We start from the raw sequence: 57,671 nt of genomic DNA, 5'->3' as shown, positions 1-57,671 counted from the left end.
CAGGAGATGCCCGGACTTTGCGGTCTGGTCGTTGAAGGTGGACATCCTGGCTTGCAAAGCGAGGAGGCACGCGTTCAACGTCGTCTTTCAGATGGCCGCTGGGCCGCGCGTTTTCGCGCTGAGCCGCTGCGTGAGGTATTTAATGACTGGTATCAACAGCCGGTATTTTCCTCGCTGAATGCGGCGCAAAGAGAGGCGCTGGTCGATCTGCGTAGCCAGAATAACGGGCATACGCTGGCGGCGATGCTGGAGGCCACCTCGCTTGCCGTACAACCTGATTTACGTGCGCAACTCACTGCGCGCACATTTCCGTTTTATTATTTATGTGGTGAACGTGACGATAAATTCCGCGCGCTGGCGACGGAAATGTCAGTACCAAACCATGTGATTCGTAATGCCGGACACAACGCGCATCGGGATAATCCCGCTGGCGTGGTGAACTGTCTGGCTCAGATTCTGCGTCGCTGACTATAGGACATTTTATGATCTATCCTGATGAAACAATGCTTTACGCACCGGTAGAATGGCACGATTGCTCTGCGGGCTATACCGACATTCTCTACGAGAAATCCACCGACGGTATCGCCAAAATCACCATTAATCGTCCACAGGTACGCAATGCTTTCCGTCCTGTTACCGTAAAAGAGATGATCCAGGCGCTGGCGGATGCCCGCTATGACGACAACATCGGTGTGATCATTCTGACCGGTGCGGGTGACAAAGCGTTTTGCTCAGGTGGCGATCAGAAAGTGCGTGGCGATTACGGCGGATACCAGGATGACGCCGGTGTGCATCACCTGAACGTGCTGGACTTCCAGCGTCAGATTCGTACCTGTCCGAAACCGGTCGTGGCGATGGTAGCAGGGTACTCCATCGGCGGCGGCCACGTGCTGCACATGATGTGTGACCTGACCATTGCGGCGGAAAACGCCATCTTTGGTCAGACCGGCCCGAAAGTGGGTTCCTTCGACGGTGGTTGGGGTGCCTCTTACATGGCCCGTATCGTGGGTCAGAAAAAAGCGCGTGAAATCTGGTTCCTGTGCCGTCAGTACGATGCGCAGCAGGCGCTGGACATGGGCCTGGTCAACACCGTGGTTCCGCTGGCGGATCTGGAGAAAGAGACCGTACGCTGGTGCCGTGAGATGCTGCAAAACAGCCCGATGGCGCTGCGTTGCCTGAAAGCGGCACTGAACGCCGACTGCGATGGACAGGCAGGTCTGCAAGAACTGGCCGGTAACGCCACCATGCTGTTCTACATGACGGAAGAAGGTCAGGAAGGTCGTAACGCCTTTAACCAGAAACGTCAGCCTGACTTCAGCAAATTCAAACGGAATCCGTAATGCGTAGCGCGCAGGTATACCGCTGGCAGATCCCCATGGACGCGGGGGTGATTCTGCGCGACAGGCGGTTAAAAACGCGTGACGGGTTGTATGTTTGTCTGCGTGACGGCGAGCATGAAGGGTGGGGAGAGATCTCCCCGCTGCCGGGCTTCAGTCAGGAAAGCTGGGAAGAGGCGCAAACCGAGCTGCTGTCCTGGGTACAAGGCTGGTTGCAAGGGGATGATTCTTTACCACAGCTGCCTTCTGTCGCTTTTGGCGCAAGCTGTGCGCTGGCCGAACTGGCTGACGCTCTGCCGGAGGCTGCAGACTATCGTGCTGCTCCTCTGTGTACGGGCGATCCTGACGATTTGGTGCTGCAACTGGCGGATATGCCGGGCGAAAAAGTCGCCAAGATCAAGGTTGGGCTGTATGAAGCGGTTCGTGACGGAATGGTAGCCAATCTGCTGCTCGAGGCGATTCCGGAGCTGCATCTGCGACTCGACGCCAACCGCGCCTGGACGCCGTTGAAAGCCCAACAGTTCGCGAAATACGTCAATCCAGAGTATCGCGGACGCATTGCCTTCCTTGAAGAACCATGTAAAACGCGCGATGACTCACGCGCATTCGCACGTGAAACCGGCATCGCTATCGCCTGGGACGAAAGTCTGCGTGAAGCGGATTTCACCTTTGAAGCCGAAGAGGGCGTCAAGGCTGTGGTTATCAAACCTACGCTGACCGGTAGTCTCGACAAAGTGCATGAACAGGTTGCAGCAGCGCATGCGCTTGGTCTCACCGCCGTTATCAGTTCATCTATTGAGTCGAGTCTTGGCTTAACCCAACTGGCGAGAATTGCCGCCTGGCTGACGCCGCAGACCATTCCGGGTCTGGACACGCTGAGTCTGATGCAGTGCCAGCAGGTACGCACCTGGCCGGGTAGCGCGTTGCCGTGTATTGCCGTTGATGCGCTGGAACGCCTGCTATGACCTCATGGGAAACGCCCGCTAGCGCAAGCTTAGCGGGCACTGACTGGCCCTGGCGCGACTGGCGGCAGGTTCGTGCGCAGGCGCCAGCGCTGCGCCTCAACGATGAAGTATTAAGCTGGAGTGAGCTCTGTACCCGCGTCGATCATCTGGCCAGCGGCTTTGCCGCTCAGGGCGTGGAAGAGGGCGATGGCGTCCTGCTCCGCGCATGGAATCATCCGCGAGCCTTGCTGGCCTGGATCGCGCTGTTGCAATGTGGGGCGCGGGTTTTACCTGTGAACCCACAGTTGCCTCAATCGCTGCTTGATGCGCTGGTCCCGGACTTAACGCTACGTTTTGCCCTGGATCTGGAGGCCGCTAACGCGTTTCCCGGGCTGGAACCGTTGCAGATGCAGGCGCTGCCAGGCGCACATGCCGCCGCGTGGTCGCCTCAGCGCTTGAGCACAATGACGTTAACCTCAGGTTCCACCGGATTGCCGAAAGCGGCGGTTCACACCTGTCAGGCACATCTGGCAAGCGCGCAGGGCGTGCTGTCATTAATGCCGTTTGGCGCTGAAGATGACTGGCTGCTTTCATTGCCGCTGTTTCATGTTTCCGGCCAGGGTATTTTATGGCGCTGGTTGTTTGCCGGGGCGCGAATGACCGTGCGCGACAAGCAGCCGCTGGAGCAAATGCTGGTCGGCTGCACCCATGCCTCGTTGGTCCCCACACAGTTGTGGCGCTTGTTGGTCAATAAAACGCCGGTCACGCTCAAAGCGGTGCTGCTGGGCGGCGCAGCTATTCCTGTTGAGTTGACGGAGCAGGCGCGCGATCAGGGGATTCGCTGCTGGTGCGGTTATGGACTGACGGAATTCGCTTCCACCGTTTGTGCGAAAGAGGCGGATGGTCTGGCTGATGTCGGTTCAGCCTTAGCGGGCAGAGAAGTCAGAATCGTGGATGACGAAGTCTGGCTGCGTGCGGCCAGCATGGCGCAAGGTTACTGGCGTAACGGACAGCTTATTCCTTTAGTGAACGCGGAAGGGTGGTTTGCTACCCGCGATCGTGGGGTGTTAAAGGACGGCAAGTTAACCATTATCGGTCGTATGGACAATCTGTTTTTTAGCGGTGGGGAAGGCATACAGCCAGAAGAAGTGGAACGCGTGATTGCAGCGCATCCGCAGGTTCTGCAGGCCTTTATTGTCCCGTTAGAAGATAAAGAGTTTGGTCATCGTCCGGTGGCGGTCGTTGAGTATGACACCAACGCTGGCGATGCCAATCTTGCAGAGTGGGTTAAAGATAAGCTGGCCCGTTTTCAGCAACCGGTATGTTGGCTGACGTTGCCACCTGAACTGAAAGCCGGAGGGATTAAAATCTCTCGTCGCGCGTTGGCGGATTGGGTAAGTGCTTCATCATTAACATTAAGAAAATATTAATTACATTTCTCATTTTTGCCATTCCGTCGCTATTGTCGTTTTGTTTATCAGCTAAAGTGTAACCTGATGTGAAATTCATTAACAAAAGGTGCGCTATGGAATGGCATGTGAAGAAGTCTTGCTGTCACAAGAAAGCAGGGAGGCTCTATATCGTACTTTGCGATAGCGGTGGTTCGCTTAAGATGCTTGCTGAAGCGCAATCTTCCGAACGGGTTAAGCCCGGGGATCTCCTTTCACCGCTGAAAGACGCACAGTATTGTGTTAATCGTGATGCATCCCGTGTGATTAAAATAATCGATGCCAGACAGTACATTTGTGACGAATGGGAGCGCCTGTTACGACTGTCGGCAGATAAATGAGCTCAGCGCCGGTGCTGGTCAGCAGGCAGAAAAATCGTCATTAAACCCGCCATGATGCACAGTACCCCAACCAGCGCCTTCACTGAAAATGTTCCCTGCCAGCCGGGCAGAATCATTGATGCGACCCAAACCAGCACATAGCTGAGGCTGAGCAGGGCATAAGCCTTGCTCAGGGCGAGCTGGTGCAGGGCCTTATGCCAGCAAATTACCGACAGTAAATATCCCGCCAGCCCACTAAAAAGAGCCAATGCGCCAGCGTTGAGAGCGAATACGGCGGAGAGAAATTTCAGCGGTTGCAACATCGGCGGCAGGTTATCCATCGCAAAGCCGAGACTTAGCTGGGCAGCCGAGGTGATAATAACGCTACATAATCCCCAAAAAATGCCCATTACACCGCGCTCCCAAGAATGAATATGCCGGCGATTATCAGCCCCACACCCAGCCAGTGGCGCGTTGCGACCGGTTCGCGCCAGATTTTCCAGGCGGCCAGCGTCACCCAGACAAAATTCAGGCTCAGCATGGGATAGGCGATGCCAACAGGGATATTCTGCAACACCACCAGCCAGAGCAGCATAGCCAGGCCGAGGCTTGCCAGGGCCAGCCCAATCCATTGCGTAATATGGCGTTTTCGCCTGCCTGAAGGTACCGGACGCGTTGCCTGCTTCTGGCATAACTGTCCGCATACGCTGAGCAGGCTGGCGAAAATTAATACTATCCAGATCATTTCGGCCGATACTGAATCAGGACCAGACGCCCCTGGTTATCGATATAATCAGCGGGAGGAATGGCTAGTTGATTAATATCTTCATTCTTATCAATCGAGAGCACGAGGGTAATATTTCCTTGCTGACGGTGTTGGGCTAACCAGTCGACAAAGTCCGTCCGACTGACAAAGCGCCCTTGGGCATCCGGATAGCTGAGGCCGTATTTCAACTCGCCTGTTTGTCCGTATAGCATGATGTCGTCACGCTTCAGGCTCCAGGCCAGCCCCGCAGCGACGCCAACGCTGTCGGTGAGAATATAGCGGCTGGATTCCAGCGACTCTTTGGTCATCTCGACAAAAAACTGCGGTTGTTTAGATTCCATGACCCGATCGGGAATGGAGAAGCCAAACAACAGCGCCAGTCCTAATGGGCAAAACGCGGCAAATTGCCAGTTCTTCTCGCGGTTATTTAACGTATACCAGCCAAAGAGCGTCCAGGTGAGAAAAATACCCCATGCACAAAAAACCTTATAGGTTTCGATATGCGACCAGATAGGCGTTTTCAACGGTCCCAGCGTGGAAACAATAAACGTGGCGATAATGCCTACCACACCAAACAGAACGTTGATCCAGCCATTCACACGCAGCGCGGCTGAACCTTTTTGCGCGGCCTGCAGGCCAAAACGCGCCGTTAATATCGCCAGCGGCGCGAAGCAGGAAAGAATATAGGTCGGCAGTTTTCCTTTTGCGATGCTGAAAAACAGGATCGGCATGATAATCCAGCTTAGCAGGTATAGTGTGCTGCGCGGAACATCGCGTTCCCGCCAGCCCGTACGCAGTGCGCCGGGAAGCAGCCCGAGCCACGGTAACGCGCCAGCCAAAAGCACGGGAATGTAGTACCAGACAGGGGCCTTATGTTGGGCATCATCCTGGGCGAAGCGTTGAATGTGTTCGACCCAGAAAAAGTAATGCCAGAAGTCCGGCTCACGCTGAGCAATCGCTACTCCCCAAGGCAGCACAATCACGACGCAGCCGACGACTGCCAGCAGGCCGTAGACGATCAGGTCTTTCCAGCGTTTTTGCACGAAAACCCACGGCAGTACGCTGAGCACGGGAACAGCAAGCGCCAGGAAACCCTTGGTCATTACGCCCATGCCGCAGGTTAGCCCTAACAGCAGAAAGGCAACGATTTTGCGTGTACTGGTAGTGGCCAGCATCCCCTCCCAAAAGCAGCACATGCCCGCCATCAGCCAGAGTGCGATCATAGGATCGAGTACCGCGTAGGTACCGATGCTATAGACCGAAAAAAAGGTTAAAAAGATAACTGAAGAGAGTACGGCGGTACGCTTATCCTGCCACATCCGCATGGCAAGCCAGGCTACCAGTAGCGCCGTCAGCAAGGTGGCAAAAATAGCGCCCGCTCTGACGCCAAAATTATTGGCGCCAAACAGCCATTGCCCGATGCTGTTCAACCAGTATCCGGCAATCGGTTTTTCAAAATAACGCAGCCCTAAAAAGTGCGGAACGATCCAGTCGCCAGAGGTCAGCGTCTCCCGACTGATTTCGGCATAGCGCGTTTCATCAGGCTGCCACAGCAGACGACTATTAATAGGTAAAATAAAATACAGCGCGATAAAAGCGATAAATGCCAGGGCGTTACGTACCGATTTCATTGTGTCATATCCACGGGTTGCTGACAGCCGATCCATCCCTCTCTGCCGGGAATCTTCCCACGCACGATCCGCCCGGTTGGCAGCGCACTGATATCGTCCGGTAGCAGATCCCCGAGCGGGCAAAACGTAATCCCCATGTCGGCAGCACGAGTGAGCAATTCGTCAAAATTCTGCTGAAAGGCAATACCTTCCACTTCTGCATGAATGGTGTACACCGGTGTCTCTCTGCTCATCTGGATGTGGGAGAGAATATAAGCATTAAAGTCCACCGCCTGAACCTCTTGACCCACCACTTCATCCCATGTGGGTAATGTGACAGGAATTTGCGGCGTACCTGTTTTCCCGGACGCCAGCACAGGACGGAATAACGACGTTCCACGACAGTCGCTGTTATAGCGCAGATGGAACGTTTCTTTGGCATGGACGACGCGGTCGTCGGCACGCCATCCGGCAACGGCGGAGCAGGTAACGGGCTGATTGATGATAGCTTCAAGGGCGGTAATGCCACGTGAAATATCATCAATTAGCTCTTTGTCATTCCAGTTTCCGCTTCGCGCCTGCCAGGCATGGTGATCCCAGGCATGCAAACCGGTTTCATGAAGCAGGGCGGTTTGCGCAATAATGGCCGCATTGGCCTGGCCGATCTCTTTTCCCGGCCATGCTGTACCCGCCAGCAAAATATCCCACCCGTAGAGCGATGCTGCGTTTGAGCGCAGCATCTTCCACAGAAATTGTGGCTTCACCAGGCGCCAGAGATGGCGTCCCATGTTGTCAGGTCCCATGCTAAAGAAAAAACTTGCCCGAACGTTATGTCGGTTCAATGTCTCCAGCAGGCGGGGCACGCCTTCGCGTGTCCCCCTGAATGTGTCGACATCAATGCGCAAGCCAACTTTGGTCATGATGTGTGTTCCGTGATATCCACACTGCGTAAGAAGAAGTCCAGCGTCTCTTCTACCGTTTCCTGCATCTCAATGGTGGGTTCCCAGTTCAGGCAACGTTTTGCGTTGCGAATATTGGGCTTACGGTGCTCAACGTCCTGATAACCTTTACCATAGTAGGTGCTGCTTTCGACGTCGCGGAAACCGGCAAACGGCGGAAAATGCTGACGTAATGGATGTTTTTCAAAGCAGGTTAGCAGCATTTCTGCCAGTTCCTGAATACTCGCTTCGTTTTCCGGGTTACCGATGTTGATAATCTCGCCGTCACAGCGTCCTCCTTCATTTTCAATAATGCGGTACAGGGCTTCGATACCATCGCGAATATCGGTAAAACAGCGCTTTTGCTTGCCGCCTTCAATCAGCTTAATCGGTGAGCCTTCCACCAGATTGAGAATCAATTGGGTGATGGCGCGTGAGCTACCGATACGCGCGGCGTTAAGACTGTCCAGACGCGGTCCCATCCAGTTAAACGGACGGAACAGGGTGAAGCGCAACCCCTCTTTTTCGCCGTATGCCCAGATTACGCGGTCCAGCAACTGCTTGGAAACGGAGTAGATCCAACGTGGTTTATTCACCGGGCCGACGATCAGATTCGAGCTGTCCTCATCGAAGACTTTATCGGTACACATGCCGTAGACTTCGGAGGTTGACGGGAAAATGATGCGCTTACGGTACTTCACGCAGTAGCGAATGATTTTCAGGTTCTCTTCAAAATCGAGTTCAAACACGCGCAGTGGGTTGCGGGTATATTCGATTGGCGTGGCGATCGCCACCAGCGGCAATACGACGTCGCATTTTTTCACATGATATTCAATCCATTCGGAGTGAATGCTAATGTCGCCTTCGACGAAATGGAAACGCGGATGTTGCAGGAAACGCCCAATTGCATCGCTGCCAATATCGAGTCCATATACTTCGTAATTGTCTTCTTGCAGCAGGCGCTCGGTCAGGTGGTTACCAATGAAGCCGTTAACGCCAAGGATCAGCACGCGAGTACGACGTTTGCTGGTGGTAACGGACTGGCTGTTCAGACGAGAACCGGGTACCAGGCCCAGAACCTGCGCCAGCTGTGAGCCTTGCATCGTAATACCATCGCCAGCTTGTCCGGTAATAATCTCCAGTGCGCCATCGGCACAGGCGATCAGCAAAGGCGACACGGAGATGACGGTGCCCGGTTGGGCTGCAAGGTCATTTGTGCAAACACGCGACGACCAGACGGTGAACTTTTGCGTGCCGACATAGCTAAATGCGCCCGGCCATGGATCGCTGACGGCGCGGACCTGGTTATGCAGCTCTGCGGCAGGTTTGTTCCAGTCCAGGAAGCTATCTTCCGGCGTGCGGCGGCCAAAACAGGTAGCCTCTGCTTCCTGTTGCGGGCGTTCTGCGTAATCCCCCGTTTTAATCGCGGGCAGCGCCTGTTCCAGCAGCTGACGCGCAGCCTGGCACAATTTATGGTGCAGCGTTAACGCCACATCATCCGAAGAGATAGCGACAGACTGCTGAGCGATAATAGCGCCAGCGTCTGCACGTTTGACCATGCGATGAAGCGTGACGCCGGTTTCGGTTTCGCCATTGACCAATACCCAGTTCAGCGGCGCGCGGCCGCGGTATTTTGGCAGCAGCGAGCCGTGCAGATTAAATGCCCCCTTAGGCGCAAGACTGAGGATCTCCTCACTCAGTAAATGGCGATAGTAGAACGAGAAGATAACATCGGGTGCCAGTTGGCTAATGCGCTCGATCCACAAAGGATGATTAACCTCGTCCGGGGCGTAAACCGGAATACCGGCGCTGGCGGCGAGGCGGGAAACAGAGCCAAAAAACGCTTTTTCACCGGGGTTGTCGGTGTGCGTAAAAATTGCGGCGATTTCATAACCTGCATCCAACAAGGCCTGGACACCCTGACATCCCATATCGTGATAGGCAAATACGACGGCTTTCATGCGCGGTTTTCCTCGGTTGACTGCGTGGTTTGTGGGCGGATAACGTGTTGAACAAAATAGCGGGGGCGGGCGCGGACATCGTTATAGATGCGACCGATATATTCGCCGAGTAAACCCATGCCAATGAACTGTGCGCCGATAAAGGTAAACAGGACGGCAAACAGCATGAATACCCCTTCCGCGGCCCACTGCGGGCCGAGCGTCAGGCGTAACACAACAAGCAGAACGGACAGCGTAAAGCCCGTGGCGGCAATCACGCTGCCGAGCAGGCTCAACATACGTAACGGCGTGGTGGTCAGACAGGTCACCAGGTCATACATCAGGTTGATCAGACGCATGAAGCTGTATTTAGAGTCACCAAATTCACGCTCTGCATGGTGCACCGGGATCTCCGTGGCGCGACGGGCAAAAATGTTGGCCAGAATCGGAATAAAGGTGCTGCGCTCCTGGCAATGCAGCATGGCATCGACAATATGGCGACGATAGGCGCGTAGCATGCAGCCGTAGTCGCCCATCGCTTTACCGGTAGTGCGCTGAATCAGGTGGTTGATCATACGCGAGGCGGTCTTACGAAATACGCTGTCCTGTCGGTTCTGGCGTACCGTTCCGACCACATCGAAACCTTCATCTGCGGTGGCGACCAGCCGGGGGATCTCTTCCGGCGGATTTTGCAAATCGGCATCCAGCGTGATGATCAAGTCACCGGTGACATGGCTGAAACCGGCCATAATTGCCGAGTGCTGGCCGTAATTGCGGTTCAGCAGAATAGAAACGATCTGGCTGTTCGGCGCCTGTGAAGCGTCCATCATCAGTTGCGCGGAACGGTCGCTGCTGCCGTCATCGATCAGCAAGATTTCATAATCTTTGCCCAATTTTTCGCAGGCGGCGCCGGTGCGTCTGATTAATTCTGGCAGGCTTTCCTGTTCGTTAAAAACAGGAATGACCACTGAGACTTTCTTGATCGGTGTGGCTTCAAACATAGTTATTGTCCTGCAATCTCGCGAAGCGCCGTAATGACCCGCTGGGTGTCGGTGGCGGTCATATCGGGGAACAATGGCAGCGAGCAGATGCGTGCGCTATTCCATTCTGTATTTGGCAGCGAAAGCGTGGTGAAGCGTTCGCGGTAATATTTTTGCGTATGGGCTGCACGAAAATGCAGACCGGTGCCGATATTTCTGGCCTTCAGCGCTTCCATTAAGGCATCTCTGTTCAGGCCGCAGCGCGCTTCGTCAACACGAATGATAAACAGGTGCCAGGCGTGAACGTGGGACCAGTGGGGCAGGCTCAACGGTTGAAATGGCGTATCGGCCAGCGCCTGTTGATATTCCTGGGCAATTTGTGCGCGGCGCGAGTTCAGTTGTTCCAGCTTCTTCAGCTGTACCAGCGCGATGGCGGCATTGATATCTGTGAGGTTGTATTTGTATCCTGGCGCCAACACTTCGGCCTGCGGCGCACGGCCGTAGGTTTGTCGATCGAAAGCATCAACGCCCAGGCCGTGAAACTTCAGACTGCGAAGCCGCTGGGCAAGCTGGCCGTCATCGGTAACAATCAGCCCACCCTCCGCACAGGTGATATTTTTGATGGCATGAAACGAGAAAATAGCGGTGCCGCGCGCGCCAACATGACGACCCTTATATAACGTCCCTACGGCGTGCGCCGCATCTTCGATGATCGGAATGCCATAGCGTTCGCCAATGGCATAAATCGCGTCAAGGTCAGCAGGGGCGCCAGCGTAATGTACCGGAATAATCGCTTTGGTTCGTGGCGTGATGGCCGCTTCAATCTGCTCCGGTGTGACCATGAGCGTATCGCGATCAACATCGACCATGACTGGTGTGGCACCCAGCAGGACAATCATATTGAGGGTAGAAACCCACGTCATCGATGGCGTGATGACCTCATCGCCCGCACCGATGCCCAGCGCCATCAGCGTGATGTGCATTCCAGCAGTGGCGGAGCAGACGGCAACGGCATGCTGATTTCCCGTGAGCTGGCAGAAGGCTTCTTCCAACTGTTGATTTTGCGGGCCGGTGGTTATCCAGCCAGAATCCAGAACCGCCTTCACTGCGGCAAGCTCTTCAGCTCCCATAGCCGGGCGAGAGAAAGGCAAAAAGTCAGACATCATTATTCCTTCAAGCCATTTAACGCACCGACGTTTTATTTTTAGCGATAAACAGGGGCGTCGTTAATTATTTATCAGGCTTCAAAGGTTAATGACTGAAGGTTAATTTATCCTTAAGAGTTTAAGGTTCGAGATATAAAGGAAAATAACGGTGTTTTTAATTTATTGTTTTGAAATCAAATGAATTTTACAGAAATTGCGTGGCGTAAACGGCATTGCTGTTTACCGTAGACAGGTCAATGCAATGCCGCAATTCAGAGGGTTTATTTTATGCCACTATTAGAATGATAACTTAGAGTAATCCTTTCAGGGTTAACGTCTTACGCGTGGCGACATTTAAGTCGTACGTGCCAAGATCTTCCGGTTTAACCCAGGCGAACGCCTGAAACTCTTCGTTAATGTTCACTTCACGATTCTCCGCGACACAATCAAAGATAAGATAGATCATGTAAATCTCTTCCTGGCTGCCATCGGCATAGGTTTTGGTGCGAATATCATCACTGAAGGTCCATGGGGTAATTTCTGATAACACGAGCTGTTCGCCCAGTTCTTCCCTCACTTCCCGACGCAATGCTTCTTCGATGCGTTCGCCCGCTTCAACACCGCCGCCAGAAAGCGCCCACTGGCCGGGGAACACGCCACGGTCATCAGCCATTTTGCACAGTAAATAACAGCCATTATTTTGTATTAATGGACAAACAATCGTTCTTTGGCGCATAAGTCGGATCCTTGTAGGGGAATACTGAGAATTCCATCGTGTGCCCATCTTACCTTTTGCTGGCGGCAGAAAAAATGCTTCCGTGACGATTAACCCTTCTTTAACTGAGGAGAAAGGGATGTTTGTTGAAAACGAGGGGTAGCTACGTTCGATTCTGCAATTAGCCGCAGAATTTAACCTTAACTCAAACTTGCAAGTAGTATTTGGTTACAATATGCCATTGCATCGCTTTTTTAGCTCATTGATTCCTTGTCATCTGGCAGTACAATTCCTCGGTTTTGGGGCTATGTTTTGATTCTTGCTGGAAAGGATAGAAAATGAAAAAAAGTTTAATGTTGGGTTTTGCCGGAATGCTGTTTGTTTCCGCGTCGGCGAGCGCAATTAGCATTAGTGGCCAGGCGGGCGAAGATTACACCAACCTTGGGTTTGGTATGGGAACTGAGTCTACCGGACTGGCGGTCAGCGGTAACTGGATGCATAACGATGACGACGGCGATGCAGCCGGTCTGGGACTGGGTCTGAATATTCCGCTTGGTCCGTTGCTGGCAACCGTTGGAGGAAAAGGTATTTATACTAATCCTAATGATGGTGATGAAGGCTACGCGGCGGCAGTTGGTGGCGGTCTGCAGTGGCCGATTGGCGATAGCTTCCGCCTGTTTGGTGAGTACTATTACTCTCCTGATTCGCTTTCCAGCGGTATCGACAGTTATGAAGAAGCCAATGCCGGTGCGCGTCTGACAATTATGCGCCCGCTGAGCATTGAAGCCGGTTATCGCTACCTGAACCTGGCGGGTAAAGATGGCAACCGCGATAACGCGATTGCTGATGGTCCGTACGTTGGGGTTAACGCCAGCTTCTGATATTTCTGGCGCGGCGTTCAGTCGCGCCTTCCCCTCTCCATGCGCTATAGTGTTTTCATCATAAAAGCAGGAGAACACGATGTTAAACGTGGAGATGCTATCCACCGGGGATGAAGTGTTGCACGGACAAATCGTCGACACCAATGCCGTCTGGCTGGCTGATTTTTTCTTTAATCAGGGATTACCGTTAACCCGCCGCAATACGGTAGGGGACAATCTTGACGATTTGGTCGCTATTTTACGTGAACGTAGCGAACACGCCGATGTGCTGATCGTTAATGGCGGTCTGGGGCCAACCAGCGATGATTTAAGCGCGCAGGCGGCGGCAACGGCGAAAGGCGAAGGGCTGGTACTGCATGAAGCATGGCTGGCCGAGATGGAGCGTTATTTCCGCGACCGTGGCCGCGTGATGGCGCCGAGCAACCGAAAACAGGCTGAGCTTCCTGCCAGCGCTGAATTTATCAATAATCCTGTCGGCACCGCGTGCGGATTCGCAGTGAAGCTAAACCGTTGCCTGATGTTCTTTACGCCTGGCGTGCCATCGGAATTTAAAGTCATGGTTGAGCATGAGATTCTGCCGCGTTTGCGTGAGCGTTTTTCTCTGCCTCAACCACAGCTCTGCCTGCGATTAACCACCTTTGGCCGTTCTGAAAGTGACCTGGCGCAGAGTCTGGATCCGCTGCCTTTGCCGCCGGGAGTAACAATGGGCTATCGCTCGTCGATGCCGATTATTGAGCTGAAGCTGACCGGGCCGGATTCCCAACGAGACGCCATGCTGGCACTGTGGCCTGAGGTGAAGCGGGTTGCCGGACAGAATATGATATTCGAAGGTACGGAAGGTTTGCCTGCGCAAATCGCCCGCACGTTGCAGGAGCGGCAATACAGTCTGACGCTGAGCGAACAGTTCACCGGTGGCTTAGTTGCACTCCAGCTCTCGCGCGCTAATGCCCCTCTGTTAGCGAGCGAGGTGGTTCCGTCCCAGGAAGAAACGCTGGCGCAAACGGCGCACTGGATTACCGAGCGACGCGGCAAACACTATGCCGGGCTGGCGCTGGCAGTATCGGCATTCGAAAGCGAACATATTAACTTTGCGCTGGCAACCCCGGATGGGACACATGCCTTGCGCGTAAGGCTTAGCGCTAATCGCTACAGTTTGCCGATTCGTCAGGAAGTTTGCGCGATGATGGCGCTGAATATGCTGCGTCGTTGGCTAAACGGCCAGGATATTGCCAGCGAACACGGCTGGATTGAAGTGGTTGAATCGCTGACGATTTAAGCATTGATTGGGAAGGCTACAAACCTTCCCAACCTGACTCACTCTGTAACATCGCCAGGCAATAGCCCGGTAATTAACTGAACCAAATTATGATCAATTCCATTTTCCAGCATCATGCGAGCGATACGTAAGGCTTCTTCTTGCGTACCTTTTTGCACTCCCTGTTCAATCCTTGTTCTAATCCTTGCTGTATCCCTTCTTGTAGGCCATGGTGGTGGCCTTCTTGTCTTAGCCTCTCTGCGATTGTCATCAACCTCTCCTTGTGATGGGGGGAACGTTCGGCAACCTCATGGATAAATGCGCTGACGTGAGAAACATTGCCGTATCGTAGCAGGTAATTAAATAGCGTTTGCAACTGGCTGTCATTAGCGGTGCTTGTAACTAAAAGCGAGACCAGACGGTCCACCAGCCCCATCAAATCACGCTGCATCATGCGGTGTAGAGGTGGTTGATTTATCCATGGTAGTCCGTCACCTGAAGGAGAAGTTGGCATGACGGTACCTACTTTTAACAAGGGCTGCATGGGAGGATTTGGCTATTTGCGCGGGTGAATCAGAGATAAATACGCCCGATTGCAACGTATTCAGATAGGCGGAACAGAGTACGCAAAAATGCCCGGTAACAAACGCCACCGGGCAACAGAGTTAACCCAATGCTTTGGCAAGCAGGGTGATAGGATGTTCGCAGCGTTTGCTTGTAGACATCTCTATCTGCCATTTACAGGTTTCACAGTCGGTGACAACGATATCGGCACCGCTTTCTTCAATTTGGCGGAATAACGGTGCGCCAATCGATTGTGATGTCGGGTAGTTTTCCTTTTTAAAGCCGTATGTCCCGGCGATTCCGCAACACTGAGAATCTAACACCGTCAGCTCCAGTCCCGGAATTTGGCGCAACAGCTCCAGCGTGTAGAGCGTCCAGCCCATTTTCTCCATATGGCAAGGCGTGTGATAGACCACTTTCAGCGGCAGCGTCTTCAGCGGCAACGTTTTGCCTTCATCCAGCTTGCGCCACAGCCAGCGGGTCGCCAGCTCAATATGTTCGCGCAGGCCCGTGTTGTCGACGTCCAGCACTTCCGGGTACTCATCGCGGAGTGCAAAGGTACAGGTTGATGAGGTGGCGATCACCGGAATGCCTTTCCCGTCAATCGCTTCCCTGAGCGAGGCCACGTTGCTCACCGCCTGCTTGCGTGCTTTATCGGTAAAGCCGTTGGCGATCAGCGGTACGCCGCAGCATTTCTCTTTGCTCAGCAGCTGTACGCCGGTTCCCATGGCGTTCAGGACCTTGATCAGGTCTTTACCGAGTTGCGGATGGTTGTAATTCACAAAACAGCCGTGGAAAAAGGCGACCTGATCCGGATACTGCGCCTGCTGCGCGGCAACGCTGCGATACCAGCGGCGGAACGTACCAAAGGAGTATTTCGGCAGCGTACGGCGATGGTCGATTTTCAGCGCGTAGTCCAGCAACTGGCGTACCGGTTTCAGCGAGGTGGCGGTATTCACTATCGGCGCGAACGGGGTGGATACACTTCCCATTAAATCCGTATGGCTTAAAACAAAATTACGCAGCGATGGACGCGTAGTGTCATATTTGGCGCGCGCACGCTGGATGATATCGCCAATTTTCACATCTGACGGACACGCCACTTCGCAGCGCTTACAGTTGATGCAGTATTTCAGCGCGTCGTCGTATAATGCGCCATCTTTCAGGCGCAGACGCTCACCGTCCGGTCCGGCTTGTTTTGGGCCAGGGTAGCCCGGATTGACGCGACTTACCGGGCAGGCGGTGGTGCACACCGTGCATTTGATACAACTTTCAAAACGTGTGTCGCTCATTGCTGTCCTCCTGCACGTTTCGCAATGTCATGTGCGGCGTGTAAGGCACTGACTGCGCATACGCCGCCTCCGCAACCCTCGGCAATAGGGTCGAAACCACCGAGAACAGAACCGATGGCATACATATTTTCTACCGTTTTACCCGCCAGTGACGGGCGCAGCGTAGCGTCGGTTGTGACGCCAAACTTTTGCCACGGTTGCGGATCGAAGACGTCGCGTTGATACCACTCGGCGCGGGTGGCGGTTTGCTGTACATCCAGCCCGAGGATCGGTTCGTGGATGGCCTCTCTCGTGGCGATCAGTCCGCTGCTGAAAAAGCTGCCGCTGGCGAGCACGGCGAAGCGCGGACGCAACGGGATATCGGCATGGTTACGGGTCCAGATTTCACTGACTACGCCGTCCTGACAGGTGATTTTCTTCACTTCATCACCCGGCATCCAGACGCCGCCCTGGCGCACAAACTGGCGCTGTAATTTGTTGTGCAGACGCATACCCAGTACTGAAGGCGGTAGAGTCGGTAACAGCGTCAACGAGCAGGGAAGGCGCTCGTTAAGCCAGTGCCAGAGGCGCTCATCCACCAGGCCGAAACAGGCTGGCATAATGATCATGTCGCAGGTTTTTGCCTGTGGCAGTAAAGCATCATAGAGCAGCGACCATTTATCTTCGTTGTCCAGCAGGCGCGCAATATTGACGGCGCGAAACTCGGTCGGGTTATCACGCAGGACATCCAGCTCGGGCAGATCGATTTCTGCTGTCTCGACGCTGAGATTACGTTGGCGCAGCGAGGCCGCGGCGAGATGCGCCTGAAAATCCAGTAAACCGCTGATACCGACAACGCAGATACGCTGTGCGGACAGTGGCCACACCGGAACTTCTGGGGAACTTAACCAGGTTGAGCGCAGGGTGCCCAACGGGGTTACGCGTTGATGTGACTGGCGTACCTTGCCCTGCAAATGCGTTCCGCATTCATCCAGCAGATCCTGCGCCTGCTGGGCCAGCTCCAGGACGTTCTGTGTTCCGATGGTGCTATACGGATGCGTGGGCGCCTGAGTACGCAGCGCATTCAGACCTGCTTCTATCTCTACCACCGGTTGACCATCGGGTAAGTTGCTGAGCAAATCCAGTGAGCCGGAGGAAAAATGCAAGGCGCTTTGGCCGCGCGTGACAATCGTACAGCGCAACCCGCTTTTTTGCAGCTGCAGGCCGCACAGCAGTCCGGCCAGGCCGCCGCCGATAATGACGGTATCAAATTTCATCCTGGTGCTCCTTTTCCAGACCGCACAATCCCTGATAGACCCAGCGCGTGAATTCGCTTTCGCGCAGCGCATCTCCCCAGGCGATAGGCTGCACGCCTTTCCAGCGCTCATTGAGGAAATCGGAAAGCTGGGTGATAGATTGCGCAGCAGTGGTGACATTAAAACGTTGCAGTAAACCTGCGGCGCGGCAGGCGCACAATTCGCCCTGGCAGGTCCCCATACCAACGCGGGTACGGCGACGTAAATCGAGCAGGCTGTTGACGGTTAAATTCTCGACGGCGTATTGCACTTCGCCCGCGGTGACCGCTTCACATTCACAGACCAGGCTACGGTGCTGACGACCTTCGCTAAGCCACGCCGGGGTGCGATCGCCGTGACGGTAGACCGCCGAACCGCGCAACGGCGCAGGCAATGAAATTACGCGTTTCAGCGTGTGCTCGGTGGATTCCTGCGAGCCTGGCAGCGCGGTGTCTGCCGTGGTGCAAGGTTGAGAATTGCCCAGCTTGCGGCAAACGGCATCGGTGGCCCATTCCGCCATCAGACGGTAGGTCATCAGCTTACCGCCGGTAATGGTGATAAACCCATCCAGTCCGTCACGTTCAGCGTGATCGAACAGCACAATACCGCGGCTGACGTTACGACCGCTTGGATCGTCGTCGCTGGCGACCAGCGGTCGCACACCTGAGTAGGCACGTAAAATGCGTGTTTTCGCCATAATCGGCGCCAGTTTCTCGCCTTCGCGCAGCAGAATATCGACCTCTTCTGCGGTGACGCGGTTGCTGTCAATATCGTCGTAATCAATGTGCTGTGAGGTGGTACCAATGAGCGAAATGGTATCACCAGGCACCAGAATATCGGCGTCAGAAGGTTTACGGCAGCGATTAATGACATGCTGGTTTATACGATGATCCATAATCAGCAGCGAACCTTTGGCCGGGAACATCCGGATACTCAGATCGGCATATTCTGCAATGCGCTGGCCCCAGATCCCGGCGGCATTCACCACCACCGGCGCATGCAGGGACTGCATCTCACCCGTCAGATGATTGCGCACGTTAACGCCGCAAACCGTTGCCCCTTCGCGAATCAGCCCCGTCACTTCATGGGCCGTTAAGATAAGCGCGCCATGCTCACGCGCATCCAGCATGTTGGCGGCGGTTAAGCGGAAGGGATCGACCGTACCGTCCGGCACTTTAACTGCACCAATCAACTGTGGGTTGACGGAAGGTTCGATAATGCGCGCCTGCTTAGGGTCAATCGCTTCTGCGCGAATACCTGCCTCTTCACAGGCGCGAATAAAGGTAGCCTGGAAGGAGAGCTCATCCTCCGGCAGGGTAATAAACAGACCGTCCGTCGGCTCAACGCAATGACGGGCGATACGTTTCAGAATTTGGTTTTCGCTGATGCACTCACGGGCAGATTCAGCGTCGGTGACGGCGTAGCGCGCACCGCTATGCAGCAGGCCGTGGTTACGTCCGGTCGCGCCCGTGGCGATATCGTGGCGTTCCACTAAGATGACGCGCAACCCGCGCAGCGCACAGTCGCGTGCGATCCCTGCACCTGTTGCTCCTCCACCAATGATAATCACGTCACTTGTTTGCGAGTCGCGAGTTTTCATTGTTTTTCCTCACAGTTCGTTTTTTATCATTTAGCCACATAAAAAACATGGATTGTTTGATTTCGCGCATAATCGCTCATTATTCGAAAATGAAACGTGATTCCGTGCGCCTTTATGAACATTTGTCATAAATCTGTAACAATATGTGCTGCGTTTCACATTTTTGTTAGGTATCTTTCCTTAACATCGCGGCCACACTGGAAGAGGTAGGATAGTAATGACGAACTGCAGTGTTTACTTCGAATGAAAGACGGCCACGGAGGCTACACTATGTTGAGTATTTTTAAACCAGCGCCACATAAGGCGCGTTTGCCTGCTACGGAGATCGATCCGACATATCGTCGATTGCGTTGGCAGATTTTCCTGGGGATTTTCTTTGGTTATGCCGCGTACTATCTGGTACGTAAGAACTTCGCCTTGGCGATGCCATATCTGGTTGAGCAGGGTTTCTCTCGCGGCGATCTGGGTTTTGCCTTATCTGGTATCTCCATCGCTTACGGATTTTCGAAATTCATCATGGGGTCCGTTTCGGATCGCTCGAATCCGCGCGTTTTCCTGCCAGCAGGTTTGATTCTGGCTGCCGCAGTGATGTTGTTTATGGGCTTTGTGCCGTGGGCGACATCGAGCATTGCGATAATGTTTGTGCTGCTGTTCCTCTGCGGATGGTTCCAGGGGATGGGGTGGCCGCCGTGTGGCCGTACCATGGTGCACTGGTGGTCGCAGAAAGAACGTGGCGGTATTGTTTCCGTCTGGAACTGTGCGCACAACGTGGGCGGCGGTCTGCCTCCTCTGCTGTTCCTGCTCGGTATGGCCTGGTTCAATGACTGGAAAGCGGCGCTGTATATGCCTGCTTTCGGTGCGATTGTGGTTGCGCTGTTCGCCTTTGCGATGATGCGTGATACGCCGCAGTCCTGCGGCCTGCCGCCTATCGAAGAGTATAAGAACGACTATCCGGACGATTACAACGAGAAAGCGGAAGAAGAGCTGACTGCGAAGCAGATCTTCATGCAGTATGTACTGCCAAACAAACTGTTGTGGTACATCGCTATCGCTAACGTGTTTGTTTATCTGCTGCGCTACGGCATCCTGGACTGGTCACCGACCTACCTGAAAGAAGTGAAGCATTTCGCACTCGATAAATCATCCTGGGCTTACTTCCTGTATGAATACGCGGGTATTCCGGGCACGCTGCTGTGTGGTTGGATGTCGGATAAAGTCTTCCGCGGCAACCGTGGCGCGACTGGCGTGTTCTTTATGACGCTGGTGACTATCGCGACCATCGTTTACTGGATGAACCCGGCAGGGAACCCGAACGTTGATATGGCTTGTATGATTATCATCGGCTTCCTGATCTACGGCCCGGTTATGTTGATCGGCCTGCACGCGCTGGAACTGGCGCCGAAAAAAGCGGCGGGCACGGCGGCAGGCTTTACCGGACTGTTCGGTTATCTCGGCGGTTCTGTGGCGGCGAGCGCCATTGTCGGCTACACCGTTGACTTCTTCGGCTGGGACGGTGGCTTTATGGTGATGATTGGCGGTAGCGTGCTGGCGGTGATTCTGCTGGTGGTCGTCATGATTGGCGAAAAACGCCATCACGAAGAAATGCTGCAGAAACGTAACGGGGGCTAATTTATGAAAACCACATTGAAAAGTCTCAGCGTGGCGCTGATGCTGGCTGGTATGGTTGTTAGCAGCGCGGCGGTCGCCGCCGATAAAATCGTGATTGCGCACCGTGGGGCAAGCGGTTATTTACCTGAGCATACGCTGCCCGCGAAAGCGATGGCCTATGCTCAGGGCGCGGATTATCTGGAGCAGGATTTGGTGATGACCAAGGATGACCATCTGGTCGTCCTGCATGACCACTATCTGGACCGCGTCACCGATGTCGCTGAGCGTTTTCCGGATCGTGCGCGTAAAGATGGACGTTATTACGCTATCGACTTTACGCTGGATGAGATCAAATCGCTGAAATTTACCGAAGGCTTTGATATCGAAAATGGCAAAAAGGTACAGACCTACCCTGGGCGCTTCCCAATGGGTAAATCTGATTTCCGCGTGCACACCTTCGAAGAAGAGATTGAGTTCGTTCAGGGACTGAATCACTCAACCGGTAAAAACATCGGCATTTACCCGGAAATGAAGGCGCCGTGGTTCCATCACCAGGAAGGGAAGGACATCGCTGCGAAAACGCTGGAAGTGCTGAAAAAGTACGGGTATACCAGCAAAAACGACAAGGTTTATCTGCAGTGTTTTGATGTCGCGGAGTTAAAGCGCATTAAAAATGAACTGGAACCAAAGATGGGGATGGATCTCAATCTGGTGCAGTTAATTGCGTACACTGACTGGAATGAAACCCAGGAGAAAAAGCCGGACGGTAGTTGGGTTAATTACAACTACGATTGGATGTTCAAACCGGGTGCCATGAAACAGGTGGCGCAGTATGCGGACGGCATTGGGCCGGACTACCACATGCTGGTTGATGAGAAGTCGAAAAAAGGCAATATCTCGTTAACTGGTATGGTTCAGGACGCGCATCAGAACAAGATGGTGGTGCATCCTTATACGGTTCGTGCCGATCAGCTACCGGATTACACTACTGACGTAAACCAGCTGTATGACATTCTGTATAACAAGGCGGGCGTTGACGGGTTGTTCACCGACTTCCCCGACAAAGCAGTGAAATTCCTGAATAAAGAGTAATGGCACAAGGCCTGTGATGCACCTCCGGTCACAGGCCTTATTGGATAACGTTATAAACTGTTAGATAAGGCCGTCTGCTGTCAACGTTTCCATACAAGCCTGCAGGAGAAATAAAGGGCTGCCGTCCACCGGCGGCTCTTTTGCCAGTAACGATATCTGTCGATAGAACGTCGGCTCCAGCGCCACCGAGCGTATCTCCCCGCCAACGGCTTTCAGCGTTAACTCCGGTAATAACGCAATACCCAGCCCCTGACGAATAAAACTCATCGCGGTATCCGGATGGTTAAATTCGTATTTAATAACCGGCTCGATACCTTTCTCTTTAAATAGCGTCATGATGCTTAATTCATAGCGACCTTTACTGATAATCAGCGGTTCTCCCACCAGTTGTTCAACCGTAACCGCGGTATGGGCTGCCAGAGGATGGCTTTCGGGAACCACGACGGTAAATTTGTCGCGATAGACCGGTACGCAGTACATGCCGCTCACCGGAAAATGCACAAATCCGGCATCAATATCCCCGCTGCGCAGGGAATCCACGATCGCCGTGCTGTTCTCTTCGAAGGGAATGATTTTGATGTGCGGATGGTGCTGCTCGAAGTGGTGGATAATGCCCGGTAAAATGCAGGCGCAGGCGCTGGGAAAGCAGCCGATGCGCAGGGTTCGGGCTGGGTTTTTTCGCTCCTGCTCGGCAATCTCTTTCACCGCGTTGGTTTCTGAAACGATCATGCGCAGGTGCGGTACGATCCGTCTTCCAACGGGGGTGAGCTGAATGTCTTTGCGGCGCTCGCGGATAAGACATTCGACTCCCAACTCTTCTTCAAGCGCCGAAATGGCCTGGCTCACAGCGGATTGGGTCATATACAACCGCTTACTGGCTTCGGTAAAACCGCCGCATTCAAGCACGGTAAGCAGGGCGTGGATCTGGGTTAATGTCATTAGTTCCCTCTAATTAACAATATTAAAACGATTAATTTCTCTAATATAATGAATCTGTTTACACTTGCGGTCTACCGTATAAATCACATTTTGACGCACCTCTCCGTTGCTCAGTTGAGCTGAGCGTTGCCTGCGTGCGCCATCTGGACAGGCTGTCGAATATGAAAGAAAAACTGTGGACGAAGGATTTTTGGGCAATCACGATCATTAGCTTCATTATATTCTTTGTGTTTTATGTCCTGCTTACGTTATTACCGATCTATATTTCGGATCGCCTGCACGCCACGCCGGATAAAGCCGGCTTATTGGTCACCTTCTTTTTAGGGGCCGCAATTGTTGTGCGTCCGTTCGCCGGGCAATGGGTGGGAAAATATTCGAATAAAACGATTCTGGTGCTCTCTTCTCTGGCCTTTTTGGTTGTCACTGCGCTGTATCCTGTTTGCCACTCAATTGAATCGCTGCTGTTTATTCGGGTGCTTCATGGGGTGACGTTTGGCGTCATTACCACGGTAAAAGGAACGATTTCCGCGCGGCTGATACCGGCCTCCCGACGTGGAGAGGGCATCAGTTTTTTCTCGTTGGCCATGGGACTGGCAATGGTTGTGGGGCCCTGGGTGGGGCTGAATATGGCACGCTGGGGCGCTTTTACCACCGCTTTCTGGCTGTGTAGCGCGGTTGCCGCGCTGGGTATTATCCTGTCATTGATCGTCGCCGTACCGCCGGTCATCCGTCATGCCGACGGCTCAAAACCGAAGCTGGGATTTGCGGCAATGTTTGACCGTGCCGCGCTGCCTTTCGCGATGGTGACGTTTTTCATGACCTTCTCCTATGCGGGCGTTTCTGCTTTCCTCGCGCTGTATGCGCGCGAGTTGGATCTGATGGCCGCCGCCAGTAATTTCCTGTTGTGCTACGCTATTTGCCTGATGATCTGTCGAACCTTTACCGGCAACATTTGTGATAAAAAAGGGCCGAAATACGTGGTATATCCGTGTTTGCTGGCCTTTACAGTGGGACTGGTGGCGCTTGGCTACACCAACGGCAGCATCATGATGATTATTGCCGGGGGATTAATCGGCATTGGTTACGGTTCGGTCACGCCGGTATTCCAGACACAAATTATTAGCTCGGTGGAACCGCATAAAATTGGCATCGCCAATTCGCTATTCTTTAATGCGATGGATGCGGGAATGGCGATTGGCGCGTTCATTATGGGGATGATGGTCGAGGGCGTGGGCTATCGGGCGATTTATCTGGTAGGGGCGCTGCTGGTGGTTTTAGCCGGGGCGCTGTATATCGCGCAGATGAAACGCCGCGGAGCGATGCCGCTGGTTAGCGCACATGAAGTGCACTAACCGTTACAGCTCAAGTTCAATATCGCCTTTTGCCCGGCAACAGCAGGGCAATATTTCACCCGGCTGAATAAAGGCCAGAGGTTCTGCAATCCAGTCCACCTGTCCCGCTACCAGGCGGGTACGGCAGGAACCGCAGTAACCCTCACGACACTGGTATTCGACTTCAACATTGTACGATTCGAGTGCGACCAGCAGGGAAGGGTGTTCATCCTGGCACAGCAGCTGTGTGCCAGAGATGCGTAGAGTAACGCGGCTCATCAGAGTTGGAAGTTACTCAGATCGTCGGTATCAACTTCGGAATCGATCTGGCCGACCAGATAGGAGCTGACTTCCACTTCCTGCGGCGCAACCTGTACGTTATCGGACACCAGCCAGGTGTTGATCCACGGGATCGGGTTAGAGCGCGTCTGGAACGGCAGATCCAGCCCAACAGCCTGCATACGAATGTTGGTGATGTACTCAACGTACTGGCACAGAATATCTTTGTTCAGGCCGATCATCGAACCGTCACGGAACAGATAGTCCGCCCATTCTTTCTCTTGCAGCGCGGCCTGCACGAATAGGTCGTAGCACTCTTGCTTACACTCTTCTGCGATTTCCGCCATCTCTGGGTCGTCTACACCGCTGCGCAGCAGGTTCAGCATGTGCTGCGTACCGGTCAGGTGCAGGGCTTCGTCGCGGGCGATCAGACGAATAATTTTCGCATTGCCTTCCATCAGTTCACGTTCGGCGAAGGCGAAGGAGCAGGCGAAGCTGACGTAGAAGCGAATGGCTTCCAACGCGTTCACGCTCATCAGACACAGGTACAGCTTTTTCTTCAGCTCACGCAGGTTCACGACAACCGTTTTGCCATTAACGGTATGGGTGCCTTCCCCTAGCAGATGCCAATAGCTGGTCATCTCGATCAATTCGTCATAGTAGCTGGAAATGCCTTCCGCGCGCTTCTGGATCTGCTCGTTGGTAACGATATCATCAAACACCACCGCCGGATCGTTCACGATGTTACGGATAATATGGGTGTAAGAGCGCGAGTGGATAGTTTCAGAAAACGCCCACGTTTCGACCCAGGTTTCCAGTTCAGGAATCGAGATTAACGGCAGCAGCGCGACGTTCGGGCTACGACCCTGAATGGAGTCCAGTAACGTCTGATACTTCAGGTTGCTGATGAAGATATGCTTTTCATGCTCCGGCAGCGCCTGGAAGTCGATGCGATCGCGGGAAACATCGACCTCTTCCGGACGCCAGAAGAAAGAGAGCTGCTTTTCGATCAGTTTTTCGAAGATGTCATATTTTTGCTGATCGTAGCGGGCGACGTTCACCGGCTGGCCGAAGAACATCGGTTCCAGAAGCTGATCATTTTTCGTCTGTGAAAAAGTGGTGTATGCCATTGATGTGAATCCTTTGTGGGATGAGCGCCGGATGCGGTATAAACACCTTATCCGGCCTACAAACCGTGCAATCGTAGGCCGGGTAAGCGTAGCGCTACCCGGCAACATTCATCAGATCTTACATGCGCCGCTTTCGCAGCCATCGTCCTGAATGGACGGTACCAGATCGTCCTGAGTATCTTCCGCACCATCGCGGGTGTTCTGATAATACAGCGTTTTGACGCCAAATTTGTAGGCGGTGAGCAGGTCTTTCAGCAACTGCTGCATCGGCACTTTTCCTGATGGGAAACGCGTCGGATCATAGTTGGTGTTGGCAGAAATCGACTGATCGATAAACTTCTGCATGATACCTACCAGTTGCAGATAGCCGTCGTTGTTCGGCATTTCCCACAGCAGTTCGTAGGCGTCGTGCAGGTGTTCGTAGTCCGGCACGACCTGACGCAGAATCCCATCTTTAGACGCTTTGATGCTCACGTAGCCGCGCGGTGGTTCAATACCGTTAGTCGCGTTAGAGATCTGCGAAGAGGTTTCCGACGGCATCAGCGCAGACAGCGTGGAGTTACGCAGGCCGTGAGTTTTGATGGACTCACGCAACGCTTCCCAGTCCAGGTGCAGCGGCTCGTCAGAGATAGCATCAAGGTCTTTCTTATAGGTATCGATCGGCAAGATACCCTGGGAGTAAGTTGTTTCGTTAAACCACGGGCACGCGCCTTGCTCTTTTGCCAGCTCGTTAGAAGCTTTCAGCAGGTAATACTGAATGGCTTCGAAGGTTTTGTGGGTCAGGTTATTGGCGCTACCGTCAGAATAACGCTTACCGTTTTTCGCCAGCCAGTAGGCGTAGTTGATGACGCCAATACCCAGCGTACGACGGCCCATCGCGCCGCGTTTGGCGGCCGGGATTGGATAATCCTGATAATCCAGCAACGCATCCAGCGCGCGCACCGCCAGTACGGCCAGTTCTTCCAGCTCGTCCAGGCTCTTAATCGCGCCGAGGTTGAAAGCGGACAGCGTACACAGCGCAATTTCGCCGTTTTCGTCGTTAACGTCGGTCAGCGGTTTGGTCGGCAGGGCGATTTCCAGACACAGGTTGGACTGGCGCACCGGAGCGACTACCGGATCGAACGGGCTGTGGGTGTTGCAGTGGTCCACGTTCTGGATATAGATACGGCCTGTAGAGGCACGTTCCTGCATCATCAGGGAGAACAGTTCGACCGCTTTCACGCGCTGTTTACGGATGCTGTCGTCGTTTTCATATTGGGTGTACAGACGTTCGAACTCGTCCTGATCGGCGAAGAACGCGTCGTACAGCCCCGGCACGTCGGACGGGCTGAACAGGGTAATGTCGCCGCCTTTCAGCAGACGGGTGTACATCAGCTTGTTGATTTGTACGCCGTAGTCCATATGACGCACGCGGTTGCCTTCAACGCCACGGTTGTTTTTCAACACCAGCAGGCTTTCGACTTCCAGATGCCACATTGGGTAGAACAGCGTTGCCGCACCGCCGCGCACGCCGCCTTGCGAGCAGGATTTCACCGCGGTCTGGAAGTGCTTGTAGAACGGAATACAACCAGTGTGGAACGCTTCACCGCCGCGAATCGGGCTGCCCAGCGCACGGATGCGGCCGGCGTTGATACCGATACCGGCGCGCTGAGAAACGTATTTCACGATAGCGCTGGAGGTGGCGTTGATGGAATCCAGGCTGTCGCCGCACTCGATCAGTACGCAGGAGCTGAACTGACGGGTTGGGGTTCGCACGCCGGACATAATTGGCGTTGGCAGAGAAATTTTGAACGTTGAAACGGCATCATAGAAACGTTTTACATATTGCAGACGCGTTTCACGTGGATAGTTAGAGAACAGGCAGGCCGCTACCAGAATGTAGAGGAACTGCGCGCTTTCATAAATCTCACCGGTGACACGGTTTTGCACCAGATATTTACCTTCTAACTGCTTCACCGCAGCGTAGGAGAAGGTCATATCACGGTCGTGTACGATGAACGAGTCCATCTGCTTGAACTCTTCTTCCGTGTAGTCTTCCAGCAGATGATTGTCGTATTTGCCCATTTCAACCATTTTCACGACATGGTCGTAAAGTGCAGGCGGTTCAAACTCGCCGTAGGCTTTTTTGCGCAGGTGGAAAATAGCCAGGCGGGCAGCCAGGTACTGATAATCCGGCGCCTCGCGGGAGATCAGGTCGGCGGCTGCTTTGATGATCGTCTCATGGATATCGGAAGTTTTGATACCGTCATAAAACTGAATATGAGAGCGCAGCTCGACCTGAGAAATCGATACGTTATTCAGTCCTTCTGCCGCCCAATCCAGAACTCGGTGGATTTTGTCGAGATTGATGCGCTCTGTACTACCATCACGCTTTGTCACCAGCAGACTCTGATTCATGTGGTTTTTTACCTGTCCGTGAAAGAAAAAATATCCCCCATATTATCCACAGAGTCATGTTGTGACTAAGTCTGTGGATAAATACTATATGTAGGGGTTGTTTGATAAAATAGACGCTATATGGTGAGTATTCTAGTAGGGATTCTTTTCAGCACAAGAGTTGATTTTGACGTTAAATTGAGGTTGCAAAAGGGTAAGAATCGCTAAGTGCGCGTCTTATAAGGCCTGGCGGGGATGTCAATAATTGAGAAAAAAAATAGAAAATTTGATCGAGTGCTGATTTCTTCATCTAAGGCGAAGAAAGTTCTTATGATCTGGCACAGGATTTGTAGGCCCGATAAGCGAAGCGCCATCAGGCCCTATTCCTGTCAGCATACCGGATGGCGGCGTTAGACGCCTTATCCGGCCTACAGAAAGTGGTTAATCAACACTGGCGGTGGTATGGACCATATAGTTCACATCAACGCCCGGACCGAGTTTGAAGCTGTTGGTGATCGGGTTGTAATGCAAGCCGGTCATATGACGCTCTTTCAGCACGGTCTGATCTACCCACTGTAATAACTCTGCAGGCTTAATAAATTTTTTCACATCATGCGTGCCTTTCGGCACCATGCGCAAAATATATTCCGCTCCGACCACGGCCATCAGCCAGGATTTGCCGTTGCGGTTAAGCGTGGAGAAAAACACTTCGCCGCCCGGTTTAACCAGCCTGGCGCAGGCGCTGACCACCGACTGCGGGTCCGGCACGTGCTCCAGCATTTCCATGCAGGTCACCACGTCATACTGGTGCGCATGTTTTTCCGCGTGCTCTTCGACGGTTTCCTGGACGTACTCGACCTGGATACCGCTCTCCAGCGCATGCAGTTTTGCTACCTGTAACGGTTCAAAGCCCATATCCAGGCCCGTGACGGTTGCGCCTTCGCGCGCCATACTTTCTGCCAGAATGCCGCCGCCGCAGCCTACGTCGAGTACCTTTTTACCAAACAGGCCGCCTGAGCGCTCCGTGATGTAACCCAGACGCAGCGGGTTAATGCGGTGCAGTGGCTTAAATTCACCCTCAAGGTCCCACCAGCGTGACGCGACTGCTTCAAACTTGGCAATTTCTTCATGGTCAACGTTGTGGCTTACCGGGGGTTTTTCGGCATTCATTGGGGCTTCTACTCCTAAATTTGCGATGCAAATGAGTATATCAGCCTGACGGGATGAATAAAGCCTCTGTCAGGGGGAATCCATTTACCTGAATCTGTGCGAATGTGTTATAATTTGCGACCTTTGAATCCGGGATACAGTAGAGGGATAGCGGTTAGATGAGCGACCTTGCGAGAGAAATTACACCGGTCAACATTGAGGAAGAGCTGAAGAGCTCATATCTGGATTATGCGATGTCGGTCATTGTTGGCCGTGCGCTGCCAGACGTCCGAGATGGCCTGAAACCGGTTCACCGTCGCGTACTTTACGCCATGAACGTATTGGGCAACGACTGGAATAAAGCCTATAAAAAATCTGCCCGTGTCGTTGGTGACGTAATCGGTAAATACCACCCTCATGGTGATACCGCCGTTTACGACACCATTGTTCGTATGGCGCAGCCATTCTCCTTGCGTTACATGCTGGTAGATGGTCAGGGTAACTTTGGTTCTGTCGATGGCGACTCCGCAGCGGCGATGCGTTATACGGAAATCCGTATGTCGAAAATCGCCCATGAGCTGATGGCTGACCTGGAAAAAGAAACGGTTGATTTCGTCGATAACTACGACGGCACCGAACAAATTCCTGACGTCATGCCGACCAAAATTCCTAACCTGCTGGTGAACGGTTCGTCCGGTATCGCGGTAGGTATGGCAACCAACATTCCGCCGCACAACCTGACGGAAGTGATCAATGGCTGTCTGGCATACATTGACGATGAAGACATCAGCATTGAAGGGCTGATGGAACATATTCCGGGTCCGGACTTCCCGACCGCCGCGATCATTAACGGTCGTCGTGGTATCGAAGAAGCCTACCGTACTGGTCGTGGCAAAGTGTACATTCGCGCCCGCGCGGAAGTCGAAGCTGACGCCAAAACCGGCCGTGAAACCATCATCGTCCATGAAATTCCGTATCAGGTGAACAAAGCGCGCCTGATCGAGAAAATCGCCGAGCTGGTAAAAGACAAACGCGTTGAAGGCATCAGCGCGCTGCGTGACGAGTCTGATAAAGACGGTATGCGCATCGTGATTGAAGTGAAACGCGATGCGGTCGGGGAAGTGGTTCTGAACAACCTTTACTCCCAGACCCAACTGCAGGTTTCTTTCGGTATCAACATGGTTGCGCTGCACCATGGTCAGCCGAAGATCATGAACCTGAAAGATATTATTGCCGCGTTTGTACGTCACCGTCGTGAAGTCGTAACGCGCCGTACTATCTTTGAACTGCGTAAAGCCCGCGACCGCGCGCATATCCTTGAAGCGTTGGCGATTGCGCTGGCGAACATTGACCCCATCATCGAACTGATCCGCCGCGCGCCGACCCCGGCAGAAGCGAAAGCTGCGTTGGTGGCGCGTTCGTGGGAACTGGGCAACGTGTCCGCCATGCTGGAACGTGCCGGTGATGACGCCGCGCGTCCTGAATGGCTGGAGCCGGAATTTGGCGTGCGTGACGGTCAGTACTACCTGACTGAACAGCAGGCCCAGGCGATTCTGGATCTGCGTTTGCAGAAACTGACTGGCCTTGAGCATGAAAAACTGCTCGACGAATACAAAGAGCTGCTGGAGCAGATCGCTGAACTGCTGCACATTCTGGGCAGCGCAGATCGTCTGATGGAAGTTATCCGTGAAGAGATGGAGCTGATTCGCGAGCAGTTCGGCGACGAACGTCGTACCGAAATCACCGCGAACAGTGCTGACATCAACATCGAAGATCTGATTAGCCAGGAAGATGTTGTCGTAACCTTGTCTCATCAGGGCTACGTGAAATATCAGCCGTTAACCGATTACGAAGCACAGCGTCGTGGCGGTAAAGGCAAATCAGCAGCACGTATTAAAGAAGAAGACTTTATTGACCGCCTGCTGGTGGCTAACACCCATGACACGATCCTCTGCTTCTCCAGCCGTGGTCGTTTGTACTGGATGAAGGTTTATCAGTTGCCGGAAGCCAGCCGTGGCGCGCGTGGACGTCCAATCGTCAACCTGCTGCCGTTGGAAGCGAACGAACGTATCACCGCTATTCTGCCGGTACGCGAGTACGAAGAAGGTGTGAACGTCTTCATGGCGACCGCCAGCGGTACGGTGAAGAAAACCGCGCTGACTGAGTTCAGCCGTCCGCGCTCCGCCGGTATCATTGCGGTTAACCTGAACGAAGGCGACGAGCTGATTGGCGTTGACCTGACGTCCGGTAGTGACGAAGTTATGCTGTTCTCTGCCGCGGGTAAAGTGGTGCGCTTTAAAGAAGATGCCGTTCGTGCGATGGGGCGTACCGCGACCGGCGTACGCGGTATCAAACTGGCAGGCGAAGACAAAGTCGTTTCTCTGATTATTCCGCGCGGCGAAGGCGCTATCCTGACCGTGACGCAAAACGGCTACGGTAAGCGTACCGCGGCGGAAGAGTATCCGACCAAGTCTCGTGCGACTCAGGGCGTTATCTCCATCAAAGTGACCGAGCGCAACGGCTCTGTTGTTGGCGCGGTGCAGGTTGAAGATACCGACCAGATCATGATGATCACCGATGCAGGTACGCTGGTGCGTACTCGCGTGTCGGAAATCAGCGTAGTAGGGCGTAATACCCAGGGCGTGATCCTCATCCGTACTGCGGAAGATGAAAACGTCGTGGGTCTGCAACGCGTTGCTGAGCCGGTTGATGATGAAGAACTCGACTCCATCGACGGAAGTGCCGCTGAGGGCGACGAGGATATCGCGCCTGAAGCAGAAACCGATGATGATGCAGCGGATGACGCTGACGAGTAAATCAGTATTTTAATACTGCACAAAAGGGAGGCTTTGCCTCCCTTTTTTACGTTCTGAATATTCTCTTTCCCATCAGCTAATTATCCTTTATCCGCTTGTTGCAGGCCTTATGTATAAAAATACAAAAATAAATGAATAATTATCGTTTCGTGAGGGTGCTCACTGTTTGTTCACCCTTTTACCGCTAACGTTATTCTGTCCACTAAAAGAATTTTAAGATCCGTTGTGAACAGGAGACCGACAAATTATTTAAGAAAAACACCTGAAGTGTGAAAGAGAAATGCGTTGGCTGCCTCAGTCTGTCAGTTCACCTCTGACGGATGAATATACTTTTACCTCGGCGTTGGGAGTTAACTATGATAGTTGAAATTGCGGAAGGTTTTATCCATCTTTTTCAGAGTGCTGGCAAGATATTCTCCGGGATGATCGTCAGCACTATTCCGATGTTAATAACGCTAATTCTGACGGTTAATTTCATAATGAAGTTAATAGGTCAGCAGCGGATGGAAAAAGTCGCCACCCTGATGGGTAAATCAAAAATATTAACCTACGGAATATTGCCCAGTTTTGCCTGGTTCTTCCTGAGCAGTCCCGGCGCGTTGACCATGGGCAAATTCCTGCCAGAACGGTGTAAGCCCGCTTATCAGGATGCGCTGGGCAGTACCGTTCACCCGCTGACCTCGCTGTTTCCCCACATTGTGCCATCTGAACTCTTTATCTGGCTGGGCGTGGCTGCGGGGATTACCCGACTCGACCTTCCTGTTGCCGATCTGGCATTGCGTTATATCGCGGCAGGTATTTTGCTTGGATTTATCCGCGGTTTTCTTACCGAATATATCTTCACCAGGCTGGAGAAGCGTGAACTTAACCAGGAATAAGGAAAAACAATGAAAGTACTATTTTCGGCTGACGTCGTAAAAGCTGGAAAAAAAGTAGAAGAGGGGTTGCTTAGTGGCATGCTGATAACGTTTAACGATCGCGCCCCGGAAGATTATCTCGATTATGTGCTGGTAATTAAGAATATTGTTTGTAATAGCGCGCCATTACAAAAAACAGCGAACTACGTTTTACAGATTAATAACCAGATATGGAGTATCACCTGCTGGGGAGATGCGGCGTGGCAAAACTTATCTGAGCTGGGGCATATGACAGTGGTATTTGACGGGGCAGAAAAGCCAATCGCCTATGGTGCATTACACGTAAAAAGCGATTGCCCGCCTGCCGTTAATGAATTAACGGGCCCATTGACAATAATGAGGAAAACCGATGAAAACCGTGCTGATTAAAAAAGGTCATTCAGGGATTGGCGATGATATGTATTTATCTCGCGATACCAGCAAAGTCATCTTGTCGCTCACCGGGAAAAGCATTGACCCGATTGCCAAAAAATTGGGTGAAATGCTGGAGATGCCGGTTGTTAACGGCTTTGATGCAATGCCGGATGATAAGAAAATCCTTTGCGTGGTGATCAACTGCGGCGGTTCATTGCGCTGCGGCATCTACCCACAAAAAAGAATCAAGACCATCAATATTCTCCCCACCGGCGCGATGGGGCCGCTGGCGAAGTATATCACCGAGGATATCTACATTTCTGATGTCAGCAGTGAATCGCTATCGCTGATTGAAACGCTTAATCAGCCGGTCACTGCCCAAGAGGTGGATGTTGTTGAACCTCTGCCCGCAGGTGATGCTTCGGTGGCCGTCAGTCGCCAGGGGAATACCAAACCGCGCGGTTCGGCGACCAACACCGCGCTGGAGTTGATGACCCGATTTGCGACGGGGATCGGGAACTTTGTCAGCCTGCTCTATACCTCCGCGCGCGAGTCGGTTGAGCTGTGCATTAAAAACGTTATTCCGTTTATGGCTTTTATCTCCGTGCTGATTGCTCTGGTGCAGGAAACGGCAATTGGTCAGTGGGCCGGGAATGCGCTGTCACCGCTTGCCGGATCGTTAACCGGTCTGTTTGTCATCGCGATTATCTGCGGCTTACCGTTTATCTCGCCGATTCTGGCTCCGGGGGCGGCTATAGCACAGGTGGTGGGCGTGCTGGTGGGGACGCTCATCGGCAGCGGCGTAGTTTCACCCCTGATGGCGCTGCCGGCGCTGTTTGCGATAAATGTCCAGGTAGGCGCCGACTTTATTCCCGTTGGGCTTTCTATGCAGGAGGCGAAAGAGAAAACCATTCGCCTTGGTGTGCCGGCTTTCCTGCTGTCACGAATGATTACCGCCCCTCTGGCGGTGGCTATCGGCTATCTGTTCTCTTTTGGTTTGTTTAACTGAGGAATCGTGTCATGAACAAAATCAATGCCGCGGTGGTTGGCGCGGGAATTTACGGCAAACACCATATCAATGCTTATCACTATAATCCGTGGGTAAATCTGGTCGGGTTTTGCGAAATCAACCCGGAAATCCGGGCCAGCGTGGCGCAGGAGTTTCACATTCCCGGCTTTGCATCGCTGGCAGAATTGTTCGCCGCCACGCAGGTCGATTTGGTGTCGATCGCCACCCCGGATCCGTTCCACTTTGATGCTACGATTGAGTCCATCACCGCCGGCAAACATGTGCTGATTGAAAAACCGATGGCGACAACCTCGGCGGAATGTCGGGAGATTATCCGCTGCGCCGCAGAGCATGGGGTGAAAATCGGCGTTGATTACCACAAGCGCTGGGACGGGATGGCACAACATATTCATCATGAGCTGTTGAAGCCGGAAACCGGCCAGGTACTGCGTGGCTATATGAGCATGGATGACATCATCGACGTGCCAAAAAACTGGTTATCGTGGGCGAACGAGAGCTCTCCGGTCCATTTTCTCGGCACTCACTGTTTTGATTTAATTCGCTATTATATGAACGGCGCCAACGCGGTGAGCGTCTATGCGATAGGACAGAAGAAGAAACTGGTGGCTGAAGGCATCGATTCCTGGGATACCATTCAGTCTTTTGTTACGTTTGAAAATGGTGCGCAATGGACGGTGGAAGTAGGGTGGTGTTTACCGCCAACGTTTCCCAAAGCCAATGATGGTCGTAGTTTTGTGATCACTGAAAATAACTATTATCGTGCGGATGCGCAGTTGCGCGGTTATGAAATGTTTACCCCACAGCGTAGCGCGACGCCAAATTATAACTTCATTAATTACGTTAATAATAAGGCCAGCGGATACGGAATTCAGCCAATACATGATTTTGTGGAACACATATTATTTGATACGCCGTATCTGGCAACAGCCGAAGATGGGTTACAGGCGACGTTAATCTGTGAGGCGGTGCATCATTCGTTATCAACAGGGAATATTGTGCAGTTGTAATTAATCTGGTTTTCACGTCTCATAAACATTCTTTTGGGCTTTAATTTCTCTGATTAAAGCAGGGTATCTTATTCCCCCTGACCCTGCCAACGATCATCGTTTATGGGACGTCTTTTCATTATTCATATTCAGATAGCAATATTGCAGGGCATGAAAAAAAAGCGTATGCAGTGACATTTTCAACGCGGCGAAACTCAGAGGGCTGACGCTGGATTGCGGGGTGTACAGCGTCACATCGGCCAGTGATGTACCGCTCTGATGGCAGGCGATGGCCAGCGAGGCGGCTTCATGCTCACGAATCAATGTAATCAACTGGTTATCCGGCTCATCCTTAGGGCCCGGCAGCAGGATGACGGAATCACAATCTGTCAGGCTATTGGCTAACAGCGAATTGGCGTTTTGATACTCAACGGGAATACACACCTTACCAATATCACTATAGTCCTGAATAATATTACTGAGCAGAGAGCCGAGTTCCCGTGAGTGACAAAAATAAAGATTACGACTGGAGCTGATAATTTCAAAGAAAGTATTAATCGCCGCCGGGTTATTATTGTTAATAAATTCACTGAGAATAATATTGTTCCTGGCCGCCTGCGCCGGAAGCAGGGCGGCGGGCTCACTGCGCAGACACTTAATTAAATCATATTTAAAGGAAGTAAAACCGGTATAACCGAGAGCCTGGGCAAAACGAACAATAGACGGTTGGCTGGTATGGGTCTTTTTTGATATTGCCGTCGAGGTCAGTTTTTCTGCACCTGATAATGTAGCCAGAATGTAACGGCTAATAGTTTTTTCCGTGTGTGAGCCCGTTTTTACCAGTAACTGAAGCTGTTCGATAATGTTCATTGAGGTCCCTCGGTTTTGTTTATTATGACATATACACTTTTTCCTTCAAGTTACCTCTGTGGCGCTCGTGGACCCGTGTACGCGCAGGGGAGCAGCCGATGTTCTGCGTGTTGTTAAGCAGGGCAAGGCGCGAAGCGTTTTTTCTCATTTTCAGATAAGACTGCTGAACGGCTGGCGATTTCTACGATATAAACAAGAGAACTCATCGGCGCAGCAATCGTTCGGTGGTGTAAACGTCGCGGGGTTAAGACAGCGGAGCCAGGGCCGTGTATCATTTCCGTGTAAAGAGAGGGCATTGCGACGCCGGACATTTACCGCTACCTTAACCACACTCTATTAATGCCCTGAGGCGGAGCTTCGCCCCTTTGAAATACCTTGCTTCCGTTCATTCAACCCTAAAAGTCTCACGCTACCTGTTCAGAGCGTTGGCGCTCCTGATCTGGTGTCTGATCGCTTTTGCCTCCGTGTTCTACATTGTGAACGCGCTGCACCAGAGAGAGTCTGAGATCCATCAGGAGCTTAACCTCAGCTCCGATCAGGCCCAGCGTTATATCCAGCGCACATCGGATGTTATTAAAGAGCTGAAATATATTGCTGAGAATCGCTTAACGGCGGAAAACGGCGTGATGTCGCTGCGGGCGCGGGATGACAAAACCGTCGTACCTAACTTTGAGCCGCTGTTTGCCGACTCCGACTGTTCGGTGATGGGCAACGCCTGGCGAGGTTCTCTGGAGTCGCTGGCGTGGTTTATGCGCTACTGGCGCGACAATTTTTCTGCTGCCTATGATTTGAATCGCGTATTCCTGATCGGCAGCGATAATCTCTGTATGGCGAATTTTGGTCTGCGTGAGATGCCCGTCGAACGTGACCAGGCCCTGAAAGCGCTGCATGAGCGTATTATTAAGTATCGCAATGCGCCGCAGGATGAAAACGGTAATAACCTGTTCTGGATTAGCCAGGGGCCGCGTCCTGGAGTGGGCTATTTCTATGCGCTGACGCCGGTTTATCTTGCCAACCGTCTGCAGGCGCTGCTGGGCGTGGAACAACCTATTCGCATGGAGAACTTCTTCACGCCGGGCAGTTTGCCGATGGGGGTGACCATTCTCGATGAAAATGGCCATGCGCTGATTTCGCTCACCGGTCCTGAGGGGAATATTAAGGCTGAACCACGCTGGATGCAGGAGCGTTCCTGGTTTGGCTATACGCCGGGTTTTCGCGATCTGGTGCTGAAGAAAAATCTGCCGCCGTCATCGCTGAGCATTGTGTACTCTGTTCCGGTGGATCTGGTGCTGGAGCGGATCCGCATGATGATCCTGAACGCTATCCTGCTGAATGTGCTGGTCGGCGCGGCATTATTTATGCTCACGCGTATGTATGAGCGGCGTATTTTTATTCCTGCGGAAAGCGATGCACAGCGCCTGGAGGAACACGAGCAATTTAACCGTAAAATTGTGGCTTCCGCGCCGGTGGGGATTTGTATTTTGCGCACGCTGGATGGCATTAACATCCTGAGTAATGAACTGGCGCATACCTATCTGAATATGCTGACGCATGAAGACCGGCAACGGTTAACGCAAATCATCTGCGGCCAGCAGGTCAATTTTGTCGATGTGCTGACCAGTAACAATACCAATCTGCAAATCAGCTTTGTGCATTCGCGCTATCGCAATGAAAACGTGGCAATTTGCGTCCTGGTTGACGTCAGCGCGCGCGTTAAAATGGAAGAGTCGTTGCAGGAGATGGCCCAGGCGGCGGAACAGGCGAGTCAGTCCAAATCGATGTTCCTTGCGACAGTGAGCCATGAGCTGCGCACGCCGCTGTATGGCATTATCGGTAACCTCGATTTGTTGCAAACCAAAGAGTTACCCAACGGGGTGGATCGCCTGGTGACGGCGATGAATAACTCTTCCAGCCTGCTGTTGAAAATTATCAGCGATATTCTCGATTTCTCGAAAATTGAATCTGAACAGTTGAAGATTGAACCGCGCGAGTTCTCACCGCGTGAAGTGATGAGCCATATTACGGCAAACTATCTGCCGCTGGTGGTGCGTAAGCAGTTGGGATTGTACTGTTTTATCGACCCGGATGTGCCCGTCGCGTTGAATGGCGACCCTATGCGTTTACAGCAGGTGATCTCCAATCTGCTGAGTAACGCGATCAAGTTTACCGATACCGGCTGCATTGTGCTGCATGTGCAGTGTGACGGTGATTACCTCAGTATCCGTGTGCGTGATACCGGGGTGGGGATCCCCGCCAAAGAAGTGGTCCGTTTGTTCGATCCTTTCTTTCAGGTGGGCACTGGCGTACAGCGTAATTTCCAGGGAACCGGGCTCGGTTTGGCTATCTGTGAAAAACTGATCAGCATGATGGATGGCGATATTTCCGTTGATTCAGAACCGGGAATGGGCAGCCAGTTTACGCTCCGTATTCCTCTTTATGGCGCCCAGTATCCGCAGAAAAAAGGCGTAGAAGGACTGGCAGGTACCCGTTGCTGGCTGGCGGTGCGTAACGCATCGCTGTATCGCTTTGTCGAATCCAGTCTGACGCGTAACGGGGTGACGGTGCTGCGTTATGAGGGGCAGCACCCGGACGCTGATGACTTGTTGGTTGCCGACGATGTGCTGGAACAGGCGTGGCAAGGACGTGCCGCGGTGATTTTCTGCCGTCGACATATTGGGATTCCGTTAGAAAGGGGGCCAGGGGAGTGGGTGCACAGCGTGGCGTCACCGCACGAACTGCCCGCGCTGCTGGCGCATATTTACAGCGTTGATCTGGGGAGTGAAGAACTCTCCACGGCGCTCCCCGCCCCGGATAAAGTCGGCGCGACCAATGATGACATGATGATACTGGTGGTCGACGATCATCCTATCAACCGGCGTTTACTGGCCGATCAGCTGGGATCGTTGGGATATCAGTGTAAAACGGCGAATGACGGTGTCGATGCGCTCAATGTACTGAGTAAAAACCATATCGACATCGTGCTGAGCGACGTCAACATGCCAAATATGGATGGTTATCGACTGACTCAGCGCATCCGCCAGTTAGGTTTAACGTTGCCGGTTGTGGGCGTGACGGCAAACGCGCTGGCTGAAGAGAAGCAGCGTTGTCTGGAATCCGGTATGGATAGCTGTCTTTCCAAGCCAGTGACATTGGATGTATTGAAGCAAACGCTGACGGTCTATGCGGAAAGAGTGAGGAATGCGCGGGGATAAGAGATCTCTTATCAGACCTACGAAACAAGTTGTTCGTAGGTCTGAGAAACGCAGTGCCATCGGCAGTTACTTACTCTTTATCTGAAGGACTCAGCGTCACGGAAGAGAGGTAATTTAACAGCGCGATATCGTTTTCCACACCGAGTTTCATCATCGCCGATTTTTTCTGGCTGCTGATGGTTTTAATACTGCGGTTGAGCTTTTTGGCAATTTCCGTAACCAGAAAACCTTCGGCAAACAGACGCAGAACTTCACTCTCTTTCGGTGACAGACGTTTGTCGCCATAGCCACTGGCGCTGATTTTCTCCAGCAGACGAGAAACGCTTTCCGGAGTAAATTTCTTCCCTTTTTGCAGCGCGGCCAGCGCTTTCGGCAGGTCTGTTGGCGCGCCTTGCTTCAGGACAATCCCTTCAATATCGAGATCCAGTACCGCGCTCAGGATGGCCGGGTTATTGTTCATGGTCAGAACAATAATCGACAGGCTCGGGAAATGGCGCTTGATGTATTTAATTAACGTGATCCCATCACCGTATTTATCTCCCGGCATGGAGAGGTCGGTAATCAACACATGAGCATCTAACTTAGGCAAATTGTTGATCAGTGCTGTGGAGTCTTCAAATTCGCCGACAACATTTACCCACTCGATCTGTTCAAGTGATTTACGAATACCGAACAGTACAATCGGGTGGTCATCGGCAATAATTACGTTCATAGTGTTCATGTATTGGGCTACCTTGCTACAGCAAGCTCTTGACGTATGCGTCAATGTCGCTGATGTATTTTTCTATACCTGGAGCATCTTTCTCTTGAATAAGATGTTCCAGCGCTTCACATAACTGCTTGCCGGGTACCAGATTAAGCATGGCAAACACGCCTTTCAGGCGATGAGCCGTTTGGGCTAACGCAGCGAAATCACTGATTGCTGCCTCAGTATACAACCTCTTAACATCATCCGGTACTGTGTCTACAAAGAGTGCATAGTAACCGCTGGCATGAAGTTCGGCATTTTCATCTCCGCCGAGGGGGAGCTCCTGGAGCTCTTCTTGTGCCAACTGCTCTTCTATCAGCTCGAGGACAGCTTCCTGCATAGCATTGCTCATATTAAAGTTGACGCGCAGCTGACCGGGGCCAATTTTCCGTACGCCAGACTCATCATCGCTTAAAAGCAAGCCCGAGGCAGTAAGATTAGACGGATTATCTGTTAAAAAGAGATCATATTCTTGACTATTCAACCGTTCGTCGGGCGTGATGCAGGTTGCGCCCCAGTTTTCCAGTTGACGTAATACGATGCTCCGTACGTCATTAGAGGTCACATCAACCATCACGCAGACGTCATCTAACAGGCGCTCTTCACTATCAGCATGTTGATCGTGCAGTGGCATTTTAACATGGACTATATAACGTGTTCCAAGCTCTTCCCGCGCTTTAATGTTCAGGTGTCCACCCAGCTTACGGGCTAACTGATCGCACAGCCAAAACGTCAATGGGTTGGCTTTGCCATAACGATCGCCTTGTGTGTCATTAATGAACGGGAAATGCAGGTTATCAACTTCCTGTAACGTGACGCCTTCCCCGGTATCCAGAATGCGGAAGGTCAGACGTTCAGCCTCCGATTCATCCTGGTCGACTTCCAGCGTGATTTTACCAATCTGCGTGGTGGTTACCGCATATTGAATCAGCAGCAGCAAAATACGACGCAGGGCATCGCGGTCGCCACGGCGTTCGTCATGAGCGCTAAGGTGATTTTTAATCAGTAGCTGCAGCCCTTTACGCTTAATGGCCGGCAACACCTCCGGGACCACGTCGTCAATCAACGCCTGTACGGAAAACAGCGTTGATTCACCTTTCCAGGCGTCGCTTTCCAGCAAGTTAGCCAACTGGATTTCATCCACCATGCGAACCAAAACGTCAGCCTGATTTGCCAGTTTTTGGCTGTCGGGGGTATTGAGCGCGGCGGCATTAGCAGCCAGTGTTTTAGCCGGGTCTTTCAGCGCATTACCAATATTCTGCATAAAGGCTGCGCGAGCCTGTTGGTTTTTCTCATACAGCCGTTGCGCTTGCTTCAACTTTTTATTAACCAGTACTTCACGGTCCTGGTCACGAATGATAAAGATCTGCGTTCGCGATGAGATCTGGCTGCGAAACAGCCTGATTTCATACAGTTCATTATTGATAGTGGCCTGAATGACGCCCTGATGCTGCTCCGCCATATTGGTAATGTTTTGCAGATTTAAATGCGGCAGCAGGTGGTCGGCAATTTTATTGCTAATTACCGTGCGGTTGGCTTCTTGATCGTGCACCAGTAATCCCAGCGGCAGCAGGGAAACAATCTCTTCATTGATCGCACGCAGGATCCGCAGTTCATTATTTGCCGCAAGATTTGGCGCCACTTCGGTTGAACGGGCAGGGAGGTGACGAAAGGTGGTATAACCAAACAGCGCCAGGGCCAGCAACGCGATGTTCAGTAACAGCGGCAGCAGAATGTTTTGCAGCGTATCGAGTAGCAATGAGCCGAACGGAACCTGCCAGACCAGCCGCATATCCGTTGAGTCCAGCGCCGATGAGATCTCAATTTTACTGTTGTTGAAGCTAATACTGACGCTGTCAGGCGACTCTTTTTCATTGACGTGTTCAGTCGTTGAACTGGCATCAGGGACCAGATGGAAACTGTCCAGCGGCATGCCGGCAGGGATCAGGTCATTAATCGGCAGGTCAAAGGCGACAACCGTTGCCAGATGTCCCGGCTGATTAAAGGTCGTGCGCAGCGTGAAGTAATGTCCGTTTTGCCAGACCAGACGGCGCAGCGACGAGAAGCTTTCACGCTCATCCAGCGCATTGGCCTGCTGCAGCATTTCAGCGCGCCGGGAGTCGACAATATTACCGATCGTCGATTCCTTAAAGCCGGAAGTCAGATCTTTCAGCGGCAATGTTGAGATAAGGATCAGGCTATTGTCCTGACCATTGAGGTAATACATTGACCATGGAATATTTTCCGCGCCCCACAGCGTATCCAGATAGGTTGAGATTCGTTGGGTCATCTCCAGCGTAGAGCTGTCATGTGAGCCGAAAATCAGCGCCTCGGTTTTTCTGCGAGGTTTTTCAAGATAGTAGACATCTTGTTTCAGGCGAGTTTCCTGCAGCCCTTCTGCGCCAGGCGAGCTGGGCGTGGCAGCAATATTGTCATAAATTTGCCAGGTCACGTATCGCCAGGTATCGACCCTTTTATGAATGGCATGGGTGATATCGACAATCTGATAGCTCTTATCCTTTAGCCAGGTATTGACGGCGCTCTGGACCATGACGCCCATCATCACCAACAGCACCACGATCAGTAATAAGAAGTAACGGGTAATATTTCCCGGTAGGAGAGAGAATCGGGTAGAAGCCGTTGTGTCAGACTGACTCATTCGTGTTTATGACCTGTTAAACGACGCGAAACATGAAGGGGCAGTATAAAGGGTAATGTATGAATTGCCATATCTGGAGCATGCGACAGAGTTTGCATTGTCTGCGCCGCATTTTGCTGTAACCCCCGATGATGCAAAGATGTACAGCGAAGAATAGCGGGTACAAATATTTTGTAGTGAATGTATACATTTAGCATTAAATAACAAGAAATTAATAATAAGGTTTATTTCTGATCTCAACGTGACGGGATGGTTAATAGACGTGATAGTTGTTCATCGGTAGCACAGAACAGTCAGCTTTGTGTAAAGAAGAGTAAAAAAAAACCGAACGCAGAGCGTTCGGTTGAAATAGGGGTAAACAGACATTCATGAATGAATGACGGTAATAAATAAAGTTAATGATGATAGCGAGTCTATTTTAGTTGCGAGTGAAGATTTTTTTTTATCATTCAGTGCTATGGCTGTGCTTTGTTTAATTAATTGATTTATATGTGTTTTTTAATGGTTCTTGGCTATTTGTGCTTATTCTCTCCATTTTCTTAATTAAAAAAAGTTCCCTTTTGTTAATATTTTGAAACATCTACATAGATAAATGAAACATCTTTAAAGTATTAGTATCATATTCGTGTTGGATTATTCTGTGTTTTTGCGGAGAATGAAGTTGCCGACTGGTTAATGAGGGTTAGCCAGTGAGCAGTGGCATAAAAAAGCAATAAAGGCATATAACAGAGGGTTAATAACATGAAAGTTAAAGTACTGTCCCTCCTGGTACCGGCTCTGCTGGTAGCAGGCGCAGCAAATGCGGCTGAAATTTACAACAAAGACGGCAACAAATTAGACCTGTACGGTAAAGTCGATGGTCTGCACTATTTCTCCGACAACAAAGGTGATGATGGTGACAAGACCTATATGCGTATCGGCTTCAAAGGCGAAACCCAGGTTAATGACCAACTGACCGGTTACGGCCAGTGGGAATACCAGATCATGGGTAACTCCTCTGAAAACGAAAACAACGCCTGGACCCGTGTGGCGTTTGCTGGTCTGAAATTCGCTGATGCAGGTTCTTTCGACTACGGTCGTAACTACGGCGTGGTTTACGATGTAACGTCCTGGACCGACGTTCTGCCGGAATTCGGCGGTGACACCTATGGTGCGGACAACTTCATGCAGCAGCGTGGTAACGGCTTCGCGACCTACCGTAACACCGATTTCTTCGGTCTGGTTGATGGCCTGAACTTTGCCATTCAGTACCAGGGTAAAAACGGTAGCCCGGAAGGTGAAGGTATGACTGGTGTGACCGGCAACGGTCGTGACGCACTGCTTCAGAACGGCGACGGCGTTGGCGGATCTATCACTTATGATATCGGTGAAGGCTTCTCCCTGGGTACTGCAGTCACCAGCTCTAAACGTACTGACGAACAGAACAAGCTGAACTTCGGTACTGGCGATCGTGCTGAAACTTACACTGGTGGTCTGAAATACGACGCGAACAATGTGTACCTGGCAGCACAGTACACCCAGACCTACAACGCAACGCGTGCGGGTAGCCTGGGCTGGGCTAACAAAGCGCAGAACTTCGAAGCCGTTGCGCAGTACCAGTTCGACTTCGGTCTGCGTCCATCCGTGGCTTACCTGCAGTCTAAAGGTAAAGACCTGAACAATGGTTACGGTGACCAGGACATCGTGAAATATGTTGATGTTGGCGCAACCTACTACTTCAACAAAAACATGTCCACCTATGTTGATTACAAAATCAACCTGCTGGATGACAACAACTTTACACGTGATGCTGGTATCGCTACCGATGATATCGTAGCACTGGGCCTGGTTTACCAGTTCTAATCTGCGTTCATGTTGTTAAAAGGCCCTGCGGGGCCTTTTTTAATGCTTTTTTTCGCCGTACAAACAACGATTTTTGGTGTACTCTTGCGCCCGTTCGCATGAGGATAATTACGTATGGAAATGAATTTTTATCGCGCAGCGCTACTGGCTGTGACGATCTTTTTTGTCGGGTGCGATGATGCCCCGAAACCGGCTCAGACCACACAATCCGCCACCGTTCTGGAAGGTAAAACGATGGGCACCTTCTGGCGGGTCAGCGCGGTGGGCGTGGATGCCAAACGCGCCAGGGAGTTGCAGGAGAAGATCCAGACTCAGCTTGATGCTGACGATCAGCTTCTTTCAACCTATAAAAATGATTCTGCCCTGATGCGCTTTAATCTATCGAAAAGCCTGTCGCCGTGGCCGGTTAATGACGCCATGGCGGATATCGTCACGTCGGCGCTGAGAATTGGCGCGAAAACCGATGGGGCGATGGATATCACCGTGGGACCGTTGGTCAACCTGTGGGGTTTTGGTCCGGATCAGCAACCCGTGCACATTCCCACTCAGGCGCAAATTGATGCCGCAAAAGCGCAAACCGGACTTTCACACCTGAAGGTAGTGAATGAGGCGCAACGCAACTACCTGCAAAAAGACTTGCCGGATCTGTATGTGGATCTGTCTACCGTTGGTGAAGGTTATGCCGCCGATCATCTGGCGCGACTGATGGAGCAAGAGGGGATTGCCCGTTATCTGGTTTCCGTTGGCGGTGCGCTAAACAGTCGTGGTATGAATGCGGAAGGACATCCATGGCGGGTGGCGATCCAGAAACCCACCGATCGTGAAAACGCGGTGCAAGCGGTTGTCGACATTAACGGGCACGGCATCAGCACCTCCGGTAGCTACCGTAACTATTACGAGCTGGACGGTAAACGCCTGTCGCATGTTATCGATCCGCAAACCGGTCGTCCGATCGAACATAATCTGGTGTCTGTGACGGTGATAGCCCCTACGGCGCTGGAGGCTGACGGCTGGGATACCGGTTTGATGGTGCTCGGCCCGGAAAAGGCCAAAGAAGTGGTGCGTCGTGAAGGGCTGGCGGTGTATATGATTGTGAAAGAGGGGCAAGGGTTTAAAACCTGGATGTCGCCGCAGTTTAAAAGCTTTCTGCTCAGCGAAAAAAATTAAAAAGCAAGATTGCGGGTTTTTATACCTGGCTATCAGGACACACTGAGGCTAAGCGCTATGCTTAACAAAGGAGTCCATAATGAAAAGTCGTTTACGCATAACTGATGATGACCGCTGGCAGTCTGTTGTGGATCGTGATGCTGACGCCGACGGTCAGTTTGTTTTCGCCGTCCACACCACCGGTATTTTCTGCCGTCCGTCCTGTCGGGCGAAGCATGCGCTGCGCAAAAATGTCAGTTTCTTTGCTGATGCCGAGCAGGCGCAGGCCGCCGGGTTTCGGCCCTGTAAACGCTGCCAGCCGGATAAAGATAGTGCGCAGCAGCATCGGCTGGACAAAATAGCCCACGCCTGTCAGTTGCTGGAGCAGGAGTCGCCTCTCACGCTGGATGACCTGGCGCAGCAGGTGGCGATGAGCCCGTATCATTTACACCGCTTGTTTAAAGCCACGACGGGCATGACCCCGAAAGCGTGGCAGCAGTCCTGGCGCGCTCGTCGTCTGCGCGATGCCCTGGCAAAAGGGGCACCAGTAACCCAGGCGATTCTGAACGCCGGATTCCCCGACAGCAGCAGCTATTACCGGCAAGCGGATCAGGCACTAGGGATGACCGCCAGGCAATTTCGCAAAGGCGGCGACAACGTTTCTGTGCGCTATACCCTGGCAGATTGCGCCCTGGGTCGTTGCCTGGTGGCGGAAAGCGAACGCGGTATCTGCGCGATCTTGTTGGGTGACGATGATGCTACATTGGTTGCGGAACTGCATGAGCTGTTTCCCGCCGCTCAGGATGAAGCAGCCGATGCCGATTTCCAGCAGCATGTGCGTGAAGTCATCGCCGTGATTAATACGCGCAATACGTCGTTGTCTCTGCCGCTGGATATTCGCGGGACCGCATTCCAGCTGCAGGTGTGGCAAGCGCTGCGCGCAATCCCATGTGGTAAGACGGTTAGCTACCAGCAGTTAGCCAGCGCCATCGGCAAACCGAAAGCGGTACGCGCGGTGGCCAGCGCCTGCGGAGCTAACAAACTGGCGATTGTCATCCCGTGTCACCGGGTGATCCGCAATGATGGTGCGCTTTCGGGCTACCGCTGGGGTATTGCGCGCAAAGCGCAGTTACTGCAACGAGAAACCACTGGGGAGGAAACGTAATGCTTGATCTCTTTGCGGATGAGAAACCCTGGCAAGAACCGCTGGCATCCGGCGCGGTAATTTTGCGACGTTTTGCCTTTGAGTCCGCACCGTCTTTACTGCAGGCGATCGCGGCTGTCGCCAGACAGTCGCCGTTTCGCCAGATGGTGACGCCCGGCGGTTACACGATGTCGGTGGCGATGACCAACTGCGGTCATTTGGGCTGGACGACGGATCAACATGGCTACCTTTATTCACCGTTTGACCCGCTATCCGGTACGCCCTGGCCGCCGATGCCGGATACTTTCGCGGACCTGTGCCAGTTGGCGTCAACCGCAGCGGGCTATGCTGATTTTCAACCCGATGCCTGCCTGATTAACCGCTACACGCCAGGGGCGAAACTGTCATTACATCAGGATAAAGACGAACCTGACCTGCGGGCGCCTATCGTTTCTGTCTCGCTGGGGTTACCAGCCATCTTTCAGTTTGGCGGTTTGCGCCGTAATGACCCTTTAAAACGTTTACTGCTGGAGCATGGCGATGTCGTGGTATGGGGTGGGAACTCACGGTTGTTTTATCATGGGATCCAGCCACTTAAGACAGGGTATCATCCGTTAACCGGTGACTGTCGTTACAATCTGACGTTTCGCCAGGCTGGTAAAAAAGAATAAAAATAAGAATTATTATTGCTGTCGGCAAAGAGATGTTTAAACTGCGGGCTGTTATTACTTGTCCGGGTTGTTTGCATGGAACTTTTACTTCTTGTCTGGCGGCAGTATCGCTGGCCATTTATCAGCGTCATGGCGCTCAGCCTCGCCAGCGCTGCGTTGGGAATTGGTTTGATTGCGTTTATTAACCAGCGCCTGATTGAAACGGTCGACACCACGTTGATGGTGCTACCGGAGTTTCTTGGCCTGCTGCTGCTGTTGATGGTTGTCACCCTCGGCTCACAGCTGGCGTTAACCACGCTGGGACACCACTTTGTTTACCGCCTGCGTAGTGAATTTATCAAGCGTATTCTGGACACCCACGTCGAGCGTATCGAACAGCTTGGCAGCGCCTCGTTGCTGGCCGGTTTAACCAGCGATATCCGCAACATCACCATCGCTTTTGTCCGTCTGCCTGAGCTGGTGCAGGGGATTATCCTGACCATCGGGTCGGCGGCGTATCTGGCGATGCTATCAACCAAAATGCTGCTGGTGACGGCAATCTGGGTGGCAATCACCATCTGGGGCGGATTTGTGCTGGTTGCGCGGGTATATAAACATATGGCGACCCTGCGCGAAACAGAAGACAAATTGTACAATGATTACCAGACGGTGTTGGAAGGGCGCAAAGAGTTGACGCTCAACCGCGAGCGCGCCGAGCATATCTTTAATCAGTTATACGTCCCGGATGCCAAAGAGTATCGTCACCATATTATCCGCGCCGATACCTTCCACCTCAGCGCGGTGAACTGGTCGAACATTATGATGCTGGGCGCCATTGGCCTGGTGTTCTGGATGGCTAACAGTCTGGGCTGGGCGGATACCGCCGTGGCGGCGACCTATTCGCTGACGCTGTTATTCCTGCGTACGCCACTGCTTTCTGCTGTTGGCGCATTGCCGACGCTGCTCACTGCACAGGTCGCTTTCAACAAGCTGAATAAGTTCTCACTGGCGCCCTTTAAGGCCGAATTCCCGCGCCCAACCGCGTTTCCGGACTGGCAAACGTTGGAATTACGTAACGTGGTTTTCCACTATCAGGATAATGCGTTCTCTGTCGGGCCGGTAAATCTGACTATTCGTCGCGGGGAACTGATCTTCCTGATTGGCGGCAATGGTAGCGGGAAATCCACACTGGCTATGTTACTCACCGGGTTGTATCAGCCGCAGTCAGGCGAGATCCTGCTCGACGGCAAAGCGGTTGCTGTCGAAAAACCAGAGGACTATCGCAAGCTGTTCTCCGCCGTGTTTACCGACGTCTGGCTGTTCGACAAACTGCTCGGTCCGGAAGGTAAAGAGGCCGATCCGGCGCTGGTGGCGAAGTGGCTGGAACATCTGAAGATGGGTCACAAGCTTGAGCTGAACGATGGGCGTATTCTCAATCTCAAGCTGTCGAAAGGGCAGAAAAAACGCGTGGCGCTGCTGCTGGCGCTGGCGGAGGAGCGCGACATTATTCTGCTGGATGAATGGGCTGCCGATCAGGACCCTCACTTCCGCCGTGAGTTCTATCAGGTGTTATTGCCGCTGATGCAGGAAATGGGTAAAACCATCTTCGCTATTAGCCATGACGATCACTATTTTATTCACGCCGATCGTCTGTTGGAGATGCGTAACGGACAGTTAAGTGAACTCGTGGGCGATGAGCGTGACGCCGCTTCATGTGATGCCGTCGCTCGTACTGCGTAATCCCAGCAACCGCCGGTTTTTTATCCGCCCGGCGGTTCCGTTTATTGTTATTTACATAAATCGGCATCATGATTAATGATATTTCATATCATGGATTTATGATTAATGTCCGCATTCAACAAAAACAGCGCCAGACTGCGTGATGAAGAGCGTGCGCGCCTCATCTGGTTGCTGACCACTGATAAAGCCATTATTTCCACGCTGTTGGGCAAGCTTACCCTGGCTGAGCAATATGACGTCGGTACCTTAGCCGACGATATTGCTGAGGTAGGGGCGCTGGTGGCGCATCTGCCGCCGCCGGATCTGGCCGATACCCTCGAAGCATTACCTTCTGAAGAGCGCCACGCCCTGTGGCGGCTGGTCGAAAATGAAAAGCGCGGTAACGTCCTGCTTGAGGCGTCAGAAAACGTCTGGGACGACCTGATTGATGAGATGAGCGACCGCGAGCTGCTGGATGCGTTGCAATATCTTGATATCGACGAACAGATTTATCTGGTCCAGCATCTCCCTCGTAACCTTACGGGACGACTGCTGGCGACGTTACCGGCCGAGGAGCGGGCGCGCGTGCGCCAGGTGCTGCACTACGAGAAGAATCGCGTCGGTGCGATTATGGAGTTCGAAGTCATCACCGTGCGCCCGGACGTGACGCTGGAAGTGGTGCAGCGCTATTTACGGCGGCTGGGCAGGATGCCGGAGAACACCGATAAACTTTTCGTGACCGATCGCAATAAGGTGCTGGTCGGCGAACTGACGCTAACCTGTATCCTGCTCAATGATGTGCAGCGTAAAGTCAGCGAGGTGATGGAAGATGACCCGCTCACCTTTTCCCCGGAAGACATTGCCGAAAACGCCGCGCGCACGTTCGAACGTGACAACCTGGTCAGTGCCGCGGTGGTTGATCCTGCCGGTAAGTTGATGGGGCGTTTGACCATCGATGAGATCGTGGATGTGGTATACGAAGAGACCGATACCGATCTGCGTCGAATGGGGGGCTTAAGCGCCGAAGAGGATGTGTTTGCTCCGGTTACCAAAGCGGTAAAAACCCGCTGGGCATGGTTGGCTATTAATCTCTGTACCGCCTTTATCGCCTCGCGGGTCATTGATGGCTTTGAACATACGATTTCGCAACTGGTGGCACTGGCCTCGCTGATGCCGATTGTGGCAGGGATCGGCGGCAATACCGGAAATCAAACTATCACCATGATCGTTCGCGCGCTGGCGCTACAAAATATTCAGCCAGGGAACCTGACGTTTTTGATCCTGCGTGAGATGGGCGTGGCGCTGGTAAATGGCCTCGTCTGGGGTGGGATTATGGGCGGCATTACCTGGTGGCTGTACGATGATATGGCGCTCGGCGGCGTGATGACCCTGGCGATGATGCTTAATCTGCTGATGGCGGCGTTGATGGGGGTGATTATTCCCATGACGATGGTGAAGTTCGGGCGCGACCCGGCAGTCGGCTCAAGCGTCATGATTACGGCCATCACCGACACCGGCGGTTTCTTTATTTTTCTCGGTCTGGCAACGCTGTTTCTGATGTAGCCGCGCGTTTACGTCTGACGATGCGCGGCAGGATGAGCATGGTCATCACTCCGGCAACCACGCCAATCGCCAGGTTGCCGGTAGCGACCGTTACGCCGACGGTTATCAGCATGACCAGCGTTTCAGTAACGGGGATTTTCGTCAGTGTAGCGGGCTGAATGCTGTGCCAACTGAAGGTTTTCACCGCGACAATCACCATTATCCCCGCCAGCACCGACATGGGTATTTTCGCCATGACTTCGCTCAATGCGGTGACTAACAGCAGCAACACCAACCCGGCGGCAATCGTCGAAACGCGGCTGCGTCCTTTGCCCATCTCGACGTTAACGATGGTTTGACCAATCATCGCGCATCCGGCAATGCCGCCATAAAATCCGGCCAGAATATTGGCTATCCCCAGTCCAGTGCTTTCTCGATTCTTATTCGACGGTGTCACCGTCAGATCATCCACCAGACGGGCGGTTAACAGCGACTCCATCAAACCGACAAAAGCGATGCTCAGCGCACAGGGCCAGATAATGGCCAATGTTTGCAGGTTGAGCGGCACTAACAGCTGCGTTAATCCCGGAAGTCCACCGCTCATTGAACCTTCATCACCGACGGTTGGTAGCAGTTGTCCGCTGCTTACAGTAAATACCGTCAGCAGCACGATGGCGATAAGCGGCGCGGGGATTGTTTTAATAAACCGTGGAACCCACACCACAATCAGCAGTGTCAGGACAAACAGTCCCCAGATTAGTGGGCTTTTACCCCAAAAATGTGGGACCTGAGCAAAGAAAATCAAAATGCCCAAGGCGTTGACAAAGCCGGTCATGACGGCTGTAGGAATGAATCGCATCAGACGCGCCATCCCTGATACGCCAAACAGGATCTGAATCATCCCAGCCAGCGCCACCGCAGGCAGAATGTACTGCACGCCGTGTTGATGCACCATCGGACCAATCACTAGCGCAACCGATCCTGCAGCAGCCGTAACCATTGCCGGACGGCCACCTAAAAAAGACATTGCCAGGCACAACACGACGGAAGCGATCAGGCTGACTTTAGGGTCGACGCCCGCAATAACGGAAAAAGAGATCACTTCCGGGAGCAGCGCCAGGGCGGTTACCACCCCCGCCAGCGTTTCTCGTACCAACAGGCGGGGTTGTCGCAGTACGGCGCGGGTGCTCTGTTCTGTCACCGCAGGGGAGGAGTGTGTTGCAGACATAGTAACTCTCAGGTCAGAAAGGGCCTGATAACAGCAGACCGACAGGCATCCGTGCGTGAATAGCAAAGCGCAGCATAGTACGCGTCTGGCGGGCAGGTTTCCAGACGTGATTGTCAATAACCGTATAAATTATCAACGTATTAATAACATTTTTAAAATTAAAATATAATTTATAAACAATATTTAATTATTTTTACTTAAGTGTTACCGTTGGTGCCGCTCGATTTTCACCTGCATTAAAAGCAAAAAGCGATACTAAAAGTAAGGCATTAACATTATGAAAAAAGTGACTGCCATGCTCTTCACCATGGCTGTAGGGCTGAACGTTGTCTCTATGGCAGCAAAAGCGAAAGCGGCGGAAGAGCAGGAAACGGATGTACTGTTGATTGGCGGCGGTATCATGAGCGCCACGCTGGGAACCTATTTACAAGAGCTGGAGCCACAATGGTCAATGACCATGGTCGAGCGACTGGATGGCGTAGCGCAGGAAAGCTCAAACGGCTGGAATAACGCCGGAACCGGCCACTCCGCACTGATGGAGCTGAACTACACGCCTAAAAAGGCCGACGGTAGCATCAGCATTGAAAAGGCAGTCGAAATCAACGAAGCCTTCCAGATTTCCCGTCAGTTTTGGGCTTATCAGGTTAATAATGGCGTGATGCATGAACCACGCTCATTTATCACTACCGTCCCGCATATGAGTTTTGTCTGGGGCGACGAGAATGTGAATTTCCTGAGTGCCCGTTACGCCGCACTGCAGCAGAGCACCTTATTCCGTGGTATGCGTTATTCCGAAGATCACGCGCAGATTAAAGAGTGGGCACCGCTGGTCATGGAAGGTCGCGATCCGAAACAGAAAGTCGCGGCAACACGCACCGAGATTGGTACTGACGTTAACTATGGTGAAATCACGCGCCAACTGATTGCCTCGTTGCAGAAGAAGCCCAACTTTGCGCTGCAACTGAGCACCGAAGTGCGTGGCTTTAAGCGTAATGCAGACAATAGCTGGACCGTTACGGTCGCTGATCTGAAAAACAACGAAGCGGAACATGATATCAAGGCGAAGTTTGTCTTTATCGGTGCCGGTGGCGCTGCGCTGAAGCTATTGCAGGAAACCAACATTCCAGAAGCGAAAGGCTATGCCGGATTCCCGGTTGGCGGCCAGTTCCTGGTGGCGGAAAATCCGGACGTGGTAAATCGTCACCTGGCGAAAGTGTATGGTCAGGCGTCTGTGGGCGCGCCGCCGATGTCCGTACCGCACATCGATACCCGTATCCTCGATGGCAAACGTGTCGTGCTGTTTGGGCCATTCGCGACATTCTCCACCAAGTTCCTGAAAAACGGTTCGTTGTGGGATCTGCTCAGCTCGACCACGACGTCGAACTTTATGCCGATGGTCAACGTAGGCCTGGATAACTTCGATCTGGTGAAATATCTGGTAAGCCAGGTGATGCTGAGCGATGACGACCGTTTTGCCGCACTGCAAGAGTACTATCCGCAGGCGAAAAAAGAAGACTGGCGTTTATGGCAGGCGGGTCAGCGTGTGCAGATCATTAAAAGTGATGCAGAGAAGGGCGGCGTGCTCCGTCTGGGAACCGAAGTCGTCAGCGATAAAGAAGGTACGATTGCTGCGCTGTTGGGCGCTTCGCCTGGTGCATCAACCGCGGCACCGATCATGCTACATCTGATGGAAAAAGTGTTTAAAGATAAAGTCGCCAGCCCTGAGTGGCAGGCGAAGCTGAAAACGATTATTCCGTCTTATGGTACTAAGCTGAACGGAAACGTTGAAGCAACTGAACAAGAGCTGCAATACACCAGCGAAGTTCTGGGTCTGAAATACGACAAGCCGCAGGTTGCCGATGAAGCGCCAAAACCGCAGTTGAAACCTCAGGCTCAACCGCAGCCTGAGCAGAAAGCTGTGGCGGATATCGCGCTGTAAATAAAATGCCGGATAGCCTACGCTATCCGGCACATTCTCACTTATCGCGCGACTGCGTCCTGAATCTTCTCTTCCGCTTTCCAGATACGGTATTTCACTTCCACGTTTTCCGGGGTGTAGACCACAATCGGCAGCTTGCTGTTGTAGCGCAGCATGCCGTCATCACCCAGATACGCGGTAATAAATTTCTTCTCTTTCTTGCCGTCCGGGCAGGCCATCATGGTTGAAACCGGGGAGGTGACTTTGTCGAAAACATAGTAGTCGTATCCCCAACCTTCCAGCGTTTTACTGTCCAGCTCTCCGCCCAGGCGGTGCTGGTTACAGTCAACTTCCAGCGTTTGTCCGATCAGCAGTTCTACTTTCAGAGTAGATTCATCTTTCTCAGGGGTAAGTTGGATAACCTGGCGCTTCATACCCTTTTCCGCTTTAGGATAAGGGGCGACTTTTTCCAGCGGCTGAGCACCGGTATCGTTACTGGCAGCCCAGGCAGAGGTGCTGGCAAAGGCGGCGAAAAGTACGGCAGGGACAATTGTCTTCATCTTATTGTTCACAGTGTTTCCTTTCTTCTGTCTTATGAATGAGTCTGGGGCAGGTTAACATATTTGTGTTATCTATTAATCTGCATTTACTTATATTTAAAGTGTATTTGGCATGGGTTTATAATCAATGTAGCGATATATTCTAAGAATTATCTTAATTATAAGATTATTCTCTTGCTACCTGCTTCGTTGTGTATTTCATTATATAACCCATTGAAATGTGAGCAAAAGCGCATTTTTTCCCGTCAACTCAACACTCTTTTGATCCGGCAACAGCATTTACCCCGATCGGGGTATGCTCCTCTTACACATCCTGAAATATCTTACGACTAAAAATAACTACTCATAAATAGTGCAGTTTTTTATGTCGTTCAATCCGCCGAGGGTGAGCGTCATTATGGAAGGACAATGTCATGGTTGATTTATCCCGTCGAGGCATGTTGACAGGCAGTTGGCGTAACGCCAACGCAGGGATTCGTCCGCCGTGGAGCAAGGAAGACTCTCACTTTCTGACCCATTGCCTCCGTTGTGACGCCTGCATCCAGGCGTGTGAAACCGACATCCTGCAGCGAGGCCAGGGTGGTTATCCGAGCGTAAATTTCAAACACGGCGAGTGCAGCTTTTGTTATGCCTGCGCAGAAGCCTGTCCCGAATCACTTTTTCTTCCGCGCCACACCAGGGCATGGGATCTGAATTTTACGATCGGGGAAAACTGTCTCGCACACCAGTCAGTTGAGTGTCATCGCTGTCAGGATAGCTGTGAACCTATGGCCATAACCTTTCGCCCCACGCTGTCCGGTATTTATCAGCCACAGCTCGACAATCAGGCCTGTAACGGATGCGGCGCCTGTGTCGCTATTTGCCCGGTATCAGCCATTAATGCGGAGTACAACCATGGACAGTAACTGGCAGGTCTGCAGCCTGGTCGTTCAGGCCAAAAGTCAGCATATCAATGATATCGCCACGCAGTTGCGTTCGTTTCCGGGTTGCGAAGTTGCACTTAGTGATGTGGAAAGCGGCCAGCTCATTGTGGTGGTGGAAGCAGAGCAAAGTGAAACGCTAATGAAAACTATTGAGTCAGTGCGCAACGTTGCGGGCGTGCTGGCGGTGTCGCTGGTTTATCACCAGCAGGATGAGCAAGGTGAGGAAACACCATGAAACTCAGTCGTCGTAGCTTTATGAAAGCTAACGCCGTTGCGGCCGCTGCGGCGGCTGCCGGGTTAAGCGTGCCGGGCGTAGCCCGCGCGGTAGTCGGTCAGCAAGAAGCCATCAAATGGGACAAAGCCCCGTGCCGTTTCTGCGGAACGGGCTGTGGCGTATTGGTCGGGACGCAGCAAGGGCGTGTTGTGGCATGCCAGGGTGACCCGGATGCGCCGGTTAACCGTGGACTTAACTGCATCAAAGGTTACTTCCTGCCGAAAATCATGTACGGAAAAGACCGTTTAACACAGCCGATGCTGCGCATGAAGGACGGTAAGTATCACAAAGAAGGCGAATTCACTCCGATTAGCTGGGATCAGGCCTTTGACGTGATGGAAGAGAAATTCAAAACGTCCATGAAAGAAAAAGGCCCAGAGTCTATCGGCATGTTCGGCTCGGGTCAGTGGACGATTTGGGAAGGTTACGCTGCCGCCAAATTGTTTAAAGCCGGCTTCCGTTCTAATAACATCGACCCGAACGCCCGTCACTGCATGGCGTCAGCGGTGGTCGGCTTTATGCGTACCTTCGGTATGGATGAGCCGATGGGCTGTTATGACGATATTGAGCATGCCGATGCTTTCGTCTTGTGGGGCGCGAATATGGCGGAGATGCACCCGATTCTGTGGTCGCGCATCACCAACCGTCGTCTGTCCGATCCGAATGTAACCGTCGCGGTGCTCTCCACCTTCCAGCATCGTAGCTTTGAGCTGGCGGATAACGGTATGGTCTTCACGCCGCAAACCGATCTGGTGATCCTCAACTACATCGCAAACTACATCATTCAAAACAATGCGATCAACCAGGATTTCTTCAGCAAGCACGTTAACCTGCGTAAAGGGGTGACTGACATCGGCTACGGCCTGCGTCCAACCCATCCGCTGGAAAAAGCGGCGAAGAATCCAGGTTCCGATGCTTCTGAACCGATGAGCTTTGAAGATTACAAAGACTTCGTTGCTGAGTACACGCTGGATAAAACCGCCGAAATGACTGGCGTACCGAAAGATCAACTGGAACAGTTGGCGCAGCTGTATGCCGATCCGAAGAAAAAGGTCATCTCCTACTGGACGATGGGTTTTAACCAGCATACCCGCGGCGTGTGGGCCAACAACCTGGTCTATAACCTGCACCTGCTGACCGGTAAAATTTCTCAGCCAGGCTGTGGCCCGTTCTCTCTGACCGGCCAGCCTTCAGCGTGCGGCACCGCGCGTGAAGTCGGGACGTTCTCCCACCGTCTGCCTGCGGACATGGTGGTCACCAACGAAAAACACCGCGATATCTGCGAGAAGCACTGGAATATCCCGACCGGGACTATTCCGGCAAAAATCGGGCTGCACGCTGTGGCGCAAGACCGTGCGCTGAAAGATGGCAAACTCAATGTCTACTGGACGATGTGTACCAACAACATGCAGGCCGGTCCGAACATCAACGAAGAACGTATGCCGGGCTGGCGCGATCCGCGCAATTTCATCATCGTTTCCGATCCGTACCCGACGGTCAGCGCCCTGTCAGCCGACCTGATCCTACCGACCGCAATGTGGGTAGAGAAAGAAGGGGCTTACGGTAACGCGGAACGACGCACTCAGTTCTGGCGTCAGCAGATTAAAGCGCCGGGTGAATCGAAATCGGATTTGTGGCAACTGGTGCAGTTTTCCCGTCGCTTCAAAACAGAAGAGGTATGGCCGGAAGAACTACTGGCGCAGAAACCGGAGCTGCGCGGCAAAACGTTGTATGACGTGCTGTTTGCCACGCCAGCCGTGACCAAATTCCCGGTCGCTGAACTGGCTGAAGATCAGCTCAACGATGAATCCCGCGAGCTGGGTTTCTATCTGCAAAAAGGGTTGTTCGAAGAGTATGCCTGGTTTGGCCGTGGCCACGGGCACGATCTCGCACCGTTTGACGATTACCATAAAGCGCGCGGTTTACGCTGGCCGGTCGTTGAGGGCAAAGAGACTCAGTGGCGCTACAGCGAAGGCAACGACCCGTACGTGAAAGCGGGGGAAAGCTACAAGTTCTACGGTAAGCCGGACGGTAAAGCGGTTATCTTCGCGCTGCCATTTGAACCTGCCGCTGAAGCGCCGGATAAAGAGTATGACCTATGGCTTTCCACTGGACGTGTGCTGGAACACTGGCATACCGGCAGTATGACGCGTCGTGTGCCTGAACTGCACCGTGCTTTCCCGGAAGCCGTGCTGTTTATCCACCCGCTGGATGCAAAAG

Annotated in this window: 48 protein-coding genes and 1 pseudogene (2 of these 49 cut by a window edge); 27 read left to right on the top strand and 22 right to left on the bottom strand. The window is 52.6% G+C overall.

Features of this window, described 5'->3' with window-relative positions:
• From menH to pmrD, 5 genes are all read left to right on the top strand, one after another.
• Positions 1–468 carry the 3' portion of a 2-succinyl-6-hydroxy-2,4-cyclohexadiene-1-carboxylate synthase gene (menH, locus tag FDX04_RS22750; protein WP_137371501.1) on the top strand. 291 nt of this gene lie to the left of the window's left edge, so the window shows 468 of its 759 coding nt (coding positions 292–759); its start codon lies off the left edge, out of view; its stop codon occupies positions 466–468.
• Between the two features lie 14 nt (positions 469–482).
• Positions 483–1,340: a 1,4-dihydroxy-2-naphthoyl-CoA synthase gene (gene menB, locus FDX04_RS22745; RefSeq protein ID WP_137371500.1), complete on the top strand. Its 858-nt coding sequence runs from the start codon at positions 483–485 to the stop codon at positions 1,338–1,340.
• A complete protein-coding gene (gene menC, locus FDX04_RS22740) occupies positions 1,340–2,302 on the top strand; it encodes an o-succinylbenzoate synthase (RefSeq protein ID WP_137360952.1) in 963 nt (320 codons plus the stop codon). Before menB ends, menC begins: the two co-directional genes overlap by 1 nt.
• Positions 2,299–3,711 (top strand): o-succinylbenzoate--CoA ligase, encoded by a 1,413-nt coding sequence (menE, locus tag FDX04_RS22735; protein WP_137360951.1) that lies wholly within the window; start codon positions 2,299–2,301, stop codon positions 3,709–3,711. Before menC ends, menE begins: the two co-directional genes overlap by 4 nt.
• A gap of 95 nt (positions 3,712–3,806) precedes the next feature.
• Positions 3,807–4,070 (top strand): signal transduction protein PmrD, encoded by a 264-nt coding sequence (gene pmrD / locus FDX04_RS22730; protein ID WP_042307121.1) that lies wholly within the window; start codon positions 3,807–3,809, stop codon positions 4,068–4,070.
• 2 nt (positions 4,071–4,072) lie between these two features.
• Here pmrD and arnF read toward each other — a convergent pair whose 3' ends face one another.
• From arnF to nudI, 8 genes are all read right to left on the bottom strand, one after another.
• A complete protein-coding gene (gene arnF, locus FDX04_RS22725; protein ID WP_137360950.1) occupies positions 4,073–4,459 on the bottom strand; it encodes a 4-amino-4-deoxy-L-arabinose-phosphoundecaprenol flippase subunit ArnF in 387 nt (128 codons plus the stop codon).
• Positions 4,459–4,794 (bottom strand): 4-amino-4-deoxy-L-arabinose-phosphoundecaprenol flippase subunit ArnE, encoded by a 336-nt coding sequence (gene arnE, locus FDX04_RS22720; RefSeq protein ID WP_042307126.1) that lies wholly within the window; start codon positions 4,792–4,794, stop codon positions 4,459–4,461. Before arnE ends, arnF begins: the two co-directional genes overlap by 1 nt.
• On the bottom strand, positions 4,791–6,446 hold the full coding sequence (gene arnT / locus FDX04_RS22715) for a lipid IV(A) 4-amino-4-deoxy-L-arabinosyltransferase (RefSeq protein WP_137371499.1): 1,656 nt from the start codon (positions 6,444–6,446) through the stop codon (positions 4,791–4,793). The genes arnE and arnT overlap by 4 nt, the downstream gene beginning before the upstream one ends.
• Positions 6,443–7,345: a 4-deoxy-4-formamido-L-arabinose-phosphoundecaprenol deformylase gene (arnD, locus tag FDX04_RS22710; RefSeq protein ID WP_137360948.1), complete on the bottom strand. Its 903-nt coding sequence runs from the start codon at positions 7,343–7,345 to the stop codon at positions 6,443–6,445. The genes arnT and arnD overlap by 4 nt, the downstream gene beginning before the upstream one ends.
• Positions 7,342–9,324, bottom strand: a complete 1,983-nt coding sequence (gene arnA, locus FDX04_RS22705) for a bifunctional UDP-4-amino-4-deoxy-L-arabinose formyltransferase/UDP-glucuronic acid oxidase ArnA (protein ID WP_137360947.1) — start codon at positions 9,322–9,324, stop codon at positions 7,342–7,344. The genes arnD and arnA overlap by 4 nt, the downstream gene beginning before the upstream one ends.
• The gene (gene arnC / locus FDX04_RS22700) at positions 9,321–10,304 is read right to left on the bottom strand and encodes an undecaprenyl-phosphate 4-deoxy-4-formamido-L-arabinose transferase (protein WP_137360946.1); all 984 of its coding nucleotides are present in this window, start codon (positions 10,302–10,304) and stop codon (positions 9,321–9,323) included. Before arnC ends, arnA begins: the two co-directional genes overlap by 4 nt.
• A gap of 2 nt (positions 10,305–10,306) precedes the next feature.
• Positions 10,307–11,446, bottom strand: coding sequence for a UDP-4-amino-4-deoxy-L-arabinose aminotransferase (arnB, locus tag FDX04_RS22695; protein WP_137360997.1), 1,140 nt, complete (start codon positions 11,444–11,446; stop codon positions 10,307–10,309).
• Between the two features lie 292 nt (positions 11,447–11,738).
• On the bottom strand, positions 11,739–12,164 hold the full coding sequence (gene nudI, locus FDX04_RS22690; RefSeq protein WP_042307139.1) for a nucleoside triphosphatase NudI: 426 nt from the start codon (positions 12,162–12,164) through the stop codon (positions 11,739–11,741).
• Positions 12,165–12,481: 317 nt separating this feature from the next.
• On the opposite strand from nudI, the gene FDX04_RS22685 reads away from it, so the two are divergent.
• Positions 12,482–13,024, top strand: coding sequence for a YfaZ family outer membrane protein (locus FDX04_RS22685; RefSeq protein ID WP_038642254.1), 543 nt, complete (start codon positions 12,482–12,484; stop codon positions 13,022–13,024).
• 79 nt (positions 13,025–13,103) lie between these two features.
• Positions 13,104–14,300, top strand: coding sequence for a nicotinamide mononucleotide deamidase-related protein YfaY (locus FDX04_RS22680; RefSeq protein ID WP_137360945.1), 1,197 nt, complete (start codon positions 13,104–13,106; stop codon positions 14,298–14,300).
• Positions 14,301–14,412: 112 nt separating this feature from the next.
• Here the strand turns inward: FDX04_RS22680 and FDX04_RS24575 are convergent, their stop codons facing one another.
• From FDX04_RS24575 to glpA, 4 genes are all read right to left on the bottom strand, one after another.
• A complete protein-coding gene (locus FDX04_RS24575; RefSeq protein WP_371415457.1) occupies positions 14,413–14,793 on the bottom strand; it encodes a hypothetical protein in 381 nt (126 codons plus the stop codon).
• Positions 14,794–14,944: 151 nt separating this feature from the next.
• Positions 14,945–16,135, bottom strand: coding sequence for an anaerobic glycerol-3-phosphate dehydrogenase subunit GlpC (glpC, locus tag FDX04_RS22670; RefSeq protein ID WP_137360944.1), 1,191 nt, complete (start codon positions 16,133–16,135; stop codon positions 14,945–14,947).
• Complete coding sequence (gene glpB, locus FDX04_RS22665; RefSeq protein WP_137371498.1) at positions 16,132–17,391, bottom strand: glycerol-3-phosphate dehydrogenase subunit GlpB; 1,260 nt, start codon at positions 17,389–17,391, stop codon at positions 16,132–16,134. The genes glpC and glpB overlap by 4 nt, the downstream gene beginning before the upstream one ends.
• The gene (gene glpA / locus FDX04_RS22660) at positions 17,381–19,009 is read right to left on the bottom strand and encodes an anaerobic glycerol-3-phosphate dehydrogenase subunit A (protein WP_137360942.1); all 1,629 of its coding nucleotides are present in this window, start codon (positions 19,007–19,009) and stop codon (positions 17,381–17,383) included. Before glpA ends, glpB begins: the two co-directional genes overlap by 11 nt.
• Before the next feature lie 270 nt (positions 19,010–19,279).
• Between glpA and glpT the strand changes: the two genes are divergently transcribed.
• Positions 19,280–20,638, top strand: coding sequence for a glycerol-3-phosphate transporter (gene glpT / locus FDX04_RS22655; protein ID WP_042307146.1), 1,359 nt, complete (start codon positions 19,280–19,282; stop codon positions 20,636–20,638).
• Between the two features lie 3 nt (positions 20,639–20,641).
• Complete coding sequence (gene glpQ / locus FDX04_RS22650; protein WP_061382104.1) at positions 20,642–21,709, top strand: glycerophosphodiester phosphodiesterase; 1,068 nt, start codon at positions 20,642–20,644, stop codon at positions 21,707–21,709.
• A 60-nt stretch (positions 21,710–21,769) separates the two neighbouring features.
• Here glpQ and FDX04_RS22645 read toward each other — a convergent pair whose 3' ends face one another.
• Positions 21,770–22,648: a LysR family transcriptional regulator gene (locus FDX04_RS22645; RefSeq protein WP_137371497.1), complete on the bottom strand. Its 879-nt coding sequence runs from the start codon at positions 22,646–22,648 to the stop codon at positions 21,770–21,772.
• 161 nt (positions 22,649–22,809) lie between these two features.
• Here FDX04_RS22645 and FDX04_RS22640 point away from each other — a divergent pair, with 161 nt between their 5' ends.
• Positions 22,810–24,000 carry an MFS transporter gene (locus FDX04_RS22640; protein WP_042307149.1) on the top strand — a complete coding sequence of 397 codons (1,191 nt, stop codon included), beginning with the start codon at positions 22,810–22,812 and terminating at the stop codon, positions 23,998–24,000.
• Positions 24,001–24,003: 3 nt separating this feature from the next.
• Here the strand turns inward: FDX04_RS22640 and yfaE are convergent, their stop codons facing one another.
• From yfaE to ubiG, 4 genes are all read right to left on the bottom strand, one after another.
• Positions 24,004–24,258, bottom strand: coding sequence for a class I ribonucleotide reductase maintenance protein YfaE (gene yfaE / locus FDX04_RS22635; RefSeq protein ID WP_137371496.1), 255 nt, complete (start codon positions 24,256–24,258; stop codon positions 24,004–24,006).
• Positions 24,258–25,388 carry a class Ia ribonucleoside-diphosphate reductase subunit beta gene (gene nrdB / locus FDX04_RS22630; RefSeq protein WP_003027605.1) on the bottom strand — a complete coding sequence of 377 codons (1,131 nt, stop codon included), beginning with the start codon at positions 25,386–25,388 and terminating at the stop codon, positions 24,258–24,260. The genes yfaE and nrdB overlap by 1 nt, the downstream gene beginning before the upstream one ends.
• Before the next feature lie 111 nt (positions 25,389–25,499).
• Positions 25,500–27,785 carry a class 1a ribonucleoside-diphosphate reductase subunit alpha gene (gene nrdA / locus FDX04_RS22625; protein WP_137350039.1) on the bottom strand — a complete coding sequence of 762 codons (2,286 nt, stop codon included), beginning with the start codon at positions 27,783–27,785 and terminating at the stop codon, positions 25,500–25,502.
• A 420-nt stretch (positions 27,786–28,205) separates the two neighbouring features.
• Positions 28,206–28,934: a bifunctional 2-polyprenyl-6-hydroxyphenol methylase/3-demethylubiquinol 3-O-methyltransferase UbiG gene (gene ubiG / locus FDX04_RS22620; RefSeq protein WP_038642230.1), complete on the bottom strand. Its 729-nt coding sequence runs from the start codon at positions 28,932–28,934 to the stop codon at positions 28,206–28,208.
• Positions 28,935–29,092: 158 nt separating this feature from the next.
• Here ubiG and gyrA point away from each other — a divergent pair, with 158 nt between their 5' ends.
• The 5 genes from gyrA to FDX04_RS22595 all read left to right on the top strand — a co-directional run bounded on the left by gyrA (position 29,093) and on the right by FDX04_RS22595 (position 35,037).
• Complete coding sequence (gene gyrA / locus FDX04_RS22615) at positions 29,093–31,729, top strand: DNA topoisomerase (ATP-hydrolyzing) subunit A (protein ID WP_087857376.1); 2,637 nt, start codon at positions 29,093–29,095, stop codon at positions 31,727–31,729.
• A 356-nt stretch (positions 31,730–32,085) separates the two neighbouring features.
• Positions 32,086–32,607, top strand: coding sequence for a PTS glucitol/sorbitol transporter subunit IIC (locus tag FDX04_RS22610; protein ID WP_006683705.1), 522 nt, complete (start codon positions 32,086–32,088; stop codon positions 32,605–32,607).
• Positions 32,608–32,616: 9 nt separating this feature from the next.
• Positions 32,617–33,015, top strand: a complete 399-nt coding sequence (locus FDX04_RS22605) for a PTS glucitol/sorbitol transporter subunit IIA (protein ID WP_137360939.1) — start codon at positions 32,617–32,619, stop codon at positions 33,013–33,015.
• On the top strand, positions 32,996–34,009 hold the full coding sequence (locus FDX04_RS22600) for a PTS glucitol/sorbitol transporter subunit IIB (protein WP_137360938.1): 1,014 nt from the start codon (positions 32,996–32,998) through the stop codon (positions 34,007–34,009). Before FDX04_RS22605 ends, FDX04_RS22600 begins: the two co-directional genes overlap by 20 nt.
• An 11-nt stretch (positions 34,010–34,020) precedes the next feature.
• Complete coding sequence (locus tag FDX04_RS22595) at positions 34,021–35,037, top strand: Gfo/Idh/MocA family protein (RefSeq protein WP_006683708.1); 1,017 nt, start codon at positions 34,021–34,023, stop codon at positions 35,035–35,037.
• A gap of 93 nt (positions 35,038–35,130) precedes the next feature.
• Here the strand turns inward: FDX04_RS22595 and FDX04_RS22590 are convergent, their stop codons facing one another.
• Positions 35,131–35,886, bottom strand: coding sequence for a MurR/RpiR family transcriptional regulator (locus FDX04_RS22590; protein ID WP_137360937.1), 756 nt, complete (start codon positions 35,884–35,886; stop codon positions 35,131–35,133).
• A 365-nt stretch (positions 35,887–36,251) separates the two neighbouring features.
• Between FDX04_RS22590 and rcsC the strand changes: the two genes are divergently transcribed.
• The gene (gene rcsC, locus FDX04_RS22585) at positions 36,252–39,098 is read left to right on the top strand and encodes a two-component system sensor histidine kinase RcsC (protein ID WP_079223352.1); all 2,847 of its coding nucleotides are present in this window, start codon (positions 36,252–36,254) and stop codon (positions 39,096–39,098) included.
• A 70-nt stretch (positions 39,099–39,168) separates the two neighbouring features.
• Here the strand turns inward: rcsC and rcsB are convergent, their stop codons facing one another.
• Entirely contained in the window at positions 39,169–39,819 is a 651-nt protein-coding gene (gene rcsB, locus FDX04_RS22580; RefSeq protein WP_003027592.1) for a response regulator transcription factor RcsB, read from the bottom strand.
• Between the two features lie 16 nt (positions 39,820–39,835).
• On the bottom strand, positions 39,836–42,505 hold the full coding sequence (gene rcsD, locus FDX04_RS22575) for a phosphotransferase RcsD (RefSeq protein WP_042307165.1): 2,670 nt from the start codon (positions 42,503–42,505) through the stop codon (positions 39,836–39,838).
• Positions 42,506–43,246: 741 nt separating this feature from the next.
• Between rcsD and FDX04_RS22570 the strand changes: the two genes are divergently transcribed.
• From FDX04_RS22570 to mgtE, 6 genes are all read left to right on the top strand, one after another.
• Complete coding sequence (locus FDX04_RS22570; RefSeq protein ID WP_137360935.1) at positions 43,247–44,347, top strand: porin OmpC; 1,101 nt, start codon at positions 43,247–43,249, stop codon at positions 44,345–44,347.
• 114 nt (positions 44,348–44,461) lie between these two features.
• Positions 44,462–45,514, top strand: coding sequence for an FAD:protein FMN transferase ApbE (apbE, locus tag FDX04_RS22560; RefSeq protein ID WP_137360934.1), 1,053 nt, complete (start codon positions 44,462–44,464; stop codon positions 45,512–45,514).
• Positions 45,515–45,593: 79 nt separating this feature from the next.
• A complete protein-coding gene (gene ada, locus FDX04_RS22555; RefSeq protein ID WP_061382096.1) occupies positions 45,594–46,658 on the top strand; it encodes a bifunctional DNA-binding transcriptional regulator/O6-methylguanine-DNA methyltransferase Ada in 1,065 nt (354 codons plus the stop codon).
• A complete protein-coding gene (gene alkB / locus FDX04_RS22550; RefSeq protein WP_042307174.1) occupies positions 46,658–47,308 on the top strand; it encodes a DNA oxidative demethylase AlkB in 651 nt (216 codons plus the stop codon). Before ada ends, alkB begins: the two co-directional genes overlap by 1 nt.
• Positions 47,309–47,383: 75 nt before the next feature.
• A complete protein-coding gene (locus FDX04_RS22545) occupies positions 47,384–49,027 on the top strand; it encodes a multidrug ABC transporter permease/ATP-binding protein (protein ID WP_137371495.1) in 1,644 nt (547 codons plus the stop codon).
• Between the two features lie 105 nt (positions 49,028–49,132).
• Positions 49,133–50,569 (top strand): magnesium transporter, encoded by a 1,437-nt coding sequence (mgtE, locus tag FDX04_RS22540; protein ID WP_137360932.1) that lies wholly within the window; start codon positions 49,133–49,135, stop codon positions 50,567–50,569.
• Here mgtE and FDX04_RS22535 read toward each other — a convergent pair.
• On the bottom strand, positions 50,532–51,776 hold the full coding sequence (locus FDX04_RS22535) for a SulP family inorganic anion transporter (protein ID WP_137360931.1): 1,245 nt from the start codon (positions 51,774–51,776) through the stop codon (positions 50,532–50,534). The two genes, mgtE and FDX04_RS22535, sit on opposite strands and share 38 nt — an antisense overlap.
• Before the next feature lie 277 nt (positions 51,777–52,053).
• On the opposite strand from FDX04_RS22535, the gene mqo reads away from it, so the two are divergent.
• Entirely contained in the window at positions 52,054–53,715 is a 1,662-nt protein-coding gene (mqo, locus tag FDX04_RS22530; protein ID WP_137371494.1) for a malate dehydrogenase (quinone), read from the top strand.
• 41 nt (positions 53,716–53,756) lie between these two features.
• Here mqo and eco read toward each other — a convergent pair whose 3' ends face one another.
• Positions 53,757–54,254: a serine protease inhibitor ecotin gene (gene eco / locus FDX04_RS22525; protein WP_061382229.1), complete on the bottom strand. Its 498-nt coding sequence runs from the start codon at positions 54,252–54,254 to the stop codon at positions 53,757–53,759.
• On the opposite strand from eco, the pseudogene FDX04_RS24735 reads away from it, so the two are divergent.
• The 4 genes and pseudogenes from FDX04_RS24735 to napA form a co-directional block, all read left to right on the top strand.
• Positions 54,233–54,292, top strand: a pseudogene (locus tag FDX04_RS24735) (hypothetical protein); the annotation flags it as partial. The gene eco and the pseudogene FDX04_RS24735 overlap by 22 nt on opposite strands.
• 375 nt (positions 54,293–54,667) lie before the next feature.
• On the top strand, positions 54,668–55,159 hold the full coding sequence (napF, locus tag FDX04_RS22520; protein WP_137360930.1) for a ferredoxin-type protein NapF: 492 nt from the start codon (positions 54,668–54,670) through the stop codon (positions 55,157–55,159).
• Positions 55,149–55,412, top strand: a complete 264-nt coding sequence (napD, locus tag FDX04_RS22515; RefSeq protein WP_038642193.1) for a chaperone NapD — start codon at positions 55,149–55,151, stop codon at positions 55,410–55,412. The genes napF and napD overlap by 11 nt, the downstream gene beginning before the upstream one ends.
• On the top strand, positions 55,409–57,671 hold the 5' portion of the coding sequence (gene napA / locus FDX04_RS22510; protein ID WP_137371493.1) for a nitrate reductase catalytic subunit NapA. Its footprint extends 224 nt past the window's final position; 2,263 of the gene's 2,487 nt are visible here — the first part of the coding sequence; it begins with the start codon at positions 55,409–55,411; its stop codon lies off the right edge, out of view. The genes napD and napA overlap by 4 nt, the downstream gene beginning before the upstream one ends.

This window comes from Citrobacter sp. wls615 (genome assembly GCF_005281355.1).
In the GTDB taxonomy this organism is placed as follows: domain Bacteria; phylum Pseudomonadota; class Gammaproteobacteria; order Enterobacterales; family Enterobacteriaceae; genus Citrobacter; species Citrobacter werkmanii.
Note: the sequence above shows the minus strand (reverse complement) of the source record. Positions and strands in the feature narration are given on the sequence as shown.

Bases quoted from the DNA above. Each gene is read 5' to 3' on its own strand.
- FDX04_RS22610 (WP_006683705.1), top strand. From the start codon at position 32,086: ATGATAGTTGAAATTGCGGAAGGTTTTATCCATCTTTTTCAGAGTGCT.
- FDX04_RS22595 (WP_006683708.1), top strand. From the start codon at position 34,021: ATGAACAAAATCAATGCCGCGGTGGTTGGCGCGGGAATTTACGGCAAA.
- napD (WP_038642193.1), top strand. From the start codon at position 55,149: ATGGACAGTAACTGGCAGGTCTGCAGCCTGGTCGTTCAGGCCAAAAGT.
- alkB (WP_042307174.1), top strand. From the start codon at position 46,658: ATGCTTGATCTCTTTGCGGATGAGAAACCCTGGCAAGAACCGCTGGCA.
- nrdA (WP_137350039.1), bottom strand. From the start codon at position 27,785: ATGAATCAGAGTCTGCTGGTGACAAAGCGTGATGGTAGTACAGAGCGC.
- FDX04_RS22545 (WP_137371495.1), top strand. From the start codon at position 47,384: ATGGAACTTTTACTTCTTGTCTGGCGGCAGTATCGCTGGCCATTTATC.
- gyrA (WP_087857376.1), top strand. From the start codon at position 29,093: ATGAGCGACCTTGCGAGAGAAATTACACCGGTCAACATTGAGGAAGAG.
- ada (WP_061382096.1), top strand. From the start codon at position 45,594: ATGAAAAGTCGTTTACGCATAACTGATGATGACCGCTGGCAGTCTGTT.
- arnE (WP_042307126.1), bottom strand. From the start codon at position 4,794: ATGATCTGGATAGTATTAATTTTCGCCAGCCTGCTCAGCGTATGCGGA.
- FDX04_RS24575 (WP_371415457.1), bottom strand. From the start codon at position 14,793: ATGCCAACTTCTCCTTCAGGTGACGGACTACCATGGATAAATCAACCA.
- yfaE (WP_137371496.1), bottom strand. From the start codon at position 24,258: ATGAGCCGCGTTACTCTACGCATCTCTGGCACACAGCTGCTGTGCCAG.
- arnF (WP_137360950.1), bottom strand. From the start codon at position 4,459: ATGGGCATTTTTTGGGGATTATGTAGCGTTATTATCACCTCGGCTGCC.
- mgtE (WP_137360932.1), top strand. From the start codon at position 49,133: ATGTCCGCATTCAACAAAAACAGCGCCAGACTGCGTGATGAAGAGCGT.
- mqo (WP_137371494.1), top strand. From the start codon at position 52,054: ATGAAAAAAGTGACTGCCATGCTCTTCACCATGGCTGTAGGGCTGAAC.
- arnD (WP_137360948.1), bottom strand. From the start codon at position 7,345: ATGACCAAAGTTGGCTTGCGCATTGATGTCGACACATTCAGGGGGACA.
- pmrD (WP_042307121.1), top strand. From the start codon at position 3,807: ATGGAATGGCATGTGAAGAAGTCTTGCTGTCACAAGAAAGCAGGGAGG.
- menE (WP_137360951.1), top strand. From the start codon at position 2,299: ATGACCTCATGGGAAACGCCCGCTAGCGCAAGCTTAGCGGGCACTGAC.
- nrdB (WP_003027605.1), bottom strand. From the start codon at position 25,388: ATGGCATACACCACTTTTTCACAGACGAAAAATGATCAGCTTCTGGAA.
- rcsD (WP_042307165.1), bottom strand. From the start codon at position 42,505: ATGAGTCAGTCTGACACAACGGCTTCTACCCGATTCTCTCTCCTACCG.
- FDX04_RS22605 (WP_137360939.1), top strand. From the start codon at position 32,617: ATGAAAGTACTATTTTCGGCTGACGTCGTAAAAGCTGGAAAAAAAGTA.
- eco (WP_061382229.1), bottom strand. From the start codon at position 54,254: ATGAAGACAATTGTCCCTGCCGTACTTTTCGCCGCCTTTGCCAGCACC.
- arnA (WP_137360947.1), bottom strand. From the start codon at position 9,324: ATGAAAGCCGTCGTATTTGCCTATCACGATATGGGATGTCAGGGTGTC.
- apbE (WP_137360934.1), top strand. From the start codon at position 44,462: ATGGAAATGAATTTTTATCGCGCAGCGCTACTGGCTGTGACGATCTTT.
- FDX04_RS22590 (WP_137360937.1), bottom strand. From the start codon at position 35,886: ATGAACATTATCGAACAGCTTCAGTTACTGGTAAAAACGGGCTCACAC.
- nudI (WP_042307139.1), bottom strand. From the start codon at position 12,164: ATGCGCCAAAGAACGATTGTTTGTCCATTAATACAAAATAATGGCTGT.
- arnT (WP_137371499.1), bottom strand. From the start codon at position 6,446: ATGAAATCGGTACGTAACGCCCTGGCATTTATCGCTTTTATCGCGCTG.
- menB (WP_137371500.1), top strand. From the start codon at position 483: ATGATCTATCCTGATGAAACAATGCTTTACGCACCGGTAGAATGGCAC.
- FDX04_RS22640 (WP_042307149.1), top strand. From the start codon at position 22,810: ATGAAAGAAAAACTGTGGACGAAGGATTTTTGGGCAATCACGATCATT.
- FDX04_RS22600 (WP_137360938.1), top strand. From the start codon at position 32,996: ATGAAAACCGTGCTGATTAAAAAAGGTCATTCAGGGATTGGCGATGAT.
- glpQ (WP_061382104.1), top strand. From the start codon at position 20,642: ATGAAAACCACATTGAAAAGTCTCAGCGTGGCGCTGATGCTGGCTGGT.
- FDX04_RS22570 (WP_137360935.1), top strand. From the start codon at position 43,247: ATGAAAGTTAAAGTACTGTCCCTCCTGGTACCGGCTCTGCTGGTAGCA.
- menC (WP_137360952.1), top strand. From the start codon at position 1,340: ATGCGTAGCGCGCAGGTATACCGCTGGCAGATCCCCATGGACGCGGGG.
- rcsB (WP_003027592.1), bottom strand. From the start codon at position 39,819: ATGAACACTATGAACGTAATTATTGCCGATGACCACCCGATTGTACTG.
- glpB (WP_137371498.1), bottom strand. From the start codon at position 17,391: ATGAAATTTGATACCGTCATTATCGGCGGCGGCCTGGCCGGACTGCTG.
- glpA (WP_137360942.1), bottom strand. From the start codon at position 19,009: ATGAAAACTCGCGACTCGCAAACAAGTGACGTGATTATCATTGGTGGA.
- ubiG (WP_038642230.1), bottom strand. From the start codon at position 28,934: ATGAATGCCGAAAAACCCCCGGTAAGCCACAACGTTGACCATGAAGAA.
- FDX04_RS22645 (WP_137371497.1), bottom strand. From the start codon at position 22,648: ATGACATTAACCCAGATCCACGCCCTGCTTACCGTGCTTGAATGCGGC.
- FDX04_RS22680 (WP_137360945.1), top strand. From the start codon at position 13,104: ATGTTAAACGTGGAGATGCTATCCACCGGGGATGAAGTGTTGCACGGA.
- glpC (WP_137360944.1), bottom strand. From the start codon at position 16,135: ATGAGCGACACACGTTTTGAAAGTTGTATCAAATGCACGGTGTGCACC.
- arnC (WP_137360946.1), bottom strand. From the start codon at position 10,304: ATGTTTGAAGCCACACCGATCAAGAAAGTCTCAGTGGTCATTCCTGTT.
- glpT (WP_042307146.1), top strand. From the start codon at position 19,280: ATGTTGAGTATTTTTAAACCAGCGCCACATAAGGCGCGTTTGCCTGCT.
- FDX04_RS22685 (WP_038642254.1), top strand. From the start codon at position 12,482: ATGAAAAAAAGTTTAATGTTGGGTTTTGCCGGAATGCTGTTTGTTTCC.
- napF (WP_137360930.1), top strand. From the start codon at position 54,668: ATGGTTGATTTATCCCGTCGAGGCATGTTGACAGGCAGTTGGCGTAAC.
- FDX04_RS22535 (WP_137360931.1), bottom strand. From the start codon at position 51,776: ATGTCTGCAACACACTCCTCCCCTGCGGTGACAGAACAGAGCACCCGC.
- arnB (WP_137360997.1), bottom strand. From the start codon at position 11,446: ATGTCTGACTTTTTGCCTTTCTCTCGCCCGGCTATGGGAGCTGAAGAG.